Below are 55,875 nucleotides of genomic sequence, written 5' to 3'. Positions count from 1 at the left end.
CCCGACATACTGCCTGCATACGACACTTGAGTGCTGGTGCGACACCAGGAGGCTGCCCGAGAACGGCAATCGATCTACAGAAATCCGTATTCTCGGGCAAGCTCCTACTGGATGAGCGCCAGCGTAATCCGGGAATACGCGGTGCCTGCTGACATCACGACCGACCCAGTCGGGGGGGCACCAAGACCAGTCAGCCGAGGAAGACAGGTCAGACCTCGACCCGAATACCCAGCGCAGCCAGGCGCGGCAGGTCTTCCGGACGATCGACATCCCACAGCGCCGGCAAGAGCTGATGCTGCCAATCCAACTGCTGCAGGCGCTCGCAGGTCATGCTCAAGACCTGGTCGGTCCCCCAGGGCATGTCATGAAACAGCCTGGGGTCGACGCAGCGCAAGCCGAGCAGGACATAGCCACCGTCCTCGGCCGGTCCCAGTACTACTGGCTGTCCGTGCAATGCCTCGCAGGCACCACTGAGGTATTCGCCATCCAGCGCCGGGCAATCGTTGCCGATCAACACCACGGCATCGCTTTCCGCCAGCCCCAAGGCGGCTATGCGCCGCATGCGCTCACCCAGGTCGCCGGCGGGCTGCTCAACCAGCGTCCAGTTCAACTGATCGGCGAGAGCCTGCAGCTGCGTATCCGGGCTATCGTCCAGCCACAAAAACCGCTGACTGAACCCTTGCGCCGGCAGCTGCAAGGCCCGCTCGAGCAACACGCGCTGCAGGTCGCACGCGCCCTCCTCACCCAGAACCGGAATCAGCCGGGTTTTCACCCGCCCCGGCACAGGTGCACGCGCCAGCATGTGCAAAGAAATAGACAGCTTCATAGCGGTGGCCCTCGATGATACTGCCGCGCCAACTGATCCGGGCTGGCGCCACAATAGTAGGCCAGCCGCAAGCGCCACATAAATAACACGGTACGCCAAATACCATCGTGCTCCCAGCGTCTGCTTGAAGTCGACAACGGAGGACGCAAGCAACGCGGACGCGCCCACTTCTTCAAGCGCCCACTGAGTTCGATGTCTTCCATCAACGGGATGTCCGCGAAACCACCCAGCGCCTCGAACGATTCACGGGCGACGAAGATTCCCTGGTCACCCGTCGCCACACCGGTCAACCGCGAGCGTAGATTGATCATCGTACCGATCAAACATAGAGCCGGGCCACCGCCCGACAAACGTACATCGAAGCGTCCCCAGATTGGTCGCTCAGCCAACACGGCAAGCAACTGCCGGATGGCCGCGGCACTGACCCGGGTATCGGCATGCACGAACCACAGATAGTCAGCCTCCGCGACCGCGGCGCCGGCATTCATTTGCAGGGCGCGGCCGGCCGGCGTCTCGAGCACCTGGTCGGCCTGCCCCGCGGCCAACGCACAGGTCACATCACTGCTGCCGCCATCCACCACAATCAGCTGCGCTCCAGCCGCGCGCAGCGGCGCCAGATCTGCCAGCAGCAAAGGTAGGGCGGCGGCCTCATTGCGCGCCGGAATAATCACGCTAAGCAGCGGCGTCACGGCCGCGGACCCTGCTCAACCGGGTCAACCGGGTCAACCGGATCAACCGGATCAACCGGATCATCGTCGCTCACCTCTGCCGAATTGCCATCGAGCATCTGATCCTGCACCACCTGTTCGTCGACCCGCGGGTCGAGGGCGGCAACCAGGGGTGAACTGCTCATGTTGCTTGGCATCGGGATATGGTGCAGCGGGGCGTCATCGACCTGGTGCAGGTGGGTAATGTTGGCCGGGCGCACCCGCCAGACCAGGATCAAGGCCGAAGCGCAGAAGAAAACATAGAGCATGTTGGCGCCCAGAAAGCGCATCAGCACACCGGCCAGCAGCGGGCCGATACTGGCACCGATACCGAAGGTGACCAGCAGCATCGCCGTCAGCGATACCCGCCGCTCGCCCTCGACGTGGTCATTGGCGAAGGCTACGGCCAGCGGATAGAGACTGAACTGCAACAAGCCGACGATGAACCCCACGCCGAGCACTACCCACAAACCCGCCTGGGGCATCAACGCCAGTGGCAGCGCTGCCAGGATCAACAATCCCGCACAGCTACGGATCAACTTGGCCCGGTCGTAACGATCCGACAACCAGCCGAGCGGCCACTGCACCACTAGGCCGGCGAGGATGCAGCTGCCCATGAACAAACCGACCTGCTCGGTCGACAAGCCCATACGTGCCGCATACAGCGGCGCCAAACCGTAGAATGCGCCGACCAGCAGACCAGCCACGGCAATGGTGATCAGCGACAGCGGCACCCGCTTGATAAAGAAGCGCAGCTCCAGCGGCGCCGGATGCATGGGCGCCGGGTGCAGCCGGTGAGTCAAGGCCACCGGCACCAGGCACAAGGCAAAAGACAACGCCACCAGCATCAGCAACTCGAGACCCAGGGCCGGATGCGTCACCAACGCCAACTGACCGAGGATCAACCCCAGGTAAGAGGCGGCCATATAACCGGAGAACACCTGGCCGCGCTGGCTGGTTTCCGCCTGCTCGTTGAGCCAGCTCTCGATCACCATGAACTGGCACATCGAGGCCACGCCCACCACCAGGCGCAACACCAGCCAGACCGACAGCCAGTCGCTCAGACCATGACCGAGCACCGCCGCGGTCACCACCCCGGCACAGGCCACATAGGCACGGATGTGCCCGACTCGACCGATCAACCGGTGCCCCAGCTTGCCACCCAGCACCAGGCCGAGATAGTTGGCCGCCATCAGGGCGCCCACCCACAACCCATCCACCGTGTCCGCCAGACGCAGTGCCAGGTAGGTACTCAACAAACCCGACCCCAGAAACATCAGCAGGGTGGCGAAATACAGTGAACTGAAAGACTTCAGAATAAGGCGCATGACTCTGCGAATGACTCCTTGATTGACGACTGAACCGCTCCATACGAACGGCGCGACCAAGATGGCCGCAACAACTGAATAAATGGGTGAAGCATAGGGCACAGGGGTAAAGCTGGAGCGTAATGCACGCAAGCGTGCACCTGGCCCGTATCAATCGGGACTGCCATAGGCTGGGAGCGGGACGCGTAGCCTGAGCGTGCGCAAGTGCAGCCCGACAACCCACCAGCAGTTAGAGAGGGTGTAAACATCGAACGACGTAGCGAGGCCGCCTCCAAGTGTGCGCGACATCAACAGCGGCCGCAGCAGGCGAGCGCTCAGGCCGGTACAGCTAGAATGCGGCGCTCCCAAGGCGTGATCTCGTCGAAATAGCTGCTCAACTCCAGGGTCTTGCTGGCGATGTAGCCTTCGACGAATTCCTTGCCGAACAGTTCTACTGCCAATCGACTGTTTTTCAGACGCTCGATGGCGGCATGCATGGTACAGGGTAGCGTCAATTTATCCGGCACCTCGAATTCACCCTGTATCGGCGCACTTGGCTGCAACTGCTGCTCGAGACCATAGAGTCCGGCAGCGAGACTGGCCGCCAATGCCAGATAGGGGTTGGCATCGGCACCCGGCAGGCGGTTTTCCACTCGCCGTGCCACCGGCGCGCTGGCCGGAATACGCAGACCCGCGGCGCGATTGTCTTCCGACCAGCACGCATTGTTCGGCGAGGCAAAGGGATGACAGAGCCGCTGGTAGGAGTTCACGTGCGGGGCGAACAGCAGGGTGAAATCCGCCAGCGCCGCTTGCTGGCCGGCGATAAAGTGATAGAAGGCCGGCGTCGCCTGGCCATCCGCGGCACTGAAGATGTTTCGCCCGCTGCCCTGCTCGACCACGCTCTGGTGGATGTGCATGGAACTGCCGGGGGTATGTGCCAGCGGCTTGGCCATGCACACCACTGTCAGCCCGTGCTTGAGGGCGACCTCCTTGAGCAGGTGCTTGAACAGGAAGGTCTGGTCTGCCAGCTGCACGGGATCACCATGCAGCAGATTGATCTCGAACTGACTGACGCCCATCTCGTGCATAAAGGTATCGCGCGGCAAGCCTAACGCGGCCATGCACCGATAAACTTCGGCGAAAAACGGCCGCAGACCGTTATTCGAGCTGATACTGAAGGCACTGCCACCCTCCTCGCGCCGACCGTCCAGACCTGCTGGCGGCTGAAAGGCTTGCTGCGGGTCCGGGTTCGGCGCAAACACGAAGAACTCCAATTCGGTCGCCACCACCGGCTGCCAACCGTGGGCGGCATAGTTCGCCACCACCCGCTTGAGCAAAGCGCGGGTGGACAGTCCCGAGCCACGGCCATCCAGCTCATCCGCGTCGCAGATCGCCAGCGCACGCGGCGTATCGCTCCAGGGCAGACGGTGGATCTGGGTCGGCTCGGCATTCAGCGCCAGATCGCCGTCGTCGCTGCCGTAGAAGCGTGGCGCAGGGTAACCGCCCATGATGCATTGCAGCAGCACGCCACGAGCAAGTTGCAAGCGCCGGCCTTCGCGGAAGCCCTCGGCGGTCATCACCTTGCCGCGCGGCACGCCGTTGAGATCCGGGGTCACGCACTCGATTTCATCAACGCCGCGCAAAAGTTCTTCCAGTGCACTGCGGTTAGCGGTGTTCATCTATTCCTGTCCTTGTTGCGCAAAGGCCGTAATCAAACAGCGATGCGTACAAAATACGCATCGGCCGTGCACAATTTCAAGCAGGCTAGCGACCCGTTGTTACTTGAAAGTAGTCTGCAGATAGAAACATCTAATATTTAGATAATATCAATCGAGAACAAATAGCCTGAACCCCCCCCTAGAAACAACCTGTTAAATCCGCTGAAACAGCCTAAATAAAAGGGTCAAGACCTACTATCGACAGCATCGATTATCACCATGCCTGAGCTGCACTTCTTCATCTATTTTTCATCAGTAATATGGGCCCCGTAGCCACTTACCGCCCCCACGAGGAGCCTGAAGATGAAAAAGCAAATTCTTGCCAGCCTGATCCTGGCCAGCTTGTCCGTTAGCGCCTTTGCCCTGCCACAAAGCGCTCCGCAACCCCAGTCCGGCGGTGTTAATGCCAGCAGCACCCTGGCCGAAGACGGCGCCGACCGCACCGGAGCCAACCGCATTGCCGAAGACGGCGCTGACCGCACCGGCGTCAACCGCATGGCCGAAGATGGCGCCGACCGCACCGGCATCAACCGCCTCGCCGAAGACGGCGCCGACCGCACCGGCATCAACCGCCTCGCCGAAGACGGCGCCGACCGCACCGGCAACAACCGCCTCGCCGAAGACGGCGCCGACCGCACCGGCAACAACCGCCTTGCCGAAGACGGTGCCGACCGCACCGGCGCCAACCGCCTTGCCGAAGACGGCGCCGACCGCACCGGCGTCAACCGCATAGGCTGATACCCGCCTGCTGAACGGGCTGAGCACCTCAACCCGCACACGCAAAAAAAAAGGCGCCCCATCCGGCGCCTTTGCTGGCTCTACTCTCCTCGACTGCCCTACTCCAGGCGCGCCAGGCGCTCTTCCAATTCGGCCACCCGTGCTTCCAGCGCATCCAGGCGACTCTCATCGCGTGCGCTGCCGGCCGGACGCTCGACGTGGCTCACACGCGCCTCCATGATGGCCTGGAGGTCGGCCGGATCGCCCAGCAGGTGCATATAACGATCCTCACGCTGCCCGGCCTGACGCGGCAACTGGCAGAGCAATCCACGGGTGATCAAGCGCTCCAGATTGTGCTGCAGCTGCTCGGCATCCTCGAACGCGTACATGCGACTGCTGCGCGCCAGCAACTCATTGACCGTTTGCGGCCCACGCAACAGCAACAAGCCGATCAATACGACCTGGGCCGCCACCAACTCCAGCGCCTTGTCCGCGCGATGCTCCCAACGATCGGCGCGACTCCCCATCACCAGACGGGCCAGGCCTCGCCCCTCCAGACTGCGCAAACCCTGACCAACCTGACCAGCGTTTAGATTCATCAAGGGCTCACGGCTGGTTTTCTGGTTGCAGGCCAGGAGCAAGGCATTCAGGGTTAGCGGATAAACCTCTGGAGTAGTTGCCTGCTTCTCAATCAGGCAGCCGAGAATTCGAGCCTCGGCGGCCGTCAACGGCACATCGATGGGCGGACTTGTGGTTTCGCTGGTCATGACAGTTCTCTATGGCTCGGACGTGTCTCTAGCCTAGCTCGACTGGCGTCGGGTTGACATGGTCAACAGCCACAGTAGTCGCTCAAGGCCAGGGACAGTGGCCGCGCGGAGCCTTATACTGGCGCGCCCGTTTTACCTACAGGATTTTTGTCATGGCCAACGCCCACCTCGACCACCACCTCGCCCTGCTCGCCCACTTGCGCAGCATCCTGGTCGCCCTGGGCGAAGCCGAGCAGATTCTCGACGACAGCCACGCCATGTATCTGGAGCGCTATGACGAACTGCTGGCCGACCTGCCAAACGACCCGGAAGCCAGCCTCTACCTGGGCCAGGAGCTGATCAGCCAGATATTTCAGCGCTACCCGCAAATTGCCCACCTGGTCCCGCGCGACCTGCTGTGGTTCTTCGGCGGCGACTGCCTGCACTTCATGCCCGACGAAGAAATCGAAATGTACCAGACGCTGGAAGAACGCCGCTTCGAAGCCCTGGAAAACGACGAACCCTTCGACTGGAACCAGGAAAAACAGCTGCTGGCCCTGCCCGCGCAAGGCAGCAAGCACTGACCGGTCGCTGAATACAAAAAGCCCGCACGGTATCACCGACGGGCTTGCTCTCCGAACAAATGACGCAGACACGAAAACGCCGCTCAGCGAGCGGCGTTTTCGTTTATCTGGAGCGGGAAACGAGACTCGAACTCGCGACCCCGACCTTGGCAAGGTCGTGCTCTACCAACTGAGCTATTCCCGCATATACAACAGACATCTACAACAAAAATGGCGTCCCCTAGGGGACTCGAACCCCTGTTACCGCCGTGAAAGGGCGGTGTCCTAGGCCACTAGACGAAGGGGACCTGGAACTTACTGCATCAGCCGACGAATGGCCGACTGAACCAGACAGCGCTCTACAAGTGCTGCCGGAAAATCTGGAGCGGGAAACGAGACTCGAACTCGCGACCCCGACCTTGGCAAGGTCGTGCTCTACCAACTGAGCTATTCCCGCATATACAACAGACATCTACAACGATAATGGCGTCCCCTAGGGGACTCGAACCCCTGTTACCGCCGTGAAAGGGCGGTGTCCTAGGCCACTAGACGAAGGGGACGCAACCCGGAACCTGCAATACACTTTCCGGTTTCCTGCTCACTGCAATAATGCATTGCGCTGGAAGTGGCGCGCATTCTATGGATCCTGCGCAGAGTCGTCAACCTCTCTATAATTTTTTTTTAAAATCAATGACTTCAATCCAGATTATAAGGCTGCTCTATCAGCAGCGCGGCTAAGGCACTACACTCCGACGCAAACCAGCATTCGCGAGGCGGCACCGATGTCCCCACTGGTAATAACCCTGCTGATTGTCGGCGGCATCGCCCTATTGATTGCCATTGCCTACGTCAATCATATGGTCGAAAACAACAAGCTGGAAAAGGCCCGCATCAGGACCGAGCTCAATGATCGTATCCGCCGTTGTGCCAATGTGTCCGAGTCCTTGCCTGGACAGCTGATGACGCCCCAGCTGAAACTCATGCTCAGCCGCCTGCAGATGCACTTCACCCAGCGCCTGGTGCAATTGCAGCCCAGCGATGCCGACAGCAAAGCGCAGCTCGAAGCACTGCGCCAGTTGATTGCTCAGGGCGAGGCGATCCCGGTACAGAATCCCCCGCAGCAGATCGTCAGCGAAGTCAAAGCCAAAGAAGTTCGCTTTCAACTGGAAAACCTGCACGGACAAATCACCCGCTGTGCCCAGGATGGCATCCTGCCTCCCAATGAAGCCAAGCACTGGGTCAATGAAGTTCGCCACATGCTCGTACAGTTGCATATCGAACTGTTCAGCAACCTTGGCCAGTTAGCGCTGCAACAAAGCCAGCCAGGGCAGGCGCGCCTGGCGTTCGAGCGCGGCGTGCAGTTCCTGCGCAAGCAGGCCGATACCGCACGCTACCAAGTGCCACTGCAAAAATTCGAAGGCCAACTCGCGCGTGCCAATGCCATGGTGGTGGACATGGGCAAACCGGCAGCCGACGATTCCAGCGAGCTGACCGCAGGCCTGAAAACCCTGGAAGGCGATGAAGACTGGAAGAAGAAGAATATTTACGACTGAGCCCAACCGCCCCCCTTACTTAGCCACGCTGACAAGGACACTCGATGAGCCTGACTGTCTATGGCGCGCCGCTTTCGCCTTTTGTACGCAAAGTACGCCTGTTCCTGGCGGAAAAAGACCTAGAGTACAGCCTGGAAAACATTCTGCCCTTCGGCCAGCCCGCCTGGTTTCGCGATCTAAGCCCACTGGGCCGTATCCCGGCACTGAAGGATGGCGATTTCAGCCTGGCCGACTCCAGCGTGATCTGCCAGTACCTCGAAGATAACTACCCCGAGCACCCCCTGCTGGGCCGCAATGCCGAGCAGCGCGCCCGTGTACGCTGGTTGGAGAAATACAGCGACTACGAGTTGGCGCCACTGTGCACTTTCAGCGTATTCCGCAACCGCGCCCTGAAGCCGTCCATGGGCCAGCCCTGCGATGAGGCCGCAGTGCAGAGCACGCTGACGGAAAAGCTGCCGGCGCACTTCGACTACCTGGAGCAGACCCTGGGCACCGCCGAGTACTTCGTCGGTGACAGCCTGACCCTGGCCGACCTGGCATTTGCCTGCCAGATGATCAATATGGAACACGGCGGCGAACAACTGGATGCCCAGCGCTGGCCGAACCTGGCCGCACTCTATCGGCGCGTGAACGCGCGCCCTTCGGTGCAAGCACTATTGCCCAGCGAGCAGAAGGTGCTGGCCAAGATGGCCGCCAAGGCCTGATCCAGACGTAACGCCGCCAAGCCCAATTCGCCTGCCGCAGTGTCAACAATCGCTGAGCCGCAAGAAAATCTCGACCAGCCGCTCGATCCCGGCCTGGTCCGCCGCAGTAAAACGGACCAGTTGCGGACTGTCCAGATCCAGCACGCCGATCAGCCTCCCTGCCTTTATCAGCGGCACCACCAGCTCGCTGCGTGAGGCGCTGTCGCAAGCGATATGCCCGGCAAAGCCGTGCACATCCTCCACTCGCTGCGTTTGCCGCGTGGCTGCAGCCACCCCACACACCCCACGCCCCAGAGGTATCCGCACACAGGCTACCCGCCCCTGGAATGGCCCCAGCACCAGCTCATCGCCCCGCATCAGGTAGAAACCAGCCCAATTGAGCTCGGCCAGCTCCTGGAACAGCAGAGCGCAGAACTGCGCAGCGTTGGCAACGAAATCCCGCTCATCGGCCAACAATGCCTGCAGTTGCGCGGCCAGCAACGAATAGCCATCGGACTCAGCGTCAGCTTGCGCAAGGTCGATCATGATCGGCTCTCCAGGAGTTGCAACCCGACCCAGTGCCGGGCGAATTGATAGGCACAGCGACCATTGCGGTTACCGCGCCCCAGAGCCCAGCGAATCGCTGCTTTTTCCAGCGCCTCGCTCCACTGCCAGTTCAAGCCAGCCTGCGCCGCCTGCACCTCGATCCAATGCCGCACCACATCGAGGAAGTGATCCTGGGTAAATGGATAGAAAGACAACCACAGGCCGAAACGGTCAGACAGGGCGATTTTATCCTCCACTGCCTCGCTGGGATGCAGCTCGCCGTCGACCATCTGCGAGGCCTCGTTGTCGCTGTGCTTCTCCGGCAACAGATGGCGGCGATTGGATGTGGCATAGAGCAGCACATTGTCCGGCGAGCGCTCCAGCGAGCCATCCAGCACGCTTTTCAGCACCCGGTAATCACCTTCACCCGCCTCGAAGGACAGGTCGTCGCAAAACAGCACAAAGCGTTGTGGCAGCCTGATCAGTTGCTCGACCACGCGCGGCAGATCCGCCAGATGATCACGCTCGATCTCGATCAAGCGCAGCCCAGCCACGGCATGTTCGGCCAGCAACGCGCGCACCAGCGATGACTTTCCCGTGCCCCGCGCGCCCCAGAGCAAAGCGTGGTTGGCCGGCAGGCCTTGAATGAACTGTCGGGTATTGCGCGCCAGCTGCTCACGCTGAGTGTCCACACCGATCAGATCACTCAAATTCAGGTCGAGGTCGATGCTCAACGGCTGCAAGTAACCACTGCGCCCCTCACGATGCCAGCGCGCGGCCAGGCTGTGCTGCCAGTCGATATCGCCACGCTGGGCCGGCAACAGCGGCTCGAGTCGCGCAAGCACGCTCTCGGCGCGCTGTAAAAAAGCATTTAAACGGGAGTCCACGACTTGCTCCTTGGTGTACTGCTTGGTGTTACAGCCCGCCTGCCAACTGCGTCTGCTGAAAGGCAGGGCGAATGGGCTATGCTTGGCAAGCGCACGGACTCGAGACTATTGCCACCCATGGATATATCGCTCACCCAACGTCTGTCGTTCAAACAGGCCAGCTTGACGGTACTGGTGGCGTTTATCCTCGGCACTGCGCTCAGTCTGATTCAAGTGGGTATCGATTATGCCAGCGAGGATGCCTCCATCAACCGCGAGATTAGCGCACTGATGGAGATCAGCCACAACCCCGCCGCGCGCATCGCCTACAATATCGACGCCGAATTGGCCCAGGAACTGGTGCTAGGCCTGCTGCGCTCACCGGCGGTGATTCGTGCAGAGATCATAGACAACAGCAACATGAGCCTGGCCAGTGTCAGCCGCCCGCCCAGCACAAACCGCTACCGACTATTCAGCGACTTCCTCTTCGGCGAACGACGCCAGTTCGCGACCCCTCTGTTCGTCAGTCACGCACCTCAGGAGGCCCTCGGCGTGCTGCGCCTGGAAGTCGACACCTATGCGTTCGGCAGTCACTTCCTGCGGCGCGCCATGCTCACCTTGCTGACCGGCTTCGCCCGCAGCCTGCTGCTCTCGCTGATCTTGCTGGTGCTGTTCTATTTCATGCTGACCAAGCCGCTGACCGAGGTGATCCGCGCGCTCAGCGGTCGCGACCTGCACGCCCCCAACCGCAACCGACTGCCCTGCCCGCGCGGCCATGAGCGCGACGAAATCGGCATCCTGGTCGACGTCGCCAACCAGCAACTGTCCAGCATAGCCATGGAAATAGAACAGCGTCGCGAAGCGGAGAATCGTCTCACTCAGTACCTGAACGAACTGGAGAACATCGTCTCTGCTCGCACTGCCGAGCTGGAGGCCACCAACGCGCGCCTGCTCGAATCCAATCAGGAGCTAGAACAGGCAAGACGCACCGCACTGGACATGGCTCAGGCCCGCTCGGCGTTTCTCGCCAACATGAGTCACGAGATCCGCACCCCACTCAACGGTCTGCTCGGCATGCTTGCCTTGTCCCTCGACGGCCAGCTGAGCAACGAACAACGCCAGCAGCTATCGATTGCCCACGACTCCGGCAAGGTTCTGGTCAATCTACTCAATAACATCCTCGACTTATCGAAGTTCGAAGCCGGTCAGTTAGAGCTGGAAAGCATGCCTTTCGACCTCGGCACAATGGTCGAAGACACCGCTAGCCTACTGTCGCAAAACGCCTTACCGAGTGTCGAATTGACCTGCCTGATCGACCCGCAACTGCCCGCGCAAGTGCTCGGCGACCCGACACGGGTGCGCCAGATCATCAGCAACCTGCTGTCAAACGCCCTGAAATTCACCCGCTTTGGTCGCGTCGACATCCACGTCGACAGTGGCCCGACAGGCATACGGATCCTGGTGCGCGACACCGGCATCGGCATAGCCGAAGAGGCACGCGCGCGCATCTATCAACCCTTTGCCCAGGCAGGAGTCGGCATTACCCGTCAGTTTGGCGGCACCGGCCTGGGCTTGGCGCTCACCCGCCGCCTGTGTGAAGCCATGCAGGGTCGGCTCGAACTGGAGTCCAGAGAAGGCTTCGGCAGCCAGTTCTGCGCAGAACTGCCATTGGCCAGCCACACTCCTGCGCCCACCTTGCCAGCACTGACAGGAAAGGTCGTTGCCCTCAGCTCGGCCAATTCAGGCCTCAGCGAACTACTTGGCAAGCTGCTGCCCGCATGGGGACTGGAGTATCAACGCCTGGACACCGATACAAATCTGCTCGGTGTCACAGCCGACCTGCTGATCAGTGACTGCCCCGAGTGCCTCCCGGCCACGCGGCCTACGTGCACGATGCCGATCCTGCTGGTCACCGCCTACGGCAACTTCCTGCCCAGCGAACAGGCGCACGCCCTGGCGCCGTTCGAGCAGATCGCCCGGCCGCTGTCGCGCCAAACCTTGCTCCAGGCATTGCGCCGCAGCCTTGGACAAGCGACGGCAAGCACACCCGCGCCAGGCCCCGCCGAGCAGCCGAGCAAACGGTGTGCGCGGGTACTGCTGGTGGAGGACAACCCGGTCAACCAACTGGTGGCCAAGGGTATGCTGGGCAAACTCGGCTACGAGGTCGTGCTGGCCAACCACGGCGCCGAAGCACTGAGCCAACTGGAACAGCACAGCATCGACCTGGTGCTGATGGACTGCAACATGCCGATCATGGATGGCTATGAGGCCAGCCGCAGAATCCGCCAAGGCGGGCACCATCCCGAGCTGCCAATAATCGCCCTGACCGCCAACGCCCTGCCCGATGAACGCGAGCGTTGTCGCGCCGCCGGCATGAGCGATTACCTGTCCAAACCCTTCCGCCGCGAAGAGCTGGCCGCCCTGCTCGAGCGCTGGCTGCCGGCGTCTAGCGCAACGCCATGAAGCGATCGAGCAGCTGCCCAACCCGGCCACGCAACTCGACCAGTTCATCCACCTCGACACCCTGCTCGCACAGCAGCTGCTGGCGCAACGGCAGTACCCGTTCACGCAAGGCGCGACCCGCCGCGGTCAATGCCAGGTGCACCTCGCGCTCATCCACAGCCGAGCGCTGGCGCAATAGCAAACCAAGTTGCTGCAACCTCTTGAGCAGCGGCGTCAGGGTGCCCGAATCGAGCAGCAAACGCTCACCCAGGGCTTTGACCGTAGGCTGCGCCGGCGGGGCCAGCTGCCACTCCCAGAGCACCAGCATCGCCAGGTACTGCGGGTAGGTCAGGTTCAATTGATCGAGCATCGGCTTGTAGGCACGGATCACTGCCCGCGAGGCCGCGTACAGCTTGAAGCACAGCTGGTTGTCGAGCTGCAGGGCGTCTTCGCGCTCGAACGACTCCGGCTTCATTTGAGCAGGGCTTCGATCTCGGCAGTCAGATCTTCCGGCTTGGTGGTCGGCGCGAAACGCTTGATCTGCTTGCCGTCGGCACTGATCAGAAACTTGGTGAAGTTCCACTTCACACCCTGACTGCCGAGCAGGCCCGGGGCCTTCTTCTTCAACTTGACGAACAAGGGATGGGCATCGCTGCCGTTGACATCGACCTTCGTGAACAAGGGAAAACTGACGCCGAAGTTCAGTTCGCAAAACTCGGAAATTGCCCCCTCATTGCCCGGTTCCTGCTTGCCGAACTGGTTGCAGGGAAAGCCCAGCACCACCAGACCTTTGTCCTTGTACTGCTGCCAGAGGTTTTCCAGGCCCTTGTACTGCGGGGTGAAGCCGCACTTGCTGGCGGTATTGACCACCAGCACGGCCTTGCCGCCGAAGTCAGCCAGGGTCTTCTGCTCGCCCTTGATGGTGGTGACGGGGATATCGAACAGTTCGTTGCTCATGACAGATGCCTTTACTGAGGGGAAAGTGCAAACACCATAGCGAGCAATTTAATTGCACGCAATTTAATTGCCGAAAAGCAAGGTTCACTGATGACAGGTCACAGTGAAATGATGGGGCACCCTCTTGAAAATGCAGGAGCCGGGGGACGCCTAGTTCCATGCCCGCGAAACCCATCGCGGGCATGGTCCGCTCCTACATGTACCCACAAGCCGACAGACGCGATTGCCTCCAGCTTGCTGCGCGACAGCGCCGCGTCAAAAACGGGGGTGCCCCCTCCTGCAGGCCTACAGGATTGCGTCAGGCTTTAGGCACCAGCTTCAGCGATGCCGAATTGATGCAATAGCGCAAACCGGTCGGCGCCGGCCCATCGGGAAAGACGTGGCCCAGGTGGGCATCGCATTTGCCACACTTCACCTCGATGCGGTGCATGCCATGACTAAAATCATCCAGGCTGGTAATCGCATCCTTGCTCACCGGCTGAAAGTAGCTGGGCCAGCCACTGCCGGAGTCGAACTTGGCGTCCGAATCGAACAATGCCGTGCCGCAGCAGGCGCAGTGATAGATGCCCGGCGTCTTGCTGTCATGGTATTCACCGGAAAAGGCTCGCTCCGTGCCACCCAGTCGGCAGACATGAAACTGTTCATCGGAAAGCTCTTCTCGCCAGGCTTCCAGGGGTTTTTCCAGCTTGTCCATGGGCACAATCCTCAATAAAAAAATCGTCTGGGGCGGTGGTTAACGTCGCGTAGCGACGGCCCGCAGGGTGGCGGCCACTGATGCACGCCATAAAAAATCGCCGGGAACGATTTTTAACGACGCGCAGCGACGGCCCGTAGGGTGGCGGCCATGGATGGCACGCCACAAAAACGCCTGGAGCGTTTTTGCGCGCAAGCCCCGAAGGGGCGAAGCACATGGATGTGCTGAGCACAAAAAAGCCCGACCAGTACCTTTGCCAAGGTCAGGCTGCAACGTATCATTCGACCCCAGTCTGTCACCCGCGTTACAACCTGCCAAGGCTCGCCTGATCGAGTCTTTTACACGGTAATTCAACGGCGTTTCACCACTCGGGATCACTTACATGCAGTTCAGCAAATCGAACAAGCTCGCCAATGTCTGCTACGACATTCGCGGCCCCGTGCTCAAGCACGCCAAACGCCTGGAAGAGGAAGGTCATCGCATCCTCAAGCTGAACATCGGCAACCCGGCGTCGTTCGGTTTCGAAGCCCCGGAAGAGATCCTTCAGGATGTGATCCGCAATCTGCCGACGGCCCAGGGCTACAGCGACTCCAAGGGCCTGTTCAGTGCACGCAAGGCCGTCATGCAGTACTACCAGCAGAAGCAGGTGGAAGGCGTCGGCATCGAGGACATCTATCTGGGCAACGGCGTCTCCGAGCTGATCGTCATGGCCATGCAGGCGCTGCTCAACAACGGCGACGAGGTGCTGATCCCGGCCCCCGATTACCCGCTGTGGACCGCCGCCGTGGCCCTGTCCGGCGGCAAGCCGGTGCATTACCTGTGCGACGAACAGGCCGGCTGGTTCCCCGACATCGCCGACATGCGCGCCAAGATCACCCCGAACACCAAGGCGCTGGTGCTGATCAACCCGAACAACCCGACCGGCGCGGTCTACTCCAGAGAAGTACTGGAAGACATCGTCGAGCTGGCCCGCCAGCACAACCTGGTGCTGTTCTCCGACGAGATCTACGACAAGATCCTCTACGACGAAGCCCAGCACATCTGCACCGCCTCCCTGGCGCCGGACGTGCTCTGCCTGACCTTCAACGGCCTGTCCAAGTCCTACCGGGTCGCCGGCTTCCGCTCCGGATGGGTGGCCATCTCCGGGCCGAAACACCGCGCGCAGAGTTATATCGAAGGCATCGACATCCTCGCCAACATGCGCCTGTGCGCCAACGTGCCGAGCCAGCACGCGATCCAGACCGCCCTGGGCGGCTACCAGAGCATCAACGACCTGGTATTGCCACAAGGTCGCCTGCTGGAGCAGCGCAACCGCACCTGGGAGCTGCTCAACGACATTCCCGGGGTCAGCTGCGTCAAGCCGATGGGGGCGCTCTATGCCTTCCCGAAAATCGACCCCAAGGTCTGCCCGATCCACAACGACGAGAAATTCGTCCTCGACCTGCTGCTCTCCGAGAAGCTGTTGATCGTCCAGGGCACGGCCTTCAACTGGCCTTGGCCGGACCACTTCCGCGTGGTCACCCTGCCGCGGGTCGATGACCTGGAACAGGCCATCGGCCGCATCGGCAGCTTCCTCAAGGGCTACAGCCAGTAAGCGGAGATCGCCATGACCCAGGGCAAACGCTATCTGCTGACCGGCGCCAGTTCCGGCATCGGCGCTGCACTCGCCCGTGAGCTGGCGAGCAAAGGCTATGACCTGGCTCTGGCGGCGCGCCGCGAAGACAGCCTGCACCTGCTGGCGGCCGAACTGCAGGCGCGCTTCGGCCGCAAGGCAGTGGTCCTGCCACTGGACGTTACCGATTACCCGGCCTGCCAGGACGCCGTGGGCCTGGCGGCAAACGCCCTGGGCGGGCTGGACGGGCTTATCGCCAACGCCGGCATCGCCCTGAATAGCAAAGTCGGTGGCGGCCACTTCGAGCGCGCCAGGCTGACCCTGGAAACCAACCTGATCGGTACCATCGCCTGCCTGGATGCAGCGGCCGCGCTGTTTCGCCAGCAAGGCCATGGTCATCTGGTCGCCGTCGCCTCGGTCGCCGGCAAACGCGGCCTGCCCTATGCCGCGGCCTATTCGGCGAGCAAGGCAGGCCTGATCAGCTATATGCAGGCCACCCGCGCCGAACTGCAGGGCAAGGGCATAGACACCACCCTGCTGCTGCCTGGCTTTATCGATACGCCCCTCAACAGCGACCTGCTCAAGCGGCCCTTTCTCATCGATGTGCAGCGCGGAGCCACGCTGATCGCCCGGCATATCGACAAACGCCACAGTTGCGCCTACGTACCGGGCTGGCCCTGGGCGATTCTCGGCCGTCTGTTGCCACTATTACCCACCTCGATGATTGCCAAATTCTGATGGATCTACAAATCGACGATTTCTACAAGGATGCGGCAGCCGCCATGCTGCACCTCTATCAGGTCTTCCCGCGCAAAATGGCGCTTTACGTAGAAGACCTGATCGGCCGCGAGGAGCCGGATGAGTTCGGCCTGCCGAGCAAGCGCCATGAGAGCTGCTTGGGCACGCTGCTGTGGCTGGCCGAGGAAGGCTACCTGCGCTTCGACTCGACCATCGCCTACGACGCCCTCGATCAGGCGGTGCTTAGCGAAAAAGGCTTTCTGCGCCTGAGTCGCAGCGTGCCCCACGCCCTGCGCGAAGGTGAAGCACTGCCTCCAAGCGTGCGCCGGGTGCATGCCACCCTGGCCTTTCAACTGCGCGACGCGCTGAGCCAACAGCATGGCGAACGCCTCGCCCGCCTCACCCGTTTGCTCTTCGAGAGTAGCCTGAGCACCATAGACGACACAGTTTGAAATAGTCCCCCGGTTGAAGAGCCGGGGGGCGCGCCCTTATATAGCCAGCATTACGAGCCTGTCCTTTTCCGTGAGGAGTAGTTTCACACCATGATGCGCATTTTGCTGTTTCTGGCTACCAACCTGGCGGTGCTGATCATCGCCAGCATCACTCTCAAGCTACTGGGGGTAGACCGCTTCACTGGCCAAAACTACAGCAGTCTGCTGATCTTCTGCGCGGTATTCGGTTTCGCCGGCTCACTGATCTCACTGCTGCTGTCCAAGTGGATGGCGAAGATGAGCACCGGCACCGAGATCATCACCCAGCCGCGTACCCGCCACGAACAGTGGCTGCTGCAGACCGTCGAGGAACTGTCACGCAATGCCGGCATCAAGATGCCGGAGGTGGGGATCTTTCCCGCCTACGAATCCAACGCCTTTGCCACTGGCTGGAACAAGAACGATGCCCTGGTAGCGGTCAGCCAGGGCTTGCTGGAGCGCTTCTCGCCGGATGAGGTGAAAGCAGTGCTGGCCCACGAAATCGGCCACGTGGCCAACGGCGACATGGTCACCCTGGCGCTGATTCAGGGCGTGGTGAACACCTTCGTGATGTTCTTCGCGCGGATCTTCGGCAACTTCGTCGACAAGGCCATCCTGAAAAACGAAGGTAGCCACGGTATCGGTTACTTCGTCGCGACCATCTTCGCCGAGCTGGTACTGGGCATCCTGGCCAGCATCATCGTCATGTGGTTCTCGCGCAAACGCGAATTCAAGGCCGATGAAGCCGGCGCGCGCCTGGCTGGCACCGGAGCCATGATCGCCGCCCTGCAGCGCCTGCGTGCCGAACAGGGCGTGCCGGTGAACATGCCCGACAGCCTCACCGCCTTCGGCATCAACGGCGGCCTGAAAAACGGCCTGGCCGGCCTGCTGATGACCCATCCCCCGCTGGAAGACCGTATCGAAGCCCTGCGCCAGTTGCGCTAGTAACCCCCCATGAAACCATGAAAAAGGCGACCTTCGGGTCGCCTTTTTCTTGCCGCGCCACCCACCAACGCAGGCCGGCCCGGCGGCGCTCCGGTCTGAGCGCAACGACAGCCCGCCAGGTTTTGTGCCATGCCGATGAACCAGGGTGCACTGCCCACCCTACGGTTTGCAGATTACCCCTGAGCGCAGCGACGGCCAACCAGATCGGTGCGCGGAATTACCCGCGCCTGACCAACCGGTATACCACTTCATCCAGTGCCTGCAGATTGTGCTTGATGAACTTCCAGTTGCCCTGCAGCACATCCAGCCGCTCCAGCACCTCGACCTGCCAGCCGGCATCGAACAACTCGTGGACTTCGGCATCCGTAACCGCGAAGGGCGGGCCGTCCATCTGGCTCTGCTGGTAATCCAGGGTAATCAGCAGACCCCGGCATCCCGCCGGCAAAATGGCCCGCAGGTGGGCCACGTAGCGAACGCGCAGGTCCGCCGGCAAGGCGATCAATGCCGCCCGATCGTAGAGCGCCTGGCAATCGCCGAGCTGCTCCGCCGTCAGGGCGAAGAAATCGCCGCACCAGAGTTCCAGTGCTCCGGCGCGATAGACCTTGAATACGCCCTCCTGGCTGATCTCGGCGCTCAAGTCATGTTCCGCGAAGAAATCCTCGACCGCCTTCTGCGCCAGCTCGACACCCACTACCCGATAGCCCTGCCCCGCCAGCCAGACCAGATCCAGACTCTTGCCGCACAGCGGCACCAGCACCCGCGCACCCGGTTGCAGCGCGAGCGCCGAGCAGTGGCGCTGCAGATAGGGATTGACCTGATCCAGATGAAAACCGATCTGATCGCGTGCCCAGCGTGCCTGCCAGAATGCCTCGTCCACTCTTACCCCCAATAAATTCGATCAAATAGCTCAAAAATTTATACTGGAATTCGATAATACCAGCCACGAAGATAGCAACATCCTACTGCAGGAACCTAGCCCATGCTGCCTTCACTATTTATCTCCCACGGCTCGCCCATGCTCGCCCTTGAGCCCGGCGCCAGCGGTCCGGCCTTGGCCCGCCTGGCCGCAGAGCTGCCCAGACCACGGGCCATCCTGGTGGTGTCCGCCCACTGGGAAAGCACCGCGCTGCGCGTCACCGGCGCTGCCCAACCGGAAACCTGGCATGACTTTGGCGGCTTTCCCCCGGAGCTGTATCAGGTGCAATACCCGGCGCCCGGCAATCCGCAGTTCGCCGCAGACATCGTGCAACTGCTCGGTGCTGCCGGCTTCCCCGTACAACTCGACCCCGAACGCCCCTTCGATCACGGCGCCTGGGTGCCACTGTCATTCATGTACCCGACGGCCGATATCCCGGTCGTGCAGCTCTCGCTGCCCAGCCGCCAGGGCCCGCAATTGCAGACCCGCATCGGTCGCGCCCTGGCTGGCCTGCGCCAGCAAGACGTACTGCTGATCGGCTCCGGCAGCATCACCCACAACCTAGGCGAACTCAACTGGCATGCCGGCCCCGGGGTGATCGAGCCCTGGGCCCAGGACTTTCGCGACTGGATGGTGGACAAGCTTGCCGAGGACGACGAGGCGGCATTGCACGACTATCGTCAACGAGCCCCGGCGGCCGTACGCAACCACCCCAGCGACGAACATCTGTTACCGCTGTTCTTCGCCCGCGGCGCCGGCGGCCGGTTCAGGGTCGAGCACAGCGGCTTCACCCTCGGCGCCCTGGGCATGGATATCTACAGCTTTGCCTGATGAACCCGAGGCACGCGCCCAACCGCTGCATGATCCGGCGCCCCCACACCGAGTTTATCGATCACAGAACCCGAGCAATCTGTGCTTCAATCATCTGCATGACCCTGCCCTTGGAACCGTCGGCCACGAGGCACAGGTGTCACGCAGAAGGTGTGGACGATATGAACTCAATCAGGCTTGCAGCCATAGCACTTGTGGTAGTTGGAACCCTGGCGCTGATTTATGGTGGCTTCAGTTATACCAAGGACACCACCGCGGTCAAACTCGGTCCGCTCGAGCTTTCCGTGAAAGAGAAAGAAACGGTCAACGTCCCCATGTGGGCGGGGATTGCCGCCATAGTGGCCGGCGGTCTTATGCTCGTAGTTGGCAGCAAGAAGTCATAGCACTACTGTAGGCCTTGCCTGCCAGGTGGACGGATACAAAAAAAGCCCCGCATCTCAACAATGCGGGGCTTTTGGCTTAGCGCTTAACGCGAATCAATCTTCGCGATAACGACGCAGCTTGAGCGGCTTGCCAGCGACACGGGTGTCTTTCAGCTTGCTGAGCAAACGCTCCAGACCGTCTTCCGGCAGCTCGACCAGGCTGAAGCTCTCGCGTACCTGGATGCGACCGATGGCTTCGCGGACCAGGCCGCCCTCATTGAGGATGGCGCCCAGCAGGTTCTTCGCGGCAATACCGTCACGCGCGCCCAGCGCAGTCCGGCAACGGGCACGACCTTCGGCCAAAGGCACAGGCGCACGACGCTCACGGCTGTCACCGCGATCCGAACGCTCGCTACGCTCACGCGGCGAGCTGGTCGGCACCAGCGGTTGTTCGCGCTCGACTTCAGCCAGGGTCAGGGCCTGACCATTGGTGGCCTTGCGCAGCAGCGCAGCAGCCAGGGCACGCGGACTGCAACCGATTTCCGCGGTCAGACGGTCGAGCAGTTCGCCATGGCTGGCTTCGGCGTCGGCTACCAGCGGCGCCAGGCTCGAGGTCAGCTTCTTGATCCGCGCGTCCAGCACTTGCTGGCCGTCGGGCAGGCGTACTTCGCTGACTTTCTGCCCGGTGACACGCTCGATTACCTGCAGCATGCGGCGCTCGCGCGGCGTTACCAGCAACAGCGCGCGACCGGTACGACCGGCACGGCCGGTACGACCGATACGGTGTACATAGGATTCCGGGTCGTAGGGCATATCGACGTTCATCACGTGGGTGATGCGCGGCACGTCCAGACCACGGGCAGCGACGTCGGTGGCGACGACGATGTCCAGGCGACCATCTTTAAGGGACTCGATCACCCGCTCACGCTGGTTCTGGGCAATGTCGCCGTTCAAGGCGGCGGCCTTGTAGCCCCGGGCTTCGAGCACGGCGGCCAGATCCAGAGTGGCCTGCTTGGTACGCACGAAAGCGATCAGCGCATCGAACTCTTCGACTTCCAGCAGACGCAATACGGCGGCGTGCTTCTGGTCGGCGTGGACCAGCAAGTGAGCCTGCTCGATGGCGGTCACGGTCTGGGTCTTGGTTTCGATCCTGATATGTTTCGGCTCGCGCAGGTGCTTCTCGGCAATGGCGCGGATCGAATGCGGCAACGTGGCCGAGAACAGTACAGTCTGACGGGTCTCCGGCATGGCCTTGAAGATGACTTCCAGGTCGTCCATGAAGCCCAGCTTGAGCATTTCGTCCGCTTCATCGAGCACCAGGTGCTGGATGGTCGACAACACCTTCTCGTCGCGACGCAGGTGGTCGACCAGGCGACCCGGAGTGGCGACCACAACCTGCGCGCCATTACGGATGGCTTTCAGCTGCGGGCCCATGGGCGCGCCGCCGTAAACGGCGATGACGTTCAGCCCCGGCATTTGCTTGGCGTAGGTTTCGAAGGCAGTGGCGACCTGCAGGGCCAACTCGCGGGTCGGCGCGAGAATCAGCGCCTGCGGCTGACGCTTGCTGACGTCGATGCGGCTGAGGATCGGCAGGGCGAAGGCGGCGGTCTTGCCGGTGCCGGTCTGCGCCTGGCCGATCATGTCGTGGCCGGCGAGGATCACCGGAATTGCCTGCAACTGAATTGCCGAAGGCTCTTCGTAGCCGGTCGCGATCACCGCGGCGAGAATATTGGGATGAAGATCGAGTGCGGCGAAGCCGTCGAGTACTTGGGTCATGGGTCTGCCTCTAGTGCATCCGCAAAGACCCATGCTCCAAAGCTGCGCATGCCGTGTAAGACTCTAAAGTCACCCTGGCAGCCGTGTCGGCGGGGATTTGCGAAAACGTGGTTGTAAATGAATCGTCAAGGATAGTCCGCTACGCAGACTGACTGCCGAAGGTGACCTCCGGGCGAGTTATGTAACCTGAACGTGGTCATGAATTGACCGGCGCGCACTATACCGGAAAAGCTGGCAGTTGTGATGGTTTTCCCACAATTAAAACATCTGCACCGCCAAGCGGTCGCCCAGACCGGGATTGAACACAGGCATTCGATGCCCGCGACACAGGGCCATATGCAGACCGGCGACGTCCCGACGCCGCATTAACACTCAGAGGTTGTGAAAATATCGAGCGCCATAGCGAGGCCGTCTCCAGGCGTTCGTAGCGCAACGCCGCAGCGGGCGTTTGGAGGCGTTCGCAGAGGCGGCCGCAGTAGGCGGGAGTCTTTTCACTCGGCAGTTGCCAGTGCGACCCACCATGTGCGCTTTGCAACTGCCCTGCTATACCCTTTGCATGACATTTTCTGCGCAAGGATTTCTGCCATGACTCAAAGCACCAGCGGTCGCGTCAGCCGTGAGAAACGCGAGCGGATCATGCTGATCGGCCTGGATCGACCGACCAAGCGCAATGCCGTCGACCTGGATATGCTCAATGACCTGTGCATGGCCTATGGCGAGTTCGAACGCGACGACGAGGCGCGCGTGGCCCTGGTCTTCGCCCATGGCGAGCACTTCACCGCCGGGCTGGACCTGGCCAGCGTGGCCGCCAGCTTTGCCGCCGGCTGGCAGGTCCCCACCGGTGGCTGCGACCCCCTGGGCGTGTTCGGCGGCCCACGGGTGAGCAAGCCGGTGATAGTGGCGGCCCAGGGTTATTGCTTCACCATCGGCATCGAACTGATGCTCGCCTCGGACATCAACCTGTGCGCCAGCAACACCCGCTTTGCCCAGATGGAAGTGCAGCGCGGTATTTTTCCGTTCGGCGGCGCCACTCTGCGCATGCATCAGAGCGCCGGCTGGGGCAATGCCATGCGCTGGCTGCTCACTGGTGATGAATTCGATGCCCACGAAGCCTACCGCCTGGGCCTGGTGCAGGAAGTGCTGGCCAGCGAAGATCTGCTCCCCCGCGCACTCAAGCTGGCCGAGCGGATTGCCGCCCAGGCGCCGCTCGGCGTGCAGGCCACCCTGGCCTCGGCACGCCAGGCCGTGCACGAAGGCGAAGCCGCGGCGACGGCCAATCTGCATCCGACCGTGGCCCGCCTGATGGCCAGCGAAGATGCCCAGGAAGGCGTGCGTGCCATGCTCGAACGCCGCCCCGGCGACTTCAAGGGGCGCTGAGGACCGTCAACTGGCCGGGCGCAGCGCCTCGATCAGTGGCTGCAGGGAATACCCCAACTGCGGCGCCAGGGTCGCAGCCCTGGCTTGCAGATCGCCCAGATCAAGCCGTTGCTCGAGATCGGCCGGCACCAGCAGGATGACATTGCCCTCCTTCACCGGACATTCCCAGTAATGCCGATGGTAGAGACCGCGCAGCAGCGGTGCACCGAGCGGCTTGCCGTCGTTGCCGGCCCACTGGTTGATGATCAGCCAGCCACCCGGATTGAGCTGTTTCTGGCAGTCTTCCAGGAAGCGCCAGGCCAGGTGGCCGACACCGGGACCGTGGTCGGTATAGAGGTCGACGAAGATCAGGTCGGCATTTTCCGCGGTTTCCAGCAGATCGAGGGCGTCGCCGATGCGGATGGTCAGTCGCGGGTCGTCGTCCAGGCCGAGGTACTGCATGGCCAGGCGCGGCACCTCGGGGCGCAGCTCGATGGTTTCGACATCTTCCAGCGGCAGGAACCTGAGACAGGCCTGGGTCAGGTTGCCGGCACCGAGTCCGAGGAAGAGCGCACTCTCCGGCGCCGCGTGACACAAAGCGCCGAGCAGCATGGCGCGGGTGTAGTCGTACTCCAGCCAGCTCGGATCGGCGGTGAATACGCAGCTCTGCTCGATCGAGTCACCGAACTCGAGAAAGCGGTACTCGCCGATCTCGACCACACGGATTACGCCGAACGCGTCATGCACTTCGGCAAGCAGGACCTCTTCTTTCATCTCTTCCACCGGGGGTAAACCTGGCATTTATCGCTCTCCAGCCTGACAGCCCAGACCAGTCGCACCCGGGTTAAGGGGTCAATTGTCATTGAAGCGGGCGCGCCTGGTCACGTGATAATTCATCGCTGCACGCTTTGCCGGATCTTGCGTCAGACACAAACCAAGGCCTGTCAGACCACAACTTAGTATCGTCATGCAGCAGCTCTATCACGGCTATCGGCTTCAAGGCGCAGGCTGATCGGTTACCATGCCCGTCTGTTTATTAAATTCCTGACTAACAAACTGCCTGAAGCCGAGAATCGCCATGTCGCAAGCCTGGAGCCCCGAAAGCTGGAGAAGCAAGCCTATCCAGCAGCAGCCGCACTATCCCGATGCCGCCCACCTGGCCAAGGTCGAGCAGACCCTGGCCGGCTACCCGCCGCTGGTGTTCGCCGGCGAAGCCCGCGAGCTGCGCCGCCAGTTCGCCGAGGTGACCCAGGGCCGGGCCTTCCTGCTGCAGGGTGGCGACTGTGCCGAGAGCTTTGCCGAGTTCAGCGCGGCGAAGATCCGCGACACCTTCAAGGTGCTGCTGCAGATGGCCATCGTCATGACCTTTGCCGCCGGCTGCCCAGTGGTGAAAGTCGGGCGCATGGCCGGGCAGTTCGCCAAGCCGCGCTCGGCCAATGACGAGACCATCGGCGAGGTCACCCTGCCGGCCTACCGCGGCGATATCGTCAACGGCATCGGTTTCGACGAAAAGAGCCGGGTGCCGGATCCGGAGCGCCTGCTGCAGGCCTACCACCAGTCCACCGCCAGCCTGAACCTGCTGCGCGCCTTCGCCCAGGGCGGCTTCGCCGACCTGCACCAGGTGCACCAGTGGAACCTCGATTTCATCGCCAACTCGGCCCTGGCCGAGAAGTACAGCCACCTGGCCGACCGCATCGACGAGACCCTGGCGTTCATGCGTGCCTGTGGCATGGACACGTCGCCACAATTGCGCGAAACCAGCTTCTTCACTGCCCATGAGGCTCTGCTGCTCAACTACGAAGAGGCCTTCGTGCGCAGGGACAGCCTCACCGGCGGCGACTACGCCTGCTCGGCGCACATGCTCTGGATCGGCGACCGCACCCGTCAGCTGGGCGGTGCCCATGTCGAGTTCCTGCGCGGCGTCGGCAACCCCATCGGTGTCAAGGTCGGCCCGAGCATGGACCCGGACGAACTGATCCGCCTGATCGACATCCTCAACCCGGACAACGACCCGGGCCGCCTCAACCTGATCGTGCGCATGGGTGCGGACAAGGTCGAAGCCCATATGCCGCGTCTGGTGCGCAAGGTGCAGGGCGAAGGCAAGCAGGTGCTGTGGAGCTCCGACCCGATGCACGGCAACACCATCAAGGCCTCCAGCGGCTACAAGACCCGCGACTTCGCGCAGATCCTCGCCGAAGTGAAGCAGTTCTTCGCCGTACACCAGGCCGAGGGCAGCTACGCCGGCGGCATCCATATCGAGATGACCGGGCAGAACGTCACCGAATGCATCGGCGGCGCCCGACCGATCACCGAGGACGGCCTGTCGGATCGCTACCACACCCACTGCGACCCACGGATGAACGCCGACCAGTCGCTGGAACTGGCCTTCCTGATCGCCGAGACGCTCAAGCAGGTAAGACGCTAGGCGCGGCCAACGTAGAGCCTCTGTAGGAGCGGGGGGGACGCCCAGTGCCATGCCCGCGAAACGCCCCCCGCAAAAAGCATCGCGGGCATGGCCCGCTCCTACAGGTTATGAACGCAGGCCGCCCTACGCCGTCAGGCGCTCGCGCAGGCGACCCAACATACCCATCAGGCTCCCCACCTTCTCGCGTTCACGCGCCTCGCGCGGCACCTGCGCGAGGCGCGTGACCACCTGCGCCGGCTGGGCCCGCCACAGCTGCGCCTGCTCGGCGGCGGCCTGCAGGCCTTTCTCGAACAGGCCACGGCGAATCGGTTTGGGCAGGTAGCGGAAAATCTGCGCCTCGTTGATCAGTTTGAGCAGCGCCTGGGTGTCGCAGAACGGCGTCACCACCAGGGTAAGCAAGCGTGGATGGGCCTGGGCCAGGGTTTTCAGCAAGGGGGCGACTTCTTCGCCGGCCAGTTTCAGGTCACTGACCAGCAGATCCACCGACTGCGCATTGAGCACGGCCAGCGCCTCACCCAGGTTGCTCACGCGCGACAGGCGATGACCGCCGGCCATGCAAAAATCGCCGACCACGGCCAGGGTTTGCGGGTCCTCATCGAGCAGCAGCACATTGAGCGGTGCGGACAGCAGGCTGGCGCTCGGCAACACTGCCACCTGTGCCTGGCGCGCGGCGATTTCCGCGGCCTGGCGCAGGGTAAACGCCATTTCCTGCGGATCCCAGGGCTTGGTCAGGTAGCGGAAGATACCGCCACTGTTCAGCGCCTCCACCGCCGCATCCAGGTCGGAATAACCGGTAAGCAGGATGCGCAGGGTCTGTGGAGCGATCTCGCTGGCCTGGGCGAGCAGCTCGGCGCCGCTCATCTGCGGCATGCGCTGGTCGCTGACCAGAATATGCACCGTCTCGCTTTTCAGGCGCGCCAGGGCGCGGCGCGGATCGCTCTCGGTGAGTACCTCATATTGGCGGCGGAACTGCAGGGCCAGGCTGCGCAGAATGCGCTCTTCGTCGTCGACAAACAGGATGCGAATCGGTGCTGCTGTCATTTCAGGCGCTCCGTTGCAATGCGGCCGCTTGGGAACGCGGCAGGCGGATCAGGAATCGCGTACCGCGCCCCGGTTCGGAAGCCACGCGAATCAGGCCGCCATGATCCTGGATGATCTTGAAGCTGATCGACAGGCCCAGACCGGTGCCCTGGCCAACCGGCTTGGTGGTGAAGAAGGGATCGAAAATCCGCGCCAGCACCGCCGCAGGCATACCGCGGCCGCTGTCCTGTACCGAAACGAACACCGCCGTTTCCTCGGCCCAGGTCTTCACCCTGATCTGGCCGAAGCCCTCGATGGCCTGGGCGGCGTTGGTGAACAGGTTGAGCAACACCTGATTGATCTGCGACGGTGCGCAGGGAATGCGCGGCAACTCGCCGAGCTGCAGCACGGCCTCGGCCTTGTCCTTGATGCTGTTGCGGGCGATCACCAGGGCGCTGCGAATGCAGTCATTGAGATCCACTTCCTCGCTCATGGCGCGATCCAGACGGGCAAAGTCCTTGAGCCCGACCACCAGTTCGGCGATCTGCTGCAGACCATAGAGGGTGTCGTCGAACAGTTGATTGAGATCGTCGACCAGCATCTCCGGCGCGGCCTGCTCGCGAGCCTTGGCCGCGTTGTCCAGAGCCATGGCCAGGCGCGCTTCGGCGCAGTTCGGGTCAGCCAGGCAATCGGCCAGGGCGGCCTGTGCCTCGGCCAGCTCGAACAGCGGAGCGCTCAGCTCACGCAGCAGTTGCACGTTGTTCTTCACGTAGCCCAAGGGGGTGTTCAGCTCGTGGGCGACGCCGGCGACCATCTGCCCGAGCGAGGCCATCTTTTCCGACTGCACCAGTTGCGCCTGTGATTCCTTGAGATCGACCAGCGCCTTGCGCAGCACCGCATTGCGCTGGGCAATCCGCGCCTCCATGGCCTTGAGCAGATCGAGCACGGTGCCCAGGCCGCGGTACTGGCCCTGTGCATCGACCAGAATGAAGTCCTCGGTGATCGGATATTGCAACTGCCCGGTGATCTGCTTGGCCGCCTGCTCCAGGCCGGTGTCCAGACTGACGGTCAAGGGCGCCGGGTTCATCACCTCTTGCACCGGATGGCGACCACGCAGATCGCGGCCGAAGCGTTGCATGAAGATGTCCTGCAAGACGCTGCGGCTGACCAGCCCCAGCGGATAGCCCGCCGCATTGACAATCGGCAAGGACAGGAAAGCCTTGTGTTCCGGGGTCAACAAGCGATCCGCGACATCCGCGATGCTCATTTCCGGCGCCAGTGGCAAGACCGGTTTGAGCAGGCGCGCCAGAGCGCTGGTAGTGGTCATTGGCAGAGGTTCCCGGCAGATGGAAAGCCGCCATTCAATCAGCGTCAAGTTGCCATCATGTTACATCGCCGCACAATCTGCTGGAGCCACAGCAAAGCCCGTATGCCGCCTGACAGCCCGGCACACAAAGGGTATCGTAAGACTCAACTACCCGAGGAGCCGACCATGCCCTGGTATATCTGGCTGCTGATAGTGCTCGTTCTGGGCTCTATCGTGGCAGGCTTGATGGTACTGCTGAGAACCGCCAAACCTCTGCCGCTAACCGAAGAGCAACTGCAGAAAATCCGTGAACGTAAAATCGAGATGGAAGCCCAGGACGCCAAGGACGCTGATCAGCGCTAGCCTGCTGGCGGGACTAGTGGCGGGTTGTGCGCATTGGCAGCCCGCGTCTGCTGACAACTGCACGACACTGTTCGGCCAATTGCCGGAGGCCACTCAGGCCCATCAGGATGCGCAGTACCATCGTTTGCCCGGGTTTATCGGCCTGCGCAGCGATAGAGTCTTCGCCGCCATTGGCGCAAGCGCAGACAATCCGGCGCAACGCCGGCTGTGGCTGCAACACCTGGCTGCACGAGATGCCGAAGCCAGCCGGATCGAAATCGCCCAATTGCCGGCCAGCCAGCGCCGCGACTGGAGCAGCCCGGCCCGGCAAGAGGCCCTTGGCGCCTGCCGCGCCCGCCAGGTCGAACGCCTGAGCAGCGATCCCGAGAGGTTTGCCCGCGCGGTCGAGGCCGCGCAGGTGCCCGACGACTACCGTGCCTGGGCGCGTACCCTGGGCCTCTACCCGCTGTTCAAGCCGATCTTCCGGCGAGGCATTGCCGCCTGGCAGCAGGCGGCCGCCCAGGCCACCGCGCCTGAGGACAGCGCACACTGGCTAAGCTATCGGCCACTCCCCCTCCGCGTGGAGGCGCAGGGTATCGTGCTGGACGAAGATGGCCTGGGCCTGCCGCAGGCGGATGCCCAGCAACTCGATGTGCTGTTCGCCCGTCACGCCCCCTGGCTGAAAATTGCCCAAGCCGACCGCAATGACCGCATCGGCAGCCCGTATTACCGGCACGATGGCAGCCGGGATTTCAATCATCTGCATGCGCGTCTTTACCAGCACAGCAGCTGGAGTCAATTGAATGGCCGCTGGCACCTGCAACTGATCTACCAGCTCTGGTTCAGCCAGCGGCCCAAGCCCAGCGCTCTGGATCTGTACGGCGGCGAGCTGGACGGTTTGCTCTGGCGCGTCACCCTCGACCGACAGGGCAAGGCCCTGCTCTACGACAGCATCCACCCCTGTGGCTGCTGGCACAGTTTTTACCTGCCGGCCGACTCGCCCCTGCAACTGCGCCGGAACGGCGAAGAAGAAGCACGCCTGAGCCAACGCCTGGACTTCAATGGCGATACGCCGCCGACCCTGTGGTTGAGCGCCGGTGAACATCGCCTGCACTGGGTCGATGCCCGCCGCTCGCCCTACCCGGCGCTGAGCTACCAACGGGTGGCGCTCGACCGGCTACGCGGGCTGCCTCACCCGCAAGGCCGGCGCAGCCTGTACGCCCGCGACGGCCTGGTGCCCGGCAGCGAGCGCCTGGAACGCTGGCTGCTGTGGCCCTCCGGCGTCGCATCCCCAGGCGCCATGCGCCAGTGGGGCCGGCATGCCACGGCCTTTATCGGTCGCGCCCACTTCGACGACCCGCACTTGCTCGGACGCTATTTCCAGTAACCCCGCACGGCACGTTACCGCTAAACTGCCGCTCCCTCATAAGGAGCTTCCGTGCCACTACATCTGCGTCTGTTGCTACCAACCCTGGGCCTGGGCCTGGGTGCTGGCCTGGGGTTCATCCAACCTGCCGGCCTGGCTGCCGGCCTGCTGTTCATCGCCCTGCTGCTCGGTGCCGACAAGGCGCTGCCCGAGCGCCTGTGGTGGTGCCTCAGCCTGTTCGCCAGCATTGCCCTCGCTGCCCACCTGCTGCCGGGTTTCGCGCCCTGGTCATTGTCGATGCCACAGCAGATCAGCAGCGATGCGGCACCTTACGCCTTGCGCCTGTCATGGGACAAACTGCTGGTTGGCTTGACCTTGCTGGCCTGGTGGCTGGGCCAGCCCCACACCCGCGCGCCAAGACCACAACGGGCCTGGGCGGTGGCGCTGCTGACCCTGGCCGGCATCCCCCTGCTGGCCTTGGCTCTGGGTCTGGTTGGCTGGCAGCCGAAATGGCCGGAGGGCGTGTGGCTGTGGCTGGCGGTCAACCTGGGCGTGGCGGTCTTGGCCGAAGAGCTGCTGTTTCGTGGACTGCTGCAGACTCGCCTGATCGGCTGGCTGGGTATCTGGCCGGGAGTGCTGCTGACTGCCCTGCTGTTCGGCGCCGTGCACGCGCCCTTCAGCCCGTTATTTGCCGTGGTCGCGGGCGTAGCCGGATTGGGTTACGGCCTGATGTTTCACTACAGTGGCCGCCTGAGCCTGGCCATTGCCCTGCACGGCGCGGTCAATCTGTTGCACCTGCTGTTGTTGAGCTATCCGCTACGCCTGAGCTGACCGCGACCTGCACAGGAGTGAAGATTGCGGCCAATTGGCCATTGCGGCGTAACTGCTCGAACAGCCGGCCAAGCTGGGCCGCACTGATCGGCGCAGCCGGACGCATTACCACCTGATGCCGATAGCGTTGGTCGACGCGCTGGGAAATCAGCAACTGTCCGGCGTATTGCCGATGACGCTGGAGAAAATCGCTGACATAGGAACGCGTGGCCAGGGCGATATCCGCTCGCCCATGCAGCACCATGAGCAGGTTGCTGTCATGGGAGTAGGTCAGGGTCGCATCGAAGTTTTTCGCAAGGAATTGCGGATCGGCATTGAAGTCGGCGAAACCATAATGGTAGCCATTGAACAGCGCCAGACGCTTGCCCCTGAGCCGCTTGAAATAACCTTGCCCACGCCCCGGCGCGCTCCGTGCGACGAACACTTCGGCATCTTCCAGGCCCATGTCGACGACGCTGTGTGCAATATCCTGCCAGCCCCAGAGCGGGTTTTCGAACATCGACATGTCGATCCGTCCCGCCTCGAGATCCCGGTAACGCCTGGGAATGGAGGTAGGCCGCACGATGAAACGGAAATCGCTCTGCGCCCGATTAAGCGCATCGAGCAACTGCGGCAGCAAACCGGCATGCTGTGACTGCTCCGCCTTGAGCACATAAGGCGGAAAGAACGCGCCGCCAACGTGCACCATTTGCTGGGCTGCAAGCGGACCCGCAGCCAGCATCGCCGCGAACAGCGCACAACCCACGACCATCCTGCGCAGCAACCGCAACATAGGTCCCCCAAACATCCCCATTTGCACTCGAAAAACAGTCTGCCTGAGGAAAAGCTGACCGAACAGAACGTTTTCAGTCATTCAGCAGAGGCTCCGGCACCACCAGATGATAACGCTGCAGCAAGGCATCCAGCCGTCCATTATGGTTCAATTCCTGCAGCAGCGCGGCGAAGGTCTCTGGCCTCAGCGGTGACTGGATACGGAACAACGCATGGTGCTGGTAATACTGATCGACCCGCTGCGACACCAGCAAAGCCTTGCTGCGTTCGGGGTGACGACGCTGATAGTTCTGCAGATAGGAGCGGGTAATCACGGCGATATCCGCCCGATCGCGCATGAGCATCAGCAGGTTACTGTCATGCGAGTAGGTCAGCACCGCGGCAAAGTTCTCACGAAGGAATTGCTGATCCGCATTGAAACCGGCAAAGCCGTAGTGATAACCGTTGTAGAGCGCCAGCCGTTTGCCCTTGAGCTGTTCGAAATAGCCCTGGTCGCGTCCCGGCTCGGCGAGCGCGACATAGACTTCAGCATCTTCGATATGCAGATCCAAAGCGACATGCGCCGTGTTCTGCCACCCCCACCCCGGCGACTCGAACAGAATCAGATCGAAACGGCCACTCTCCAGGTCGCGGTAACGGCGGGTCACCGAGGTAGGCACCAACGTGAACTGATAGTCGCTCTGCACAGCATTCAGGGCCGCCAGCAACTCCGGCAGCACGCCCCCGGGCCTAGCGCGTTCCGGTTTAACCACATAAGGAGGGAAATGGTAGGCGCCGACCCGCACCTGCTCGCCCGCCACCAGCGGCAAGACGATCAACAGACCCAGCGCCATCAGCAGCCCCCTGAATATCACGCGCAAATCACCCACCTCGAAAACGACACCAGACCGCGAGCGGCTCCTTGTGTTGGCTGGACGGATATTCCATCACCGCGACAATGCTACCAAAAGGCCATTACCTGGCATTGAACGCTCAAACGTCTTTGAGTACCAGCGAAAGTGCCTGTTCGGCCAGTTGATCCAGGCTCATCGGCCCTTCGGGGCGGAACCAGGTATTGGTCCAACTCAAGGCCCCCGTGAGGAAACGTCGGAGAATGAATGGATCGGTCCTGAAATACCCCGCTGCCCTGGCCTCGCTCAGCACGTCCAGCCACAGTTGCTCATAGGTATCACGCAAGCCGAGGATAAATTGCTGACTGGGCTCCGACAGCGACCGCCACTCGTAGACCAGCACCGCCATGGCCTCGCCGGTGCCGCCCATGATCGACTGCAGCTCGCAGCGGATCAGCGCCAGCACCCGCTCACGCAAGGTGCTCGCCTCGGCCAGGGAAGCCTGCATCAAGGCGGTGTTGTAACGGATGGTCTCCTCCATCACCGAACGCAGGATCTCGTCCTTGCTCTTGAAGTGGTGAAAGATGCTGCCGGACTGAATACCCACGGCGCTGGCCAGATCGCGCACCGTGGTGCGCTCGTAACCCTTGCTGCGAAACAGGTGCGCCGCGGTTTGCAGCAGTTTGCCGCGGGCGCTTTCCGGGTCCGTCACCTGTCCGCTGGCCACCAGCTCATGCATTACCGCCTGGGCTTGTTGATCATCCACGTTAATTACTCTCCAACACTCTTATGACTCGGGCAAAGCCGCAGCAGACTGCAATTGCCCGCGCACCCGCAGCAGATTTGCCCAAGTGCTTGTCGTTATTGGTGAAATTTATGCTGCACAGACCACCCAAGCAAGCGCTTGGGCGCACTTTCCCAGAGAAAATTTACACAGGGGCTTTCAAACCAAGCGCTTGCTTGGTAGTGTTTGAATCACTCAATTTATGTGCTGCGGATCCTTGCAATGACTAAAACCGTACGCATCGGCTGTGCCTCCGCCTTCTGGGGCGACACCTCCACCGCCGCCGCTCAGTTGGTACAGGGTTGTGAACTGGATTACCTGGTGTTCGACTACCTGGCCGAAGTGACCATGTCGATCATGGCCGGCGCCAGGATGAAAAATCCGGATGCCGGCTACGCCAGCGACTTCGTCGAGGTACTGACTCCGCTGCTACAGGACATCGCCGCCAAGCGTATCCGTGTCATCAGCAATGCCGGTGGGGTCAACCCCAGCGCCTGCGCAGCCGCGTTGGCGGCGGCCTGCGCACAGGCTGGCGTGCAACTGAAGATCGCCGTGCTGCACGGCGACAACCTGCAGCCCCAGCTCGCTGAACTGGGTAAAGCCGGCGTGGTGGAAATGTTCAGCGGTGCGGCGCTGCCACCGTTCTGCGTCTCGGTGAACGCCTACCTGGGCGCGCCGGGCATTGCCTCCGCGCTGAAACACGGCGCGGATATCGTGATCACCGGCCGGGTGGTCGACAGCGCAGTGGTCAGCGCCGCCCTGGTGCATGAGTTCGGCTGGGCCTGGAGCGACTACGACCGCCTGGCCCAGGCGGCGCTGGCCGGGCATATCATCGAATGCGGCGCGCAGTGCACCGGCGGCAACTTCACCGACTGGGAAAGCGTGCCGGACTACGAACATATCGGCTTCCCGGTGGTGGAAGTCGCGGCTGACGGCAGCTTTGTGGTGAGCAAACCGGAGGGCTCCGGAGGCCTGGTCACGCCCTTCACCGTCGGCGAGCAGATGCTCTATGAAATTGGCGACCCGCGGGCCTATCTTCTGCCCGATGTGGTCTGCGATTTCACCCGGGTCACGCTTATCCAGGCCGGCGATAACCGGGTCGAACTCAGCGGCGCGCGCGGCCTGCCGCCCACCGGGCAGTACAAGGTCAGCGCCACCTACCCCGACGGTTTTCGTTGCACCGCCAGTTGCCTGATGGCCGGGATCGACGCCCATAAGAAGGCGCAACGGGTCAGTCAGGCGATCATCGCCAAGACCGAGGAGCTGTTCGCCGCACGCGGCTGGGGGCCGTATAAAGAGGTGAACATCGAGCTGCTCGGTGCCGAGGCGACCTACGGCCCCCATGGCCTGCGCGCGGACACCCGTGAAGTGGTGATCAAGATCGCCGTGCGTCATGCGAAGAAAGAAGCGCTTGTCCTGTTCTCCCGCGAGATTGCCCAGGCCGCCACCGGCATGGCGCCGGGCTTGACCGGCATTGTTGGCGGCCGCCCGACGGTTTACCCGGTGATCCGCCTGTTCTCCTTCCTCGCCGATAAAAGCCATTGCACGCTGGACGTGGAGTTGGATTACGAACGCCATCCGGTCACCCTGCCGCAACTCGCTGCCTTCGAGCCGAGCCAAGTCGGCGCCGACCTGCCCGCGCCGAGTACAGAGGGGCAAGCCAATGCCGCGGTACCGCTGATCAAGCTGGCCGTGGCCCGCTCCGGCGACAAGGGCAACCACAGCAATATCGGCGTTATGGCCAGAGCACCGGAATACCTGCCCTGGATTGCCGCCGCGCTCAGCGAAGCGGCCGTTGCCGAATGGATGCGGCACACCCTCGACCCGCAGAACGGCAAGGTCAGTCGCTGGTATCTACCGGGCAGTCATAGCCTGAATTTTCTGCTAGAAAACGCCCTCGGCGGTGGCGGCGTCGCCAGCCTGCGCATCGACCCGCAAGGCAAGGCGTTCGCCCAGCAGTTACTGGAATTCCCGGTGCCGGTACCCCAGGCGCTGGCGGCTAGCCTCGAACAAGGACAATAACGATGAGCTACGACTCGATCTTCAAACCTGGCCTGTTCAGCGGCCAGACCATTGTGATCACCGGCGGCGGCAGCGGCATCGGTCGTTGCAGCGCCCATGAACTGGCCGCCCTGGGCGCCCATGTGGTGCTGGTCGGACGCAAGCTGGACAAGCTGCAGACCACCTGCGAGGAAATCCGCGAGGACGGCGGCAGCGCCAGCCTGCAGGTCTGCGACATCCGCGACGAGGAGTCGGTCAAGGCCATGGTCAAGGCGGTGGTCGAGGAGCGTGGACAGATCCATCACTTGGTCAACAACGCTGGCGGCCAATACCCCTCGCCGCTCGCCTCGATCAACCAGAAAGGCTTCGAGACCGTGGTGCGCACCAACCTGGTCGGTGGCTTTCTGGTCGCCCGCGAGGTGTTCAACCAGAGCATGAGCAAGACCGGCGGCAGCATCGTCAATATGCTCGCCGACATGTGGGGCGGCATGCCCGGCATGGGTCATTCCGGAGCGGCGCGCGCCGGTATGGAGAACTTCACTAAAACCGCCGCCGTCGAATGGGGCTATGCCGGGGTGCGGGTCAATGCCGTGGCACCGGGCTGGATCGCCTCCAGCGGCATGGACACCTACGAAGGCGCGTTCAAGGCGGTGATCCCGACCCTGCGCGAGCATGTACCGCTGAAACGCATCGGCAGCGAGTCGGAAGTTTCGGCGGCCATCGTCTTTCTGCTGTCGCCGGGCGCCGCCTTTATCAGCGGCACCACGGTGCGCATCGACGGCGCCGCCAGCCAGGGTAACCGCGCTTTCCCGCTGTTCAAGGCCAAAGCGGGGCAGAGTCAGGCCTACAACGGCTTCCATCGGGCCTATCTGCCCGACGTATTGAAAGAGCAAGAGGAATAAAGCGATGCCGCTGATCCAGTCCGATATCGACGTGCATGGTGCAGACTTCGCCGACAACCGCGCCGCCATGCTCGCCGCAGTGACCAGCTTTCGCGAGATCGAACGGAACTGCCTGAACAAGGCGCAGGCGGCCAAGGCCAAGTTCGAGAAACGCGGCCAGTTGCTGCCGCGCGAACGCCTGAACCTGCTGCTCGACCCCGGAGCGCCCTTTCTCGAACTCTGTTCCCTGGCCGGCTACAAGCTGCACGACGACAAGGACGGCAGCCAGGCCGGCGGCGGCATTATTTCCGGCATCGGCTATATCGCCGGGGTGCGTTGCCTGGTCAGCGCCAGCAACAGCGCGATCAAGGGCGGCACCATTTCCCCGACCGGCCTGAAGAAAACCCTGCGCCTGCAGCAGATCGCCTTCGAGAACAAACTGCCGCTGGTGGCGCTGACCGAGAGCGGCGGCGCCAACCTCAACTATGCCGCGGAGATTTTCGTCGAGGGCGCGCGCGGGTTCGCCAATCAGGCGCGCATGTCGGCCATGGGCCTGCCGCAGATCACCGTGGTGCACGGCTCCAGCACCGCCGGCGGGGCTTATCAGCCTGGGCTGTCGGACTATGTGGTGGTAGTGCGCGGCAAGGCCAAGCTGTTCCTCGCCGGCCCGCCGCTGCTGAAAGCCGCCACTGGCGAGATCGCCACCGATGAGCAACTGGGCGGCGCCGAGATGCACGCCCAAGTCGCCGGCACCGCCGAATACCTGGCGGAAAATGACGCCGATGGCGTGCGCATCGCCCGCGAGATCGTCGCCATGCTGCCGTGGAATGCGCAACTGCCGGCGCGCCCTGCCAAGGTCTACAACGAGCCGCTGTATCCGGTCGAAGAGCTGCTCGGCCTGGTGCCGGCCGATGCCAAAAAGCCCTATGACGTGCGCGAGATCATCGCTCGCATCGCCGACGGCTCGGTGTTTCTCGACTTCAAGAACGAGTTCGACAACCAGACCGTCTGCGGCCACTTGCAGATCGAAGGCCAGCCCTGCGGCTTTATCGGCAACAACGGCCCGATCACCCCGCAGGGTGCGGCCAAGGCGGCGCAATTTATTCAGCTGTGCGAGCAGAGCAACACGCCGATCCTGTTCTTCCACAACACCACCGGCTTTATGGTCGGCACGGAAGCCGAGCAGGCAGGCGTGATCAAGCACGGCTCGAAGATGATCCAGGCGGTGGCCAACGCCACGGTGCCCAAGCTGACCATAGTGGTCGGTGGCTCCTACGGTGCCGGCAACTACGCCATGTGCGGTCGCGGCCTCGACCCGCGCTTTATCTTCGCCTGGCCCAACAGCAAGACCGCCGTGATGGGCGGTGCCCAGGCCGGCAAGGTGCTGCGCATCGTCACCGAGGAAAAACACCTGAAGGAAGGCAAAGAAGCCGAGCCGAAGATGCTCGACATGCTCGAACAGGTCACCGCGCAGAAACTCGACAGCCAGTCCACCGCGCTCTACGGCACCGCCAGCCTGTGGGACGACGGCCTGATCGACCCGCGCGACACGCGCAAGCTGCTTGGCTACCTGCTGGATATCTGCGCCGAGGCCGCCGTGCGCCCTCTTAAACCCAACAGTTTCGGCGTAGCGCGATTCTGAACGTAGGGTGCGCCATGCGCACCACATCCACTGATCTGGTGCGCACAGCCTAGGCGGCCCCGCACCCCCTACAAGGAAAATAAAAATGATCTTCACCCAGGAACACGAAGAACTGCGCCGCACGGTCAGTAATTTTGTCGATCGGGAAATCAACCCGCACGTTGAGCAATGGGAAAAGGAAGGCCGCTTTCCGATCCACGACATCTTCAAGAAAGCCGGCGATCTTGGCCTGCTCGGCATTTCCAAGCCGGAGAAATTCGGCGGCATGGGCCTCGATTACAGCTATTCGATAGTCGCCGCCGAAGAGTTCGGCACCATTCATTGCGGCGGCATCCCGATGTCGATCGGCGTGCAGACCGACATGTGCACCCCGGCCCTGGCCCGTTTCGGCTCCGATGAGCTGCGCGAGCAGTTTCTCCGCCCCGCCATCACTGGCGAGATGGTCGGCTGTATCGGCGTCTCCGAAGTCGGCGCCGGCTCCGATGTAGCGGGTTTGAAGACCACCGCCAGGAAAGACGGCGACGACTATGTGATCAACGGCAGCAAGATGTGGATCACCAACTCGCCATCGGCGGATTTTATCTGCCTGCTGGCCAACACTTCCGATGACAAGCCCCACGTCAACAAGTCGCTGATCATGCTGCCGATGAACACCCCCGGCATCAGCGTCAGCCCGCACCTGGACAAGCTCGGCATGCGCAGCTCGGAAACCGCCCAGGTGTTCTTCGACGATGTGCGTGTGCCGCAGCGCTACCGCATCGGCCACGAAGGCGCCGGTTTCATGATGCAGATGTTGCAGTTCCAGGAAGAGCGCCTGTTCGGAGCGGCCAATATGATCAAGGGCCTGGAGCACTGCATCGAGGCCACCATCGCCTACTGCAAGGAGCGCAAGACCTTCGGCAACGCACTGATCGACAACCAGGTCATCCACTTCCGCATGGCCGAGCTGCAGACCGAAGTCGAGTGCCTGCGCGCCCTGGTCTACCAGGCCACCGAGCAGTACGTGCGCGGCCGCGATGTGACCAACCTGGCGTCCATGGCCAAGCTCAAGGCCGGCCGGCTCGGCCGCGAAGTCACCGACAGCTGCCTGCAGTACTGGGGCGGCATGGGCTACATGTGGGACAACCCGGTTTCCCGCGCCTACCGCGATGTGCGCCTGGTGAGCATCGGCGGCGGTGCCGACGAAATCATGCTGGGCATTATCTGCAAGCTGATGGGCATTCTGCCGGGGAAAAAGAAAGGCTAAGAGCGGAAACACCGTAGGGTGGATGTCGTTTTTTACATCCACCATGGCACCGCTCGGTGGATCGATGAAGCGCGGCCCGTGATCAGCAGCGTTGCGCATCCCAGAGCCGTAGGGTGGAAAACTGCGAAGCATTTTCCACCAAGCCATTTCGCCGAAGAACCACGGTGGACAAGCTGCGCGTTGTCCACCCTACGCTTGATCAGGAACTTATGATGGCCACGCTACCCAACTGCGAAACCCTGCTGCTAAGCCTCGAGGCCGGCGTGCTGAACGTCACCCTCAATCGCCCGGACAGCCGCAATGCCATGAGCCTGGCCATGGTCGGCGAGCTGCGCGCGGTGCTGGCTGCCGTGCATGGCGAGCTGAGCGTGCGCGCCATCGTGTTGCGCGGCGCCGGCGGACACTTCTGCGCCGGTGGCGATATCAAGGATATGGCCAGCGCCCGCGCACGCTCTCAAGGTGAGGGGAGCGCCGAGGCCTATCGTGCGCTTAACCGCGCCTTCGGCAGCCTGCTGGAAGAAGCCCAGCACACGTCGCAGGTGCTGATCACCGTGCTGCAAGGCGCGGTGCTCGGCGGCGGTTTCGGCCTGGCTTGCGTCTCCGATATCGCCATCGCCCGGCAAGACGCCAGGTTCGGTCTGCCGGAAACCACCTTGGGCATTCTGCCGGCGCAGATCGCGCCCTTTGTGGTGGGGCGTATCGGCCTGACCCAGACCCGCCGCCTGGCCCTCACCGCCGCGCGCTTCGACGGTGTCGAGGCCGAACGCCTGGGACTGGTGCATTTCAGCGAGCCGGACGACGCTGCCATCGAAACGCGCTTGCAGCAGGTACTCGGCCAGATACGCCAGTGCGCGCCCCAGGCCAATGCTCAGACCAAGGCCCTGCTGCTGGCCACGCAAAGCCAGGCGCTCGATTCCTTACTGGATAGCGCCGCCGAACAGTTCGCCGCAGCGGTGACGGGAGCCGAAGGCGTCGAAGGCACCCTGGCCTTTATGCAGAAACGCGCGCCCAAGTGGGCCAAATGATGGATCGGATGGACTGACATTACCGACCGTAGCCCGGATGCAATCCGGGGCCGCTCTCAAAGATGATCCCCCGGATTGCATCCGGGCTACGCAAAGCAGGAGCATCGAATGCCCGCCTTTAACAAAATCCTGATCGCCAACCGCGGCGAAATCGCCTGCCGGGTGATGCGCACCGCCCAGACCCTGGGCTACCGCACGGTGGCGGTCTACTCCGAGGCCGATGCCGACGCGCGCCATGTGCACCTGGCCGACCAGGCCGTCTGCATCGGCCCGGCCCAGGTCAACCAGTCCTATCTGGTTATCGCCAACATCATCGCAGCGGCGCAGAAGACCGGCGCCGACGCCATCCACCCCGGCTATGGCTTCCTTTCGGAGAACGCCGAGTTCGCCCGCGCCTGCGAAGCGGCCGGCATCGTGTTTATCGGCCCGACCGTGGAGGCCATCCACCTGATGGGCAGCAAACGCCTGTCGAAGATCGCCATGCTCAAGGCCGGCGTGCCTTGCATCCCCGGTTACGAGGGCGCCGAGCAGGACGACGAAACCCTCAGCCGCGAGGCCCAGCGCATCGGCTTCCCGCTGATGATCAAGGCCAGCGCCGGCGGCGGTGGCCGCGGCATGCGGCAGGTAGCAGAGGCCGGCGAACTGTTGGCGCAGATCCGCACCGCCCGCTCGGAGGCGCAGAACGCCTTCGGCTCCGGCGAGCTGATATTGGAACGGGCGGTGATCCAGCCGCGCCACGTGGAAATTCAGGTGTTCGGCGACCAGCTCGGCAATATCGTTTATCTGGGCGAACGCGACTGCTCGGTGCAGCGTCGTCACCAGAAGGTCGTCGAAGAAGCGCCCTGCCCGCTGATGACCCCAGAGCTGCGCCAGGCCATGGGCGAGGCAGCGGTCAAGGCGGCCGCCTCGGTCGACTATGTCGGCGCCGGCACCGTGGAGTTCCTGCTGGATCGCAGCGGCGAATTCTTCTTTCTGGAAATGAACACCCGCCTGCAAGTCGAACACCCGGTCACCGAGTTGATCACCGGGCAGGACTTGGTGGCCTGGCAGATCCGCGCCGCCGAAGGCCAACCGCTACCCCTCAAGCAGGAGGACATCCGCCTGACGGGCCATGCCATGGAAGTGCGCCTGTATGCCGAAGATTCGGCGCACAACTTCCTGCCGCAGACCGGCCGCGTGCTGCGCTGGGAGCCAGCACTACTCGACGGTATCCGTATCGACCACGGTTTGCTCGAAGGCCAGGTTATCAGCCCGTTCTACGACCCCATGCTGGCCAAGGTCATCGCCTATGGTGCGACCCGCGAGGAAGCCCGGCGCAAGCTGCTGCGCGCGGTAGAGGATTGCGTGCTGCTGGGCGTCAACGGTAACCAGCGCTTTCTCGCCAATCTGCTGCGGCACCCCGAGTTCGCCGCCGGTAACGCCACCACGGCCTTTATCGCCGAGCATTTCGCCGCCGACCCGAGCCTGAGTCCGCAGCCGCCGGCCGCTAGCGAACTGGCGCTGGCCGCCGCCCTGTTCTACCAGCAATCGGCCAATGCCCGCGCCCACCAGAGCGGCCTGGCCGGCTGGCGCAACGCCGGCAACGCGCCCTGGCGTTTTGTCCTGGAACAAGACGAGCAGCAGCATTGCGTCGAGCTGGATGTGCTGGCGGACGGCGCCCAACCCAGCCTGCTGGCCAGGGTCGGCGAGCAGTCGATCAGCCTCAAGCTGCTGGTTTGCGACGGCCGCTGGGCAAGCCTGCAGCTGGACGGCATTCGCTCGCGCCTGGCCTATCATTTGGAAGGTGGCAAGCTCTGGCTGTATGGCCATAACGGCAATCTGGCGTTCACTGACATTACCCACCAGCCGGTCAGCAGCGCCGCAGGGGCAGGTTCCGGCAGCATCAAGGCGCCGATGGACGGGGCGATTGTCGAGGTGCTGGTGGAGGAAGGCAGCCAGGTCAGCAAGGGCCAACTGTTGCTGGTGCTGGAAGCGATGAAAATGGAGCATCCGCTCAAAGCCGGCATCGACGGCGTGGTCCGCCGGGTTGGCGTAAGCCAGGGCGACCAGGTGAAAAACCGCCAGCTATTGGTGGAAATCGAAGCCGCCGCGCCCTGATCCCGTAGGGTGCGCCATGCGCACCACTGATCGCCCACGGTGCGCACGGCCTAGGCGGCCCCGCACCCCCTACGCAATGCACGAGGAGCCTCACCATGTCACTGCAAGGCAAAACCCTGTTCATCACCGGCGCCAGCCGTGGCATCGGTCGCGAAATCGCCCTGCGCGCGGCCCGCGACGGCGCCAATATCGTCATCGCGGCGAAAAGTGCCGAGCCTCACGCCAAGCTGCCGGGCACCATCCATTCGGTGGCCGCCGAGGTCGAAGCCGCCGGCGGCAAGGCCCTGGCCCTGCAACTGGATGTGCGCGACGAGGTGGCGGTAAAGGCTGCCATGGCCCGGGCAGCCGAGCACTTCGGCGGCATCGATGGGCTGATCAACAACGCCGGTGCGATCAAGCTGGTGGGGGTGGAAAAACTCGAACCCAAGCGCTTCGACCTGATGTTCCAGATCAACACCCGCGCGGTGATGGTCTGCAGCCAGGCCGCGCTGCCTTATCTGAAAAAGAGCGCCGGCGGCCACATCCTCAACCTGTCGCCACCACTGAATATGGCCAGCAAGTGGTTCGCCCAGCACGGGCCCTACACCGTGACCAAGTACGGCATGAGCATGCTGACCCTGGGCATGAACGAGGAATTCAACAAGTACGGCATCAGCGTCAATTCACTGTGGCCCAAGACCATGATCGCCACCGCTGCCATCGAGTTCGAGCTGGGCAGCCGCGACGCCTTCAAGCGCGCACGCACCCCGGCGATCATGGCCGACGCCGCCCACGCCATCCTCAGCAGCACGGGCCGCAGCATCAGCGGGCGCCTGCTGATCGACGAAGAGATTCTGCGCGAACAGGGCCAGAGCGAGTTCGAGCAGTACCGTTTCGATCCCGACGGTGGCACGCTGATCCCTGATCTGTTTATCGACTGAGAAGCTGCAAGAAAACTCCCGCCAACCGCGACCGCCTCCTCGCGCGCCTTGGCCCAGACACCTGGAGACGGCCTCACGACGGCGCTCGTGAACAGCGGATCGGCAACCTGTGCCACTGGCGGGTGGATGTGCGGATCGCGACAAGGGTCGCGATGGGCAGCCTGCTCGAGGCGCTTTCAGGCGATCGACAATGACGGCCAGGATCTGCCGATTTGCTTGCCGCGCTTGCAGCGCAACCAGAGCGCGGAGCAATCCAGGCGCACTGATATTGCGTTCAAGCCGCGCGAGCGCAGCATGCGGCTATCGCTTGAACTCGAATTGCAGCTCGGCACCTTCCAGCGAATTCCAATAGTCATCACCCCGCTCATTGGTGATCAGCTTGCCATTGAGCTGAAAGGGACTTTCTGATGTCTCTTCTGCCCGGAACAGCGGGGGTAGCAAGGCCGGCGACGGCAATTCGTCAGGGGCGACGAGCACCTGCAATGTCTCAAACAGATCCGGCGGCAAGCTCAAGTCCAAGTCAGTCTTGAGCGCAGGGACAGCAACACTGTCTTTGGCCACCGGCTTGTTCACAACGGCAGGTTTCGGGACGGGTCGAACAGGCTCGCTTAGCGGCTTGGTTACCAGTTTGGGGGCGGGAACGGGCGCTACTTCTGCAGCAGGCGTTGGCACGACGGATACGGGGGGGTCAGCCGGCTCGTCCGGCACAGCGGTCGTTGACTCCTGGTTGTCACACGCATTCAACGCCAGTAGAGCCAGAAGCAGAATCAAGAACCGGAAGCTGATCATCAACAAGCACAATCACAGTATGGGGGGAGCACTATGCTCCCTCCTCGCCCGCCATCTAGCAAGCCTACTCTGCATATGCTGACAAGATCACCCAGGCAAAGCCGAGGTCAGCCGCCACCCGTGCTGGCAACACCGCATCGCGCGCATGCCAATGGCCTGGATTGCCCGCGCGCGCGCCCTTGCCCTCTTCCCCTGCTTGCCGGCTGGCGAGTGTCCGGTTACTGGCAGGCGGAAACACAAAAGGCTTACGCAACGCGAAAGCCTTTGTGCATCCAAGAATTCACGGCTGAATAAATGGGCGTCCCCCGCGCCTGGCAGGCCGTGAAAAGTGGGGGAGTTTAGTGAGCTAAATGGCCCCGCTTTTCACGTAGGCGTAACGCCGCAGCGGGCGTCTGGAGGCGGCCGCAGTAGGCGAGAGTTTTTCACAGATGCTCACTCCTTGTCGAGATCCACCAAGGGTTGCTCGCGCACTTCGGTTGCCCGCCCGGCCTGGATGGCTTCGATGCGCTTGCGTGCATCATCCACGGCGGCACGGTCGGCGAGCAGCTCGTAGTCGACGCGAAAATGTCGCTGCTGGCCGGGTTCGATGGTCGGGACCAGGCCCAGCGGACGCTGGTAGCGGCGGTTGTAGGAAAAACTGGTACCCGGTTCCAACCCGGTGACATAGCCCTGTTTCTCGGTATCGGTGTTCTTCCACAGCGAGAACACCGGCAGCTCGTAGGTGTTGAAGCCGACCGCGATACCCAGCTCACCGGCACGGTTGTGCAACATGGCAAGGGTTTCGCCCTTGGCGTCGGCGTAGGGCACCACGTTGTAGACGGTTTCGTCGTAATCGGCGGTCGGACCGCGGTAGGTCTGCCAGTCGACCAGGTCAACCTTGGCCTTGTCGTTGAACGGCGAGACCTGTTTCACCGGTGCGACGAACTTGGCGCCCTGTTCCAGCAGCGGCGTGCCGAAGTTGGTGTGGTACAGCGCCTGGTATTCCTTGGGGTAGTCGCCATTGTTGGTCAGCGTATCGTGCAGCGAGAAACCAGCGCGGCCGGGTGTTGTGGAGAGTTCCGTGACGATCGAGAAATCGACCTTCTTGAAGGCTTTCTCCTGCAGGTCACCGCGCAGGCGGATCGCGTAGGGCGGCTTTTCGTCGATCTGCAGCACCACTCGGGATGCCGGGATATTCGCGGCGCGGCCGTGCAGCGTCAGCAGCTCGCCATTGTCCATGCCGGGGTGACCGACCCACTCGTAACCGCAGCGGGTGACCAGTTCATTGAAGCCCTCCAGCCAACCCAGCCCACCGCGGCCGCCGAGTTCGATAAAGGCCGGGTTGACCACCTCGTCCACCGGCGAATCCCAGCCCAGGCGCACGTCACCGGCCACCGCCTGGAGCACGTTCATGCCACGGGTGGGGATGACCGTCATCGTCATCGTGCCATTGTCGATCTCGATCAGGCTGACGCCTTCCTGACGGCCGCCGTGCAAGGTGCGCAGGCTCACAGAAAACGCTGGGTCGGCCTTGATGCCGAGCTCTTCGCTGGTAACGCGCCAATTCTGCGCGGGCGTGTCCTGGTCGATCAACACCTGCTCCCAGGCCTGGGCGGAGGTGGTCAGGCAGATGCCGAGGCCACAGAGAAGCTGCAAACGGGTCATGGGAAATCCTTTGTTGTTATTGGTCGTCAGTTGAATTTAGCTGAATCGATTCAGCAAACAAGTTAAAACAACCGAGAATCGAGCAATACCGAAGAAAAGATGAAAAATGTGCGCGAAAAGCGCCCCGGACAGACCGCTCGCTCCCTTGCCCAGCGCCGAAGCGGCAACCCATGCAGGCAACCACAAAGCCCGCATCCGCAGCCCGGCCAAGCTGACGGCTTGGGCAGAAACGAAAAAAGGCTTACGCGATGCGCAAGCCTTCTTGATATGGCGTCCCCTGCTGGAATCGAACCAGCATCTAGCCCTTAGGAGGGGCTTGTTCTATCCCTTGAACTAAGGGGACTCGGTAACTCTGCTTGTAACCCTGCTCGGCAATGCTGCCGACCGGGCCGCATGTTAACCAGCCTCGGCCGATTTGTCATGTCACCGCCATCAAGCCGTGGCCATACTCCATATCGACCGTCCAGGAGATCACCATGACCCAGCCAGCATCCAGGCATGTGCCGGATTCACCATTTGCCCACTTCATCCTGCGCCCCGCCTGCCCCGGCGACGCCCAGGCGCTGAGCGCGTTATTGCAGCAACTGGCGCCGAACGAAGCACGCCCCGACCCCAAACTGCTGGCCCTGCGCCTGAGCGAGCCCGCGCCGAACCGCGTGGTACTGGTGGCCGAGCGCGACGGCAAACTGCTCGGCACCTGCACGCTCAACCTGATCGACCACCTGGCGCACAACTTCGCCCGCTCGGCAATTCTCGAGGATGTGGTCGTGGATGCCGACGCCCGAGGCCTGGGTATCGGCCAGGCCTTGATCGGCAAGGCCGCCGAACGCGCCCGCGCCTTGGGCTGTTACAAGCTGGCGCTGTCGAGCAACCAGAGCCGCGAGGCAGCCCATCGTTTCTACGAAGGCCTGGGTTTCAAGCCCCATGGCATCAGCCTGGCCCTGGCACTGGACTGAGGCAGGCGTATCGGCAGGGCCTTTCGCGGCCAAGGCCCCTCCTACGTGGACCGCGGTGTTCTTGTGGGAGGGGACTTGTGCGTGAATATGTGACGGGGCCTGCTAAAGCACCGCAGGTGGACAACCTTCGCGTTGTCCACCTCGCGTCAGACGCAACCCCGGACGGCTAACGCTTAGGCGAACAGCCCCAGGGTGTGCAGAAACACTACCAGAATGCCTACCGGCGTTACCCAGCGCAGCAGTTGCCACCACAGTTTGAACAGCTGCGGCTGATCGATGCCCAGTGCGTCCTGCACGGTTGTGCGGCTCAACGCCCAGCCGGTGAACAGTACCGTCCCCAGCCCGCCGAGTGGCATCATCAGGTTGGTGGTCAGGTAGTCCAGGCTGTCGAAGAAGGTCTTGCCGAACAGGGTGAATTCCGCCCAGAGGTTGAACGAAAACACCGTGCCCAGACTCAGCAGCCACAGCGCCAGGCCGCTCAACAGCACGGCCTTGACTCGACCGATGGCAAACTTTTCGCCAAGCCAGGCGATGGTCGGCTCGCTCAGCGAGATCGCCGAGGTCAGCGCGGCGAGCGCCAGCATGATGAAGAACAGCCCACCGACCACCTGGCCGAACGGCATCTGGCCGAAGGCGATTGGCAGGGTGACGAAGATCAACCCGGGACCCGCGCCCGGCTCCAGGCCATTGGCGAACACCAGCGGGAAGATCGCCAGGCCGGCGAGCAAGGCCACCGCGGTGTCGGCCAGGGCCACCAGCAACGAGGTCTTGACGATGGAAGTGCCGGCCGGCAGGTAGGAGCCGTATACCATCATGGCGCCGCTGGCCAGGCTGAGGGTGAAGAAGGCGTGCCCCAGGGCCACCAGCACGCTCTGCGTACTGAGCTTGCTGAAGTCGGCGTCGAACAGAAAATGCACGGCCTCGAGGAAATGCCCGGTGGTGGCGGCATAGCCCACCAGGATCAGCAGCAGCACGAACAGCCCCGGCATCATGAAGCGCAGCGCGCGCTCCAGGCCTTCGCGTACGCCCAGGGCGACGATGCCCAGGGTCAGCAGCAGCACCAGGGTGGCGTAACCCGCCAGTGTCCAGGGATCGCCGAGCATGGCGCCAAACAACGCGCCGCTGCTCTCGCCGTCCAACCCGGCGAAACTGCCCATGGCCGCCGCCGGCGCATAGGCCAGGGCCCAGCCGGCCACTACCGCGTAGAAACTGAGGATGAGAAACCCGGTGAGCACCGCCAGCGTGCCCAGCCAGCGCCAATGCCGACTGGCACCCGCCTGACGGGCCACAGCGGCGAAGGCGCCCTCGGGGTTGGCCCGGCCGCGACGACCGATCATCACTTCGGCCATCAACAGGGGAATGCCGATGGCCAGGATGCAGGCCAGGTAGACCAGGACGAAGGCGCCGCCGCCGTTCTCCCCGGTGATATAGGGGAATTTCCAGATATTGCCCAGGCCCACCGCCGAGCCGGTGGCGGCGAGGAAGAACACCCAGCGCGACGACCACAGGCCGCGCGCCGCTGCACTGCTGATGGGACCGGCACTGGCGCCGGCGACGATGCTGTCTTGACTCATTGGGACTTGCCCTCTTGTTGTTGTGAAAAAAGTCAGATGAGAAGCGAACCTAGGGTGGATGACGCTTCACCCATCCACCATTGCTGGCTGGCGGTGGATGAGAAGAGCGTCAGCTACGCGCCCCGATCCACCCGACGGTCAGCGCCCGGCGTGCAGGCGTTCCTGGGCCATGCGATCGGCCACCGCCGTGGTGGGGCTGCCCTCGCGCTCGGCGCGCTGGAAAATCTCCGTCAGGGTGGCGCCGATGCCTTCGATATGCGCCTTGAGTTCGGCGGTGCTGCCGCCGTTGCGCTCGTAGCAGACATCGATGATGCCGCCGGCATTGATCGCGTAATCCGGGGCATACAGGCAGCCGCGCCGACGCAGCTCCTCAGCCAGTTCGGCGGCAGCCAGCTGGTTGTTGGCCGCCCCGGCGATAACCGGCGCGCGCAGGGCTTCGAGGGTATGCGGATTGATGATGGCGCCCATGGCACAGGGGGCGAACACATCCACCTCGAGGCCGTAGATGTCGTTCTGGGCGACGGCGGTGGCGCCCAGTTGCTCCACCGCGCGACGCACGTTGGCCTCGACTATGTCGGTCACCCACAGCTCGGCGCCGGCCTCCTTGAGCTGCTGCGCCAGACCGAAACCCACCTGGCCGACCCCCTGGATCGCCACCCGCAGCCCCTTGAGATCGTCACGGCCAAGGCGATGTTTGACCGCCGCCTGCAGGCCGATGAACACCCCGTAGGCGGTGGACGGCGACGGATCGCCATTGCGCATGCCACCGCCAAAGGCCTCGCGCTGACCGGCGCCGGCCACATGGCGGGTGCGTTCGGCCATGATCTGCATTTCCGCCACCCCAGTACCGGAGTCGGCGGCGGTGATGTAGCGCCCGCCCAGGCTGTCGACGAAATCGCCCATGGCCTGGAACAGCGCCGCGCTCTTGCCGGTGTGCGGGTTGCCGATGATCACCGCCTTGCCGCCGCCGAGCGGCAGCCTGGCCAACGCCGACTTGTAGCTCATGCCGCGCGACAGGCGCAGCACATCACGCAGCGCTTCCTCGTCGCTGGCGTAGGGCCACATGCGGCAACCGCCGAGGGCCGGGCCGAGGTTGCGGTTATGGATGGCGATGATCGCCTTTAGGCCGCTGGCCTGATCGTGGCCGTAGACCACCTGTTCGTGGTGATCGAATTCGATATGGGAAAACACGGACATGGGAATTCCTTGGGAAGTTCTTGTTTTGGGGTCGGGGTTGCAAAGGTCGTTGCAGGAGGCCCGCCTAAGAGTCGGGCCCTCTGCATCACAAAGTGCGCATCAGGCCGCCGGTTCGAACAACTGCACCGCCTGGATCTCGCTGACCAGCAGGCGCGCCTTGAGTTGGCACTCCTGCTCGCGCACCTTGATCAGGCTCTGCTCCTTGACGTGGCCATAACCGCGGATCTGCTCCGGCAGTTCGGCCAGCGCCACGGCGCTGCGGTAGTTGCCGGCATTCAGCTGCTCGAGCAGGTAATCGATGCTGCGCTCGTAGTCCTCGATCAACTGCAGCTCCAGCTTGCGTTCGGCGCTGTAGCCAAACAGGTCGAGCGGTGTGCCGCGCAGAACCTTGAACCCGGCCAGCAGGCCGAAGGCCTTGAGCATCCAGGGGCCGAACCGGCGCTTGCGTGGCTGACCGGTAACCGGATCGGGCTTGCTCAACCAGGATGGCGCCAGGTGGAACTCCAGGCGGTAGTCGCCCTGGAACTGCGCCTCGAGCTGCTGGATAAAGCGACCGTCGCTGTACAGCCGGGCTACCTCGTACTCGTCCTTGTAGGCCAGCAGCTTGGCGTAGTTGCGTGCCACCGCCCGGCTCAGGGCCTGATCGGCGCCCTGGTCGGCCAGGCGCACGCGCTGCACCAACGCGCGGTAGCGCTCGGCATAGGCGGCGTTCTGGTAGGCGGTGAGAAAATCGACGCGGAACTGGACGATCTCGTCCAGGCTCTCGCACCGCGGCGCCTCGACCACCTTGGGGCTGGCCAGCTTTTCCACCGCGGCGACATCGTGCGCCGCGCGACGGCCCCAGAGGAACGCCTGCTGGTTGAGCTGCACCGCCACACCGTTGAGCTCGATGGCCTTGGCGATGGCTTCGGCCGAAACCGGCACCAGGCCCTTCTGGTAGGCGAAGCCGAGCATGAACAGGTTACTGGCGATGCTGTCGCCGAGCAGGCGCGTGGCCAGGCGGGTGGCGTCGACGAAGTGGGTCTTGTCCGCGCCGACCGCCTCGATCAGCGCCTCGCGCATGGCCGCGCCCGGCACCTGGGCATCCGGGTTGCGGGTGAATTCGGCGGTGGCCGCCTCATGGCTGTTGATCACCGCGTGGGCGATCTTGTCGTTGAGCTTGGCCAGGGCGTCTTCGCTGGCCGCTACCACCAGGTCGCAGCCGAGCAGCAGGTCGGTCTCGCCGGCGGCGATGCGCACGGCAAAGATATCGTCCTGCTTGGCGGCGACGCGGATATGGGTGACTACCGGGCCGAACTTCTGCGCCAGGCCGGCCTGATCGAGCACGCTGCAACCCTTGCCCTCGAGGTGCGCGGCCATGCCCAGCAGCGCGCCGACCGTGGTCACGCCGCTGCCACCGACACCCGGCAGGAGAATGTTCCAGGGCCGCTGCAGCGACGGCTGACGCGGCTCCGGCAAGGCGATGAACAGCGCGCTCAGGCCCACCGCTTCCGGCTTGCGCAGACTGCCGCCATGCACGGTAACGAAGCTCGGGCAGAAACCCTCGACGCAGCTGAAATCCTTGTTGCAGGAGTTCTGGTCGATCTCGCGCTTGCGCCCCAGCTCGGTTTCCAGCGGCAGCACCGACAGGCAGTTGGATTTGACGCTGCAATCGCCACAGCCCTCGCACACCGCCGGGTTGATGAAGGCACGCTTGGCCGGATCGACCAGCTTGCCGCGCTTGCGCCGGCGGCGCTTCTCGGTGGCGCAGGTCTGGTCGTAGATGATCACCGAGGTGCCCTTGAACTCGCGCAGCTCGCGTTGCACCGCGTCCAGATCGTTGCGGTGATGGAAGGTCACGATAGGTGCGAAGCCGGCCCGGCTCGGGTACTTGTCCGGCTCGTCGCTGACCAGGGCGATGCGCTTGACGCCCTCGGCGAATACCTGCTGGCTGAGCTGATCGACGCGCAATTCGCCGTCGATCGGCTGGCCGCCGGTCATGGCCACCGCGTCGTTGTAGAGAATCTTGTAGGTGATGTTGACCCCGGCCGCCACGGCCGCACGCAGGGCCAGCTGACCGGAGTGGAAGTAGGTGCCGTCGCCGAGGTTCTGGAAGATGTGCGCGGTATCGGTGAACGGTGCCTGGCCGATCCAGGTCGCGCCCTCGCCACCCATCTGGGTGAAGGTGTCGGTGTTGCGGTCCATCCACTGGGTCATGTAGTGGCAACCGATGCCGCCCTGGGCACGACTGCCTTCCGGCAGTTTGGTCGAGGTGTTGTGCGGGCAACCGGAGCAGAAATGCGGGGTGCGCACCGTGGTGTGCTTGGGCGCGGCCAGGGACGCTTCCTTGGCGGCGAGAAAGGCCAGGCGCTCGTCGATGCTGGCGCTGCTGTAGATCGGCGCCAGGCGCTTGGCGATGGCGCGGGCGATCATCGCCGGGGTCAGCTCGGACAGGTTCGGCAGCAGGGAGACGCCGGCCTCGTCGAACTCGCCGACCACCCGCGGACGCTTGCCCACCGGCCAGTTGTAGAGCTGGCCGGTGAGTTGGTCCTCGATGATGCTGCGCTTCTCCTCGATCACCAGGATCTCGTCCAGGCCCTCGGCGAATTCGTGCACCGAGACCGGCTCCAGCGGCCAGCTCATGCCGACCTTGAGCACGCGCAGGCCGACCTGGGCGCACAGCGCCTCGTCCAGGCCGAGGTCTTCCAGGGCCTGGCGCACGTCCAGATAGGACTTGCCGGTGGTGACGATGCCCAGGCGCGGATTGGGCGAATCGAGCATCACCCGATTCAGGTTGTTGGCGCGGGCGAAGGCGCGGGCGGCGTAGATCTTGTAGGTATTGAGGCGCTGTTCCTGGGCCAGGGGCGGATCTGGCCAGCGGATATACACACCGTCCTGCGGCAGCTCGAAGTCCTCGGGAATCTTCACCTCGATGCGCAGCGGATCGACGTCCACCACCGCCGAGGAATCGACGTTCTCGGCGATGGTCTTCAGCGCCACCCAGCAACCGCTGTAGCGCGACAGTTCCCAGCCGATGATGCCGTAGTCGAGGATTTCCTGGACGTTGGCCGGATTCAGCACCGGGATCGACGCGGCGATAAACGCATGCTCGCTCTGGTTGGCGATGCTCGACGACTTGCAGCCATGGTCGTCGCCGGCCAGCAGCAGCACGCCGCCATGCTCGGAGACGCCGGCCGAGTTGCCGTGCTTGAACACGTCGCCGCAGCGGTCGACTCCCGGCCCCTTGCCGTACCACATGGCGAACACGCCGTCGTAGCGCGCGCCGGGGAACAGGTTGGTCTGCTGGCTGCCCCACACCGAGGTGGCGGCCAACTCTTCGTTGACCCCGGGCTGGAAGTGGATGGCGTTTTCCTGGAGGAAGCCCTTGGCTTCCCACAGGCTCTTGTCCAGGTTGCCCAGCGGCGAGCCGCGGTAGCCGGAGATAAAGCAGGCGGTATTCAGCCCGTGGGCGGCGTCGCGCTGCTTTTGCAGCATCGGCAGGCGGGTCAGCGCCTGGGTGCCGGTGAGGTAGAGGTGACCAGTGGCAAGGCGGTACTTGTCATCCAGGCGGATCTCGGCCAGAGACATGCGGGCGCTCCTTTTATTTTTATGACGAGCTGGCTGGCAACGGTGAATGCCATCCACGTTCTGTTTCGCCCGGGATCACCGGGCGCAACGACTGGCTAAGAATATGACTGAGCGGTACGGAGATTTTCTTTCTAATTTCGGGGCGAAAAGCCAATACTGCACATGACGGTTCCAATAACTAGAAGAAATCAGGATAAATCATGCAGGAAAAGCTCAATCCTCTCGATCGCAAGATTTTGCGCCTGTTGCAACACAACGCCGACCTCTCCGCCGCCGAGATCGCGGAGAAGGTCGAGCTGTCACAATCGCCCTGTTGGCGGCGGATTCACCGCATGCAGGAAGAAGGCCTGATCGAACGCAAGGTCGCCCTGCTCAACCCCAAATTGCTGGGCCTGGGCATGACCGTGTTCGTCGACATCAAGCTGTCGGCCCACGGCCGCAAGAACCTGGAGGAGTTCGAGCAGGCGGTGGTTGGCTATCCGCAAGTGCTGGAGTGCTACACCATGGCCGGCGGCTCGGACTACCTGCTCAAGGTGGTGGCCAAGGACATCGCCGACTACGAGCGCTTCCTGCGCGACCACCTGCTGCAGCGCCCGCATGTGCAGGAGGCGCATTCCAATATCGCCATGAGCGAAGTCAAACGCACCACCGAGTTGCCGCTGGATTGAACCCGCGAAGAGCCTGTTCTATGGCGACCGCTGGCCCGTAGGATGCGCTCTGCGCACCAAAATTTCCTTATCCTCGGTACGCGCAGCGCTCCCTGCCCGGTTCGCACCCGCCCACCACAATGCCAGCGGGCCGAGCAGCAGTAGCAGGCCCATCAAAGCAAACGCTGCCCACCAGCCCAGCAGGCTCTTGTCGCCCAATAGATCCAGGCTGATGCCGAATAGCAGCGGGCCGAGAAAGGCGCCGCTAAAGCCGGTGCAGGAATACAGCGCCATGGCCGCGCCGCGGTGGCTGGCCGGCGCAACGGCGATCAGGCCGGCCGTCAGGGATGACGAGTCAGCGGTGACGGTAATGCTGTAGAGCAGCACCAGCACCAGCATCAGCCAGAACGGCAAGGCCGCACTCAGGCCGATAAACACCGCGAGCACGGCCGAGCTAAGCATCACCGCGATCAGCCAGCGCTGCCGGCCAAAACGCAGCGCCAGCTCGTTGCCGAAGATGCTCGCGGGCATGCCGATCAGCGTCACCAGCATCGCCACCCAGGTGCCGGACAACCAGGGATCGCTGCCCTGCAATTGCCCGGAGAACACCACAAAGGCCACCACCCAGGCGCGCAGGGCAAACAGCTCGAGGTTATGCACCGCATAGGCCAGGCAGTAGGCCGCAACCGCGCGGTTTTTCAGCGGGGCCAGGTCCAGCAGTTTGCGCGGGGCATGCTGCACCACCGCCTTGGGCTGCAACCCCCAATACACCATGGCCCAGGCCAGCAACGCGCAGACGCCACTGAGCAGGGTTGGCAGCTGCCAGCCGCCGAACTTGGCCAACTCGCCAGCGAGAATGAAGGACAGCGCCGTGCCCAAGCCGAAGCTCGCCGTATAGAAGGCCACCGCGCGCGACTGCGCCGGCCCCTCGATCCGCTCGGACAAGGCCTTGAGCCCCGGCATATAGGTGCCGGCCAGGCCGACGCCCGCCAGCACTCGCCAGGCCAGGGCCGACCAGAAGCCATCGGCGAAGACGAAGCCGGCATTGGCCACGGCAGTCAGCAGCATTGCGGCCAGGTAGATCAGCCGCGCATCGTATTTATCGGTCAGCCCGGTCAGGATCGGTACCGTGACCATATAGCCGAGAAAGAATCCGCCACCGATCCAGCCCGCCTGGGTATTGCTCAATCCCCACAGCGCCTGAAAGTCCGGCAGCAAGGCGGCAAACAGGGCAAAGCCGGCCATGCCCAGGGTTTCCGCACCACACAGCAGCAGGGTCAGGCGGCGGGCATTCATCGGGTTGCTCTCGATGCAGTGGGAAGGGCCGGACGGCGCTCCGCTTTAGCCGCGACCCGTGGGCGGGGCACTACCCATTCGCGGCCAAGGCCCCTCCTGCACAAGCGCCATCCCCTCCCACACAAGCGCGGCGAGGTCATAACACCTGCCCGTCGAAGGCCAGGCTGACGCCCGCCGGCAAGGCATCGGGGTGTTCCAGCAGCCAGGCGTCGAAGCTATGGCCGATATGGGTCAGCACGCTCTGTTTCGGCTGCAAGCGCTCGACCACCTCCAGTGCGCGGGTCAGGTCATTATGGTTGCGCGGGGCGATGGGTTGCGGCGCGGTGGAGCAATCCAGCACCAGCAGGTCCAGCGGCTGTCGCAGCAGCACGTCGGCACAGGCATCCGGTACGCCGAGGGTATCGGTGAGGTAGGCGATACGCCGCCGCTCTCCGTTCACCTCTGGACCCTCCAACAGATAGCCAAAGGTCGGTTTGGAATGATTCAGCGGCAGCGCCGTAACACTCAACTCATCCAGTTGCCGCCGCTCGAAGGCGGCAAACGGCTGGCTGAAATCGAGAATGCCCGGGTGTTTGTACAGGTCGGCCAGACCTTCCGGATCATCCGGGCCATGCACCGGAATAGTCAGCCCCTGGCCCCAGCGCAGGTGCAGCAGGCCTTGGGCGTGATCGGCGTGGTAATGGGTTTGCAGGATGCCGCTCAGGCTATGGGGTGGAAATCGCTCGCACAGGTCGCTCAGACCGGAGTCGATCAGCCAGCGCTGCGCGCCGCATTCGATCAAGGCGCAGCAGGGACCGCGGCGACGTGCTGGATAAACCCGCGCGCTGTCGCAGGCCGGGCAGCTGCAGTTGTAGACCGGCACCTGGCGGGCATCGCCGGTGCCGAGCAGGGTCAGGCGCATGCGTTCGCATCGCCGAGCAGCTGCAGCAACTGGCTGACGGTCTGTTCGAGCGGGCCGGAGTTATTCAGAACAATGGTGCTCTCCGCTGGCGCTGCCGTGGCAGGGGCCGGGCGACGCTCCGCTTCAGCCGCGACTGTCGCCGCCAAAGCGCCTCCCACAAGCGCAATTCCCGCAGCCCCAGGTATGGACGATACAAAGTTGCGGCTGCGCGCCAGGCGTGCCTCGATCTGTTCCGCGCTTTCCCGACCGCGCGCCTGCAGGCGCTGGCGCAGGGCCGCTTCATCCACCTGCAGGAGGATCGCCAGCAGCCTGGGATAACGCTGGCGCGCCTGGAGCAGATGCCCGCGCGAGCCATTGATCAGCACGTCCTGCCCCGCCGCCAGCCAGTCGTCAACCTGCCGCGCAATGCCATAGGCCAGGCCGTTGGCACGCCAGCTCAGGGCAAAGGCGCCGGCGGCTTCCTGCTGCTCGAACTCGGCAGGCGAA

General features: G+C 63.1%; 51 protein-coding genes and 5 tRNA genes (1 of these 56 cut by a window edge). 25 read left to right on the top strand and 31 right to left on the bottom strand.

Features of this window, described 5'->3' with window-relative positions:
• Window positions 1–208: 208 nt before the first annotated feature.
• From R3355_RS07875 to R3355_RS07860, 4 genes are all read right to left on the bottom strand, one after another.
• Entirely contained in the window at window positions 209–826 is a 618-nt protein-coding gene (locus R3355_RS07875; RefSeq protein WP_318948650.1) for a TIGR04282 family arsenosugar biosynthesis glycosyltransferase, read from the bottom strand.
• Window positions 823–1,515 (bottom strand): TIGR04283 family arsenosugar biosynthesis glycosyltransferase, encoded by a 693-nt coding sequence (locus R3355_RS07870; RefSeq protein ID WP_318948649.1) that lies wholly within the window; start codon window positions 1,513–1,515, stop codon window positions 823–825. The genes R3355_RS07875 and R3355_RS07870 overlap by 4 nt, the downstream gene beginning before the upstream one ends.
• On the bottom strand, window positions 1,512–2,861 hold the full coding sequence (locus R3355_RS07865; protein ID WP_318960753.1) for an MFS transporter: 1,350 nt from the start codon (window positions 2,859–2,861) through the stop codon (window positions 1,512–1,514). Before R3355_RS07865 ends, R3355_RS07870 begins: the two co-directional genes overlap by 4 nt.
• A 314-nt stretch (window positions 2,862–3,175) precedes the next feature.
• On the bottom strand, window positions 3,176–4,417 hold the full coding sequence (locus R3355_RS07860) for a glutamine synthetase family protein (RefSeq protein WP_318960879.1): 1,242 nt from the start codon (window positions 4,415–4,417) through the stop codon (window positions 3,176–3,178).
• Window positions 4,418–4,861: 444 nt separating this feature from the next.
• Here R3355_RS07860 and R3355_RS07855 point away from each other — a divergent pair, with 444 nt between their 5' ends.
• A complete protein-coding gene (locus tag R3355_RS07855) occupies window positions 4,862–5,296 on the top strand; it encodes a phage infection protein (protein WP_318960752.1) in 435 nt (144 codons plus the stop codon).
• Between the two features lie 98 nt (window positions 5,297–5,394).
• On the opposite strand, the gene R3355_RS07850 is transcribed toward R3355_RS07855, so the two are convergent.
• Complete coding sequence (locus R3355_RS07850; RefSeq protein ID WP_318960751.1) at window positions 5,395–6,042, bottom strand: YceH family protein; 648 nt, start codon at window positions 6,040–6,042, stop codon at window positions 5,395–5,397.
• 152 nt (window positions 6,043–6,194) lie between these two features.
• Between R3355_RS07850 and R3355_RS07845 the strand changes: the two genes are divergently transcribed.
• Window positions 6,195–6,605 carry a PA2817 family protein gene (locus R3355_RS07845; RefSeq protein ID WP_318948645.1) on the top strand — a complete coding sequence of 137 codons (411 nt, stop codon included), beginning with the start codon at window positions 6,195–6,197 and terminating at the stop codon, window positions 6,603–6,605.
• A 108-nt stretch (window positions 6,606–6,713) separates the two neighbouring features.
• Here R3355_RS07845 and R3355_RS07840 read toward each other — a convergent pair.
• From R3355_RS07840 to R3355_RS07825, 4 genes are all read right to left on the bottom strand, one after another.
• Window positions 6,714–6,789, bottom strand: a tRNA-Gly gene (locus R3355_RS07840).
• A gap of 27 nt (window positions 6,790–6,816) precedes the next feature.
• Window positions 6,817–6,892: transfer RNA gene (locus R3355_RS07835), tRNA-Glu, on the bottom strand.
• A 73-nt stretch (window positions 6,893–6,965) separates the two neighbouring features.
• Window positions 6,966–7,041 (bottom strand) — tRNA-Gly (locus R3355_RS07830).
• Between the two features lie 27 nt (window positions 7,042–7,068).
• Window positions 7,069–7,144, bottom strand: a tRNA-Glu gene (locus R3355_RS07825).
• Between the two features lie 222 nt (window positions 7,145–7,366).
• Between R3355_RS07825 and R3355_RS07820 the strand changes: the two genes are divergently transcribed.
• Both R3355_RS07820 and R3355_RS07815 read left to right on the top strand, forming a co-directional pair.
• Window positions 7,367–8,137, top strand: a complete 771-nt coding sequence (locus R3355_RS07820; RefSeq protein WP_318960750.1) for a hypothetical protein — start codon at window positions 7,367–7,369, stop codon at window positions 8,135–8,137.
• 44 nt (window positions 8,138–8,181) lie between these two features.
• Window positions 8,182–8,841: a glutathione S-transferase family protein gene (locus R3355_RS07815; RefSeq protein ID WP_318960749.1), complete on the top strand. Its 660-nt coding sequence runs from the start codon at window positions 8,182–8,184 to the stop codon at window positions 8,839–8,841.
• 42 nt (window positions 8,842–8,883) lie between these two features.
• Here the strand turns inward: R3355_RS07815 and R3355_RS07810 are convergent, their stop codons facing one another.
• Together R3355_RS07810 and R3355_RS07805 are read right to left on the bottom strand one after the other, a co-directional pair.
• Complete coding sequence (locus tag R3355_RS07810) at window positions 8,884–9,366, bottom strand: GAF domain-containing protein (RefSeq protein ID WP_318960748.1); 483 nt, start codon at window positions 9,364–9,366, stop codon at window positions 8,884–8,886.
• Window positions 9,363–10,253, bottom strand: a complete 891-nt coding sequence (locus R3355_RS07805) for an ATP-binding protein (protein ID WP_318960747.1) — start codon at window positions 10,251–10,253, stop codon at window positions 9,363–9,365. The genes R3355_RS07810 and R3355_RS07805 overlap by 4 nt, the downstream gene beginning before the upstream one ends.
• 117 nt (window positions 10,254–10,370) lie before the next feature.
• Here R3355_RS07805 and R3355_RS07800 point away from each other — a divergent pair, with 117 nt between their 5' ends.
• Complete coding sequence (locus R3355_RS07800; RefSeq protein WP_318960746.1) at window positions 10,371–12,695, top strand: response regulator; 2,325 nt, start codon at window positions 10,371–10,373, stop codon at window positions 12,693–12,695.
• On the opposite strand, the gene R3355_RS07795 is transcribed toward R3355_RS07800, so the two are convergent.
• From R3355_RS07795 to msrB, 3 genes are all read right to left on the bottom strand, one after another.
• Window positions 12,679–13,149 (bottom strand): MarR family winged helix-turn-helix transcriptional regulator, encoded by a 471-nt coding sequence (locus R3355_RS07795; protein WP_318960745.1) that lies wholly within the window; start codon window positions 13,147–13,149, stop codon window positions 12,679–12,681. The genes R3355_RS07800 and R3355_RS07795 overlap by 17 nt on opposite strands.
• A complete protein-coding gene (locus R3355_RS07790; protein WP_318960744.1) occupies window positions 13,146–13,631 on the bottom strand; it encodes a glutathione peroxidase in 486 nt (161 codons plus the stop codon). The genes R3355_RS07795 and R3355_RS07790 overlap by 4 nt, the downstream gene beginning before the upstream one ends.
• A gap of 298 nt (window positions 13,632–13,929) precedes the next feature.
• A complete protein-coding gene (gene msrB / locus R3355_RS07785) occupies window positions 13,930–14,325 on the bottom strand; it encodes a peptide-methionine (R)-S-oxide reductase MsrB (RefSeq protein WP_318960743.1) in 396 nt (131 codons plus the stop codon).
• A gap of 382 nt (window positions 14,326–14,707) precedes the next feature.
• Here msrB and R3355_RS07780 point away from each other — a divergent pair, with 382 nt between their 5' ends.
• From R3355_RS07780 to htpX, 4 genes are all read left to right on the top strand, one after another.
• A complete protein-coding gene (locus R3355_RS07780; RefSeq protein ID WP_318949625.1) occupies window positions 14,708–15,919 on the top strand; it encodes a pyridoxal phosphate-dependent aminotransferase in 1,212 nt (403 codons plus the stop codon).
• Between the two features lie 12 nt (window positions 15,920–15,931).
• On the top strand, window positions 15,932–16,675 hold the full coding sequence (locus R3355_RS07775; protein ID WP_318960742.1) for an SDR family NAD(P)-dependent oxidoreductase: 744 nt from the start codon (window positions 15,932–15,934) through the stop codon (window positions 16,673–16,675).
• Window positions 16,675–17,127 (top strand): hypothetical protein, encoded by a 453-nt coding sequence (locus R3355_RS07770; protein WP_318960741.1) that lies wholly within the window; start codon window positions 16,675–16,677, stop codon window positions 17,125–17,127. The genes R3355_RS07775 and R3355_RS07770 overlap by 1 nt, the downstream gene beginning before the upstream one ends.
• 90 nt (window positions 17,128–17,217) lie before the next feature.
• Window positions 17,218–18,090: a protease HtpX gene (gene htpX, locus R3355_RS07765; protein WP_318960740.1), complete on the top strand. Its 873-nt coding sequence runs from the start codon at window positions 17,218–17,220 to the stop codon at window positions 18,088–18,090.
• Between the two features lie 217 nt (window positions 18,091–18,307).
• On the opposite strand, the gene R3355_RS07760 is transcribed toward htpX, so the two are convergent.
• The gene (locus tag R3355_RS07760; RefSeq protein ID WP_318949629.1) at window positions 18,308–18,967 is read right to left on the bottom strand and encodes a thiopurine S-methyltransferase; all 660 of its coding nucleotides are present in this window, start codon (window positions 18,965–18,967) and stop codon (window positions 18,308–18,310) included.
• A 102-nt stretch (window positions 18,968–19,069) separates the two neighbouring features.
• On the opposite strand from R3355_RS07760, the gene R3355_RS07755 reads away from it, so the two are divergent.
• Entirely contained in the window at window positions 19,070–19,837 is a 768-nt protein-coding gene (locus R3355_RS07755) for a class III extradiol ring-cleavage dioxygenase (RefSeq protein ID WP_318960739.1), read from the top strand.
• Between the two features lie 161 nt (window positions 19,838–19,998).
• Window positions 19,999–20,220: a hypothetical protein gene (locus R3355_RS07750; RefSeq protein WP_318949631.1), complete on the top strand. Its 222-nt coding sequence runs from the start codon at window positions 19,999–20,001 to the stop codon at window positions 20,218–20,220.
• A 93-nt stretch (window positions 20,221–20,313) separates the two neighbouring features.
• Here R3355_RS07750 and R3355_RS07745 read toward each other — a convergent pair whose 3' ends face one another.
• A complete protein-coding gene (locus R3355_RS07745) occupies window positions 20,314–22,008 on the bottom strand; it encodes a DEAD/DEAH box helicase (RefSeq protein ID WP_318949632.1) in 1,695 nt (564 codons plus the stop codon).
• Window positions 22,009–22,560: 552 nt separating this feature from the next.
• On the opposite strand from R3355_RS07745, the gene R3355_RS07740 reads away from it, so the two are divergent.
• Window positions 22,561–23,352, top strand: coding sequence for a crotonase/enoyl-CoA hydratase family protein (locus tag R3355_RS07740; RefSeq protein WP_318960738.1), 792 nt, complete (start codon window positions 22,561–22,563; stop codon window positions 23,350–23,352).
• A 6-nt stretch (window positions 23,353–23,358) separates the two neighbouring features.
• On the opposite strand, the gene R3355_RS07735 is transcribed toward R3355_RS07740, so the two are convergent.
• Window positions 23,359–24,132, bottom strand: a complete 774-nt coding sequence (locus tag R3355_RS07735) for a spermidine synthase (RefSeq protein ID WP_413243490.1) — start codon at window positions 24,130–24,132, stop codon at window positions 23,359–23,361.
• 277 nt (window positions 24,133–24,409) lie between these two features.
• Here R3355_RS07735 and R3355_RS07730 point away from each other — a divergent pair, with 277 nt between their 5' ends.
• Window positions 24,410–25,756: a class II 3-deoxy-7-phosphoheptulonate synthase gene (locus R3355_RS07730; protein WP_318960737.1), complete on the top strand. Its 1,347-nt coding sequence runs from the start codon at window positions 24,410–24,412 to the stop codon at window positions 25,754–25,756.
• Window positions 25,757–25,879: 123 nt separating this feature from the next.
• Here the strand turns inward: R3355_RS07730 and R3355_RS07725 are convergent, their stop codons facing one another.
• Entirely contained in the window at window positions 25,880–26,797 is a 918-nt protein-coding gene (locus R3355_RS07725) for a response regulator (RefSeq protein ID WP_318960736.1), read from the bottom strand.
• A 1-nt stretch (window position 26,798) separates the two neighbouring features.
• Window positions 26,799–28,103, bottom strand: coding sequence for an ATP-binding protein (locus R3355_RS07720; RefSeq protein WP_318960735.1), 1,305 nt, complete (start codon window positions 28,101–28,103; stop codon window positions 26,799–26,801).
• A gap of 165 nt (window positions 28,104–28,268) precedes the next feature.
• Here R3355_RS07720 and R3355_RS07715 point away from each other — a divergent pair, with 165 nt between their 5' ends.
• The 3 genes from R3355_RS07715 (at window position 28,269) to R3355_RS07705 (ending at window position 30,621) form a co-directional block, all read left to right on the top strand.
• A complete protein-coding gene (locus tag R3355_RS07715) occupies window positions 28,269–28,445 on the top strand; it encodes a DUF2897 family protein (RefSeq protein WP_318951301.1) in 177 nt (58 codons plus the stop codon).
• Window positions 28,446–28,524: 79 nt separating this feature from the next.
• Window positions 28,525–29,811, top strand: coding sequence for a hypothetical protein (locus R3355_RS07710; protein ID WP_318960734.1), 1,287 nt, complete (start codon window positions 28,525–28,527; stop codon window positions 29,809–29,811).
• Window positions 29,812–29,862: 51 nt separating this feature from the next.
• A complete protein-coding gene (locus R3355_RS07705) occupies window positions 29,863–30,621 on the top strand; it encodes a CPBP family intramembrane glutamic endopeptidase (RefSeq protein WP_318960733.1) in 759 nt (252 codons plus the stop codon).
• Here the strand turns inward: R3355_RS07705 and R3355_RS07700 are convergent.
• From R3355_RS07700 to R3355_RS07690, 3 genes are all read right to left on the bottom strand, one after another.
• Complete coding sequence (locus tag R3355_RS07700; RefSeq protein ID WP_318960878.1) at window positions 30,572–31,372, bottom strand: transporter substrate-binding domain-containing protein; 801 nt, start codon at window positions 31,370–31,372, stop codon at window positions 30,572–30,574. The genes R3355_RS07705 and R3355_RS07700 overlap by 50 nt on opposite strands.
• 94 nt (window positions 31,373–31,466) lie before the next feature.
• The gene (locus tag R3355_RS07695; RefSeq protein WP_318960732.1) at window positions 31,467–32,225 is read right to left on the bottom strand and encodes a transporter substrate-binding domain-containing protein; all 759 of its coding nucleotides are present in this window, start codon (window positions 32,223–32,225) and stop codon (window positions 31,467–31,469) included.
• A 139-nt stretch (window positions 32,226–32,364) separates the two neighbouring features.
• The gene (locus tag R3355_RS07690) at window positions 32,365–32,988 is read right to left on the bottom strand and encodes a TetR/AcrR family transcriptional regulator (RefSeq protein ID WP_318949281.1); all 624 of its coding nucleotides are present in this window, start codon (window positions 32,986–32,988) and stop codon (window positions 32,365–32,367) included.
• 240 nt (window positions 32,989–33,228) lie between these two features.
• Between R3355_RS07690 and R3355_RS07685 the strand changes: the two genes are divergently transcribed.
• From R3355_RS07685 to R3355_RS07655, 7 genes are all read left to right on the top strand, one after another.
• Window positions 33,229–35,028, top strand: a complete 1,800-nt coding sequence (locus R3355_RS07685) for an acyclic terpene utilization AtuA family protein (protein ID WP_318960731.1) — start codon at window positions 33,229–33,231, stop codon at window positions 35,026–35,028.
• 2 nt (window positions 35,029–35,030) lie between these two features.
• Complete coding sequence (locus tag R3355_RS07680; RefSeq protein WP_318960730.1) at window positions 35,031–35,909, top strand: SDR family oxidoreductase; 879 nt, start codon at window positions 35,031–35,033, stop codon at window positions 35,907–35,909.
• A 4-nt stretch (window positions 35,910–35,913) separates the two neighbouring features.
• A complete protein-coding gene (gene atuC, locus R3355_RS07675) occupies window positions 35,914–37,530 on the top strand; it encodes a geranyl-CoA carboxylase subunit beta (protein WP_318960729.1) in 1,617 nt (538 codons plus the stop codon).
• A gap of 85 nt (window positions 37,531–37,615) precedes the next feature.
• The gene (atuD, locus tag R3355_RS07670) at window positions 37,616–38,776 is read left to right on the top strand and encodes a citronellyl-CoA dehydrogenase (RefSeq protein ID WP_318960728.1); all 1,161 of its coding nucleotides are present in this window, start codon (window positions 37,616–37,618) and stop codon (window positions 38,774–38,776) included.
• A gap of 212 nt (window positions 38,777–38,988) precedes the next feature.
• The gene (locus R3355_RS07665) at window positions 38,989–39,801 is read left to right on the top strand and encodes an enoyl-CoA hydratase/isomerase family protein (protein ID WP_318960727.1); all 813 of its coding nucleotides are present in this window, start codon (window positions 38,989–38,991) and stop codon (window positions 39,799–39,801) included.
• A 108-nt stretch (window positions 39,802–39,909) separates the two neighbouring features.
• Complete coding sequence (locus R3355_RS07660) at window positions 39,910–41,898, top strand: acetyl/propionyl/methylcrotonyl-CoA carboxylase subunit alpha (protein ID WP_318960726.1); 1,989 nt, start codon at window positions 39,910–39,912, stop codon at window positions 41,896–41,898.
• Window positions 41,899–41,993: 95 nt separating this feature from the next.
• Complete coding sequence (locus R3355_RS07655) at window positions 41,994–42,818, top strand: NAD(P)-dependent oxidoreductase (RefSeq protein WP_318960725.1); 825 nt, start codon at window positions 41,994–41,996, stop codon at window positions 42,816–42,818.
• 300 nt (window positions 42,819–43,118) lie between these two features.
• On the opposite strand, the gene R3355_RS07650 is transcribed toward R3355_RS07655, so the two are convergent.
• The 3 genes from R3355_RS07650 to R3355_RS07640 all read right to left on the bottom strand — a co-directional run bounded on the left by R3355_RS07650 (window position 43,119) and on the right by R3355_RS07640 (window position 45,594).
• Window positions 43,119–43,607 carry a hypothetical protein gene (locus R3355_RS07650; protein WP_318960724.1) on the bottom strand — a complete coding sequence of 163 codons (489 nt, stop codon included), beginning with the start codon at window positions 43,605–43,607 and terminating at the stop codon, window positions 43,119–43,121.
• A gap of 432 nt (window positions 43,608–44,039) precedes the next feature.
• Window positions 44,040–45,251 carry an aldose 1-epimerase family protein gene (locus tag R3355_RS07645; protein ID WP_318960723.1) on the bottom strand — a complete coding sequence of 404 codons (1,212 nt, stop codon included), beginning with the start codon at window positions 45,249–45,251 and terminating at the stop codon, window positions 44,040–44,042.
• 268 nt (window positions 45,252–45,519) lie between these two features.
• A tRNA-Arg gene (locus tag R3355_RS07640) sits at window positions 45,520–45,594 on the bottom strand.
• A gap of 133 nt (window positions 45,595–45,727) precedes the next feature.
• Between R3355_RS07640 and R3355_RS07635 the strand changes: the two genes are divergently transcribed.
• Entirely contained in the window at window positions 45,728–46,207 is a 480-nt protein-coding gene (locus R3355_RS07635) for a GNAT family N-acetyltransferase (protein WP_318960722.1), read from the top strand.
• A gap of 173 nt (window positions 46,208–46,380) precedes the next feature.
• On the opposite strand, the gene R3355_RS07630 is transcribed toward R3355_RS07635, so the two are convergent.
• The 3 genes from R3355_RS07630 to R3355_RS07620 form a co-directional block, all read right to left on the bottom strand.
• A complete protein-coding gene (locus R3355_RS07630) occupies window positions 46,381–47,781 on the bottom strand; it encodes a sodium-dependent transporter (RefSeq protein WP_318960721.1) in 1,401 nt (466 codons plus the stop codon).
• Between the two features lie 138 nt (window positions 47,782–47,919).
• A complete protein-coding gene (locus tag R3355_RS07625; RefSeq protein WP_318960720.1) occupies window positions 47,920–48,978 on the bottom strand; it encodes a Glu/Leu/Phe/Val dehydrogenase dimerization domain-containing protein in 1,059 nt (352 codons plus the stop codon).
• A gap of 99 nt (window positions 48,979–49,077) precedes the next feature.
• Window positions 49,078–52,545, bottom strand: coding sequence for an indolepyruvate ferredoxin oxidoreductase family protein (locus R3355_RS07620; RefSeq protein WP_318960719.1), 3,468 nt, complete (start codon window positions 52,543–52,545; stop codon window positions 49,078–49,080).
• Window positions 52,546–52,745: 200 nt separating this feature from the next.
• On the opposite strand from R3355_RS07620, the gene R3355_RS07615 reads away from it, so the two are divergent.
• Window positions 52,746–53,213, top strand: a complete 468-nt coding sequence (locus R3355_RS07615; RefSeq protein ID WP_090499522.1) for an Lrp/AsnC family transcriptional regulator — start codon at window positions 52,746–52,748, stop codon at window positions 53,211–53,213.
• Window positions 53,214–53,231: 18 nt separating this feature from the next.
• On the opposite strand, the gene R3355_RS07610 is transcribed toward R3355_RS07615, so the two are convergent.
• From R3355_RS07610 to phnN, 3 genes are all read right to left on the bottom strand, one after another.
• Complete coding sequence (locus R3355_RS07610) at window positions 53,232–54,488, bottom strand: MFS transporter (RefSeq protein WP_318960718.1); 1,257 nt, start codon at window positions 54,486–54,488, stop codon at window positions 53,232–53,234.
• Between the two features lie 136 nt (window positions 54,489–54,624).
• A complete protein-coding gene (gene phnP / locus R3355_RS07605) occupies window positions 54,625–55,389 on the bottom strand; it encodes a phosphonate metabolism protein PhnP (RefSeq protein ID WP_318960717.1) in 765 nt (254 codons plus the stop codon).
• On the bottom strand, window positions 55,380–55,875 hold the 3' portion of the coding sequence (gene phnN, locus R3355_RS07600) for a phosphonate metabolism protein/1,5-bisphosphokinase (PRPP-forming) PhnN (protein ID WP_318960715.1). Its footprint extends 158 nt past the window's final position; 496 of the gene's 654 nt are visible here — the last part of the coding sequence; its start codon lies off the right edge, out of view; it ends in the stop codon at window positions 55,380–55,382. The genes phnP and phnN overlap by 10 nt, the downstream gene beginning before the upstream one ends.

This window comes from Pseudomonas sp. (assembly GCF_033723075.1).
Lineage (GTDB): Bacteria > Pseudomonadota > Gammaproteobacteria > Pseudomonadales > Pseudomonadaceae > Aquipseudomonas.
This window is presented reverse-complemented; position numbering and strand designations above follow the sequence as displayed.

Excerpts from the sequence above, each read along its gene's own strand:
- htpX (WP_318960740.1), top strand. The coding sequence starts at position 17,218 with ATGATGCGCATTTTGCTGTTTCTGGCTACCAACCTGGCGGTGCTGATC.
- R3355_RS07795 (WP_318960745.1), bottom strand. The coding sequence starts at position 13,149 with ATGAAGCCGGAGTCGTTCGAGCGCGAAGACGCCCTGCAGCTCGACAAC.
- R3355_RS07740 (WP_318960738.1), top strand. The coding sequence starts at position 22,561 with ATGACTCAAAGCACCAGCGGTCGCGTCAGCCGTGAGAAACGCGAGCGG.
- R3355_RS07815 (WP_318960749.1), top strand. The coding sequence starts at position 8,182 with ATGAGCCTGACTGTCTATGGCGCGCCGCTTTCGCCTTTTGTACGCAAA.
- R3355_RS07620 (WP_318960719.1), bottom strand. The coding sequence starts at position 52,545 with ATGTCTCTGGCCGAGATCCGCCTGGATGACAAGTACCGCCTTGCCACT.
- R3355_RS07755 (WP_318960739.1), top strand. The coding sequence starts at position 19,070 with ATGCTGCCTTCACTATTTATCTCCCACGGCTCGCCCATGCTCGCCCTT.
- R3355_RS07875 (WP_318948650.1), bottom strand. The coding sequence starts at position 826 with ATGAAGCTGTCTATTTCTTTGCACATGCTGGCGCGTGCACCTGTGCCG.
- R3355_RS07850 (WP_318960751.1), bottom strand. The coding sequence starts at position 6,042 with ATGACCAGCGAAACCACAAGTCCGCCCATCGATGTGCCGTTGACGGCC.
- R3355_RS07845 (WP_318948645.1), top strand. The coding sequence starts at position 6,195 with ATGGCCAACGCCCACCTCGACCACCACCTCGCCCTGCTCGCCCACTTG.
- R3355_RS07855 (WP_318960752.1), top strand. The coding sequence starts at position 4,862 with ATGAAAAAGCAAATTCTTGCCAGCCTGATCCTGGCCAGCTTGTCCGTT.
- R3355_RS07680 (WP_318960730.1), top strand. The coding sequence starts at position 35,031 with ATGAGCTACGACTCGATCTTCAAACCTGGCCTGTTCAGCGGCCAGACC.
- R3355_RS07800 (WP_318960746.1), top strand. The coding sequence starts at position 10,371 with ATGGATATATCGCTCACCCAACGTCTGTCGTTCAAACAGGCCAGCTTG.
- R3355_RS07630 (WP_318960721.1), bottom strand. The coding sequence starts at position 47,781 with ATGAGTCAAGACAGCATCGTCGCCGGCGCCAGTGCCGGTCCCATCAGC.
- R3355_RS07615 (WP_090499522.1), top strand. The coding sequence starts at position 52,746 with ATGCAGGAAAAGCTCAATCCTCTCGATCGCAAGATTTTGCGCCTGTTG.
- R3355_RS07625 (WP_318960720.1), bottom strand. The coding sequence starts at position 48,978 with ATGTCCGTGTTTTCCCATATCGAATTCGATCACCACGAACAGGTGGTC.
- R3355_RS07780 (WP_318949625.1), top strand. The coding sequence starts at position 14,708 with ATGCAGTTCAGCAAATCGAACAAGCTCGCCAATGTCTGCTACGACATT.
- R3355_RS07860 (WP_318960879.1), bottom strand. The coding sequence starts at position 4,417 with ATGACCGCCGAGGGCTTCCGCGAAGGCCGGCGCTTGCAACTTGCTCGT.
- phnP (WP_318960717.1), bottom strand. The coding sequence starts at position 55,389 with ATGCGCCTGACCCTGCTCGGCACCGGCGATGCCCGCCAGGTGCCGGTC.
- R3355_RS07720 (WP_318960735.1), bottom strand. The coding sequence starts at position 28,103 with ATGACCACTACCAGCGCTCTGGCGCGCCTGCTCAAACCGGTCTTGCCA.
- R3355_RS07700 (WP_318960878.1), bottom strand. The coding sequence starts at position 31,372 with ATGGTCGTGGGTTGTGCGCTGTTCGCGGCGATGCTGGCTGCGGGTCCG.
- R3355_RS07775 (WP_318960742.1), top strand. The coding sequence starts at position 15,932 with ATGACCCAGGGCAAACGCTATCTGCTGACCGGCGCCAGTTCCGGCATC.
- msrB (WP_318960743.1), bottom strand. The coding sequence starts at position 14,325 with ATGGACAAGCTGGAAAAACCCCTGGAAGCCTGGCGAGAAGAGCTTTCC.
- R3355_RS07735 (WP_413243490.1), bottom strand. The coding sequence starts at position 24,132 with ATGCCAGGTTTACCCCCGGTGGAAGAGATGAAAGAAGAGGTCCTGCTT.
- R3355_RS07730 (WP_318960737.1), top strand. The coding sequence starts at position 24,410 with ATGTCGCAAGCCTGGAGCCCCGAAAGCTGGAGAAGCAAGCCTATCCAG.
- R3355_RS07695 (WP_318960732.1), bottom strand. The coding sequence starts at position 32,225 with ATGGCGCTGGGTCTGTTGATCGTCTTGCCGCTGGTGGCGGGCGAGCAG.
- R3355_RS07725 (WP_318960736.1), bottom strand. The coding sequence starts at position 26,797 with ATGACAGCAGCACCGATTCGCATCCTGTTTGTCGACGACGAAGAGCGC.
- R3355_RS07770 (WP_318960741.1), top strand. The coding sequence starts at position 16,675 with ATGGATCTACAAATCGACGATTTCTACAAGGATGCGGCAGCCGCCATG.
- atuC (WP_318960729.1), top strand. The coding sequence starts at position 35,914 with ATGCCGCTGATCCAGTCCGATATCGACGTGCATGGTGCAGACTTCGCC.
- R3355_RS07635 (WP_318960722.1), top strand. The coding sequence starts at position 45,728 with ATGACCCAGCCAGCATCCAGGCATGTGCCGGATTCACCATTTGCCCAC.
- atuD (WP_318960728.1), top strand. The coding sequence starts at position 37,616 with ATGATCTTCACCCAGGAACACGAAGAACTGCGCCGCACGGTCAGTAAT.
- R3355_RS07645 (WP_318960723.1), bottom strand. The coding sequence starts at position 45,251 with ATGACCCGTTTGCAGCTTCTCTGTGGCCTCGGCATCTGCCTGACCACC.
- R3355_RS07865 (WP_318960753.1), bottom strand. The coding sequence starts at position 2,861 with ATGCGCCTTATTCTGAAGTCTTTCAGTTCACTGTATTTCGCCACCCTG.
- R3355_RS07810 (WP_318960748.1), bottom strand. The coding sequence starts at position 9,366 with ATGATCGACCTTGCGCAAGCTGACGCTGAGTCCGATGGCTATTCGTTG.
- R3355_RS07750 (WP_318949631.1), top strand. The coding sequence starts at position 19,999 with ATGAACTCAATCAGGCTTGCAGCCATAGCACTTGTGGTAGTTGGAACC.
- R3355_RS07715 (WP_318951301.1), top strand. The coding sequence starts at position 28,269 with ATGCCCTGGTATATCTGGCTGCTGATAGTGCTCGTTCTGGGCTCTATC.
- R3355_RS07655 (WP_318960725.1), top strand. The coding sequence starts at position 41,994 with ATGTCACTGCAAGGCAAAACCCTGTTCATCACCGGCGCCAGCCGTGGC.
- R3355_RS07820 (WP_318960750.1), top strand. The coding sequence starts at position 7,367 with ATGTCCCCACTGGTAATAACCCTGCTGATTGTCGGCGGCATCGCCCTA.
- R3355_RS07665 (WP_318960727.1), top strand. The coding sequence starts at position 38,989 with ATGGCCACGCTACCCAACTGCGAAACCCTGCTGCTAAGCCTCGAGGCC.
- R3355_RS07790 (WP_318960744.1), bottom strand. The coding sequence starts at position 13,631 with ATGAGCAACGAACTGTTCGATATCCCCGTCACCACCATCAAGGGCGAG.
- R3355_RS07610 (WP_318960718.1), bottom strand. The coding sequence starts at position 54,488 with ATGAATGCCCGCCGCCTGACCCTGCTGCTGTGTGGTGCGGAAACCCTG.
- R3355_RS07660 (WP_318960726.1), top strand. The coding sequence starts at position 39,910 with ATGCCCGCCTTTAACAAAATCCTGATCGCCAACCGCGGCGAAATCGCC.
- R3355_RS07745 (WP_318949632.1), bottom strand. The coding sequence starts at position 22,008 with ATGGGTCTTTGCGGATGCACTAGAGGCAGACCCATGACCCAAGTACTC.
- R3355_RS07685 (WP_318960731.1), top strand. The coding sequence starts at position 33,229 with ATGACTAAAACCGTACGCATCGGCTGTGCCTCCGCCTTCTGGGGCGAC.
- R3355_RS07650 (WP_318960724.1), bottom strand. The coding sequence starts at position 43,607 with ATGATCAGCTTCCGGTTCTTGATTCTGCTTCTGGCTCTACTGGCGTTG.